This window comes from Rhizobium sp. BK275 (assembly GCF_014193555.1).
GTDB lineage: Bacteria > Pseudomonadota > Alphaproteobacteria > Rhizobiales > Rhizobiaceae > Rhizobium.
Map to the genome: position 1 here is coordinate 173,015 of NZ_JACHZL010000005.1, position 57,516 is coordinate 230,530.

Annotated in this window: 49 protein-coding genes and 2 pseudogenes (2 of these 51 only partly in view); 33 read left to right on the forward strand and 18 right to left on the reverse strand. The window is 60.8% G+C overall.

Translation table 11 applies throughout. From position 1 onward, the window contains the following. The 7 genes from FHT82_RS17200 to FHT82_RS17230 form a co-directional block, all read left to right on the forward strand. On the forward strand, positions 1–441 hold the 3' portion of the coding sequence (locus FHT82_RS17200; RefSeq protein ID WP_183733228.1) for an ANTAR domain-containing protein. Its footprint begins 141 nt before the window's first position; only the last 441 of its 582 coding nucleotides appear in the window; the start codon falls outside the window, past its left edge; it ends in the stop codon at positions 439–441. Beyond that, a complete protein-coding gene (locus FHT82_RS17205) occupies positions 441–1,289 on the forward strand; it encodes an ABC transporter permease (RefSeq protein WP_183734183.1) in 849 nt (282 codons plus the stop codon). Before FHT82_RS17200 ends, FHT82_RS17205 begins: the two co-directional genes overlap by 1 nt. Beyond that, positions 1,289–2,209 (forward strand): ABC transporter permease, encoded by a 921-nt coding sequence (locus tag FHT82_RS17210; RefSeq protein ID WP_183733231.1) that lies wholly within the window; start codon positions 1,289–1,291, stop codon positions 2,207–2,209. Before FHT82_RS17205 ends, FHT82_RS17210 begins: the two co-directional genes overlap by 1 nt. 25 nt (positions 2,210–2,234) lie before the next feature. After that, entirely contained in the window at positions 2,235–3,854 is a 1,620-nt protein-coding gene (locus FHT82_RS17215) for an ABC transporter substrate-binding protein (protein ID WP_183733234.1), read from the forward strand. Between the two features lie 64 nt (positions 3,855–3,918). Beyond that, the gene (locus FHT82_RS17220; protein ID WP_183733237.1) at positions 3,919–4,863 is read left to right on the forward strand and encodes an acetamidase/formamidase family protein; all 945 of its coding nucleotides are present in this window, start codon (positions 3,919–3,921) and stop codon (positions 4,861–4,863) included. After that, entirely contained in the window at positions 4,860–6,536 is a 1,677-nt protein-coding gene (locus FHT82_RS17225; protein ID WP_183733240.1) for an ABC transporter ATP-binding protein, read from the forward strand. Before FHT82_RS17220 ends, FHT82_RS17225 begins: the two co-directional genes overlap by 4 nt. A 514-nt stretch (positions 6,537–7,050) precedes the next feature. Next, positions 7,051–8,127: a porin gene (locus tag FHT82_RS17230; protein WP_183733243.1), complete on the forward strand. Its 1,077-nt coding sequence runs from the start codon at positions 7,051–7,053 to the stop codon at positions 8,125–8,127. A gap of 395 nt (positions 8,128–8,522) precedes the next feature. Here FHT82_RS17230 and FHT82_RS17235 read toward each other — a convergent pair whose 3' ends face one another. Continuing rightward, a complete protein-coding gene (locus FHT82_RS17235; RefSeq protein WP_183733246.1) occupies positions 8,523–8,897 on the reverse strand; it encodes a DoxX family protein in 375 nt (124 codons plus the stop codon). Between the two features lie 172 nt (positions 8,898–9,069). After that, on the reverse strand, positions 9,070–9,693 hold the full coding sequence (locus FHT82_RS17240) for a GntR family transcriptional regulator (protein ID WP_246698168.1): 624 nt from the start codon (positions 9,691–9,693) through the stop codon (positions 9,070–9,072). 390 nt (positions 9,694–10,083) lie between these two features. Between FHT82_RS17240 and FHT82_RS17245 the strand changes: the two genes are divergently transcribed. The 8 genes from FHT82_RS17245 to FHT82_RS17280 are packed head-to-tail and all read left to right on the forward strand — an operon-like array spanning position 10,084 to position 17,613. Further along, entirely contained in the window at positions 10,084–11,211 is a 1,128-nt protein-coding gene (locus tag FHT82_RS17245; protein ID WP_183733262.1) for a BMP family ABC transporter substrate-binding protein, read from the forward strand. Positions 11,212–11,230: 19 nt separating this feature from the next. Further along, positions 11,231–12,361, forward strand: a complete 1,131-nt coding sequence (locus FHT82_RS17250) for an ABC transporter permease (RefSeq protein ID WP_183733265.1) — start codon at positions 11,231–11,233, stop codon at positions 12,359–12,361. After that, positions 12,361–13,287 (forward strand): ABC transporter permease, encoded by a 927-nt coding sequence (locus FHT82_RS17255; RefSeq protein WP_183733268.1) that lies wholly within the window; start codon positions 12,361–12,363, stop codon positions 13,285–13,287. Before FHT82_RS17250 ends, FHT82_RS17255 begins: the two co-directional genes overlap by 1 nt. 34 nt (positions 13,288–13,321) lie before the next feature. Beyond that, positions 13,322–14,338, forward strand: a complete 1,017-nt coding sequence (locus FHT82_RS17260; RefSeq protein ID WP_183733271.1) for a formamidase — start codon at positions 13,322–13,324, stop codon at positions 14,336–14,338. 12 nt (positions 14,339–14,350) lie between these two features. Further along, entirely contained in the window at positions 14,351–15,052 is a 702-nt protein-coding gene (locus FHT82_RS17265) for an isochorismatase family cysteine hydrolase (protein ID WP_183733274.1), read from the forward strand. Next, the gene (locus FHT82_RS17270; RefSeq protein WP_183733277.1) at positions 15,049–16,599 is read left to right on the forward strand and encodes an ABC transporter ATP-binding protein; all 1,551 of its coding nucleotides are present in this window, start codon (positions 15,049–15,051) and stop codon (positions 16,597–16,599) included. Before FHT82_RS17265 ends, FHT82_RS17270 begins: the two co-directional genes overlap by 4 nt. Beyond that, positions 16,599–17,267, forward strand: a complete 669-nt coding sequence (locus tag FHT82_RS17275; protein ID WP_183733280.1) for a cysteine hydrolase — start codon at positions 16,599–16,601, stop codon at positions 17,265–17,267. Before FHT82_RS17270 ends, FHT82_RS17275 begins: the two co-directional genes overlap by 1 nt. Then, positions 17,260–17,613, forward strand: coding sequence for a cupin domain-containing protein (locus FHT82_RS17280; RefSeq protein ID WP_183733283.1), 354 nt, complete (start codon positions 17,260–17,262; stop codon positions 17,611–17,613). Before FHT82_RS17275 ends, FHT82_RS17280 begins: the two co-directional genes overlap by 8 nt. 91 nt (positions 17,614–17,704) lie before the next feature. On the opposite strand, the gene FHT82_RS17285 is transcribed toward FHT82_RS17280, so the two are convergent. From FHT82_RS17285 to FHT82_RS17295, 3 genes and pseudogenes are all read right to left on the reverse strand, one after another. Further along, positions 17,705–18,703: a TRAP transporter substrate-binding protein gene (locus FHT82_RS17285; RefSeq protein ID WP_183733286.1), complete on the reverse strand. Its 999-nt coding sequence runs from the start codon at positions 18,701–18,703 to the stop codon at positions 17,705–17,707. A gap of 17 nt (positions 18,704–18,720) precedes the next feature. Further along, positions 18,721–20,550 (reverse strand): TRAP transporter large permease subunit, encoded by a 1,830-nt coding sequence (locus FHT82_RS17290; RefSeq protein ID WP_183733289.1) that lies wholly within the window; start codon positions 20,548–20,550, stop codon positions 18,721–18,723. Positions 20,551–20,574: 24 nt separating this feature from the next. Next, a pseudogene (locus FHT82_RS17295) lies at positions 20,575–20,808 on the reverse strand (alkanesulfonate monooxygenase); the annotation flags it as partial. Between the two features lie 178 nt (positions 20,809–20,986). On the opposite strand from FHT82_RS17295, the pseudogene FHT82_RS17300 reads away from it, so the two are divergent. Beyond that, positions 20,987–21,169 (forward strand): annotated as a pseudogene (locus tag FHT82_RS17300) (glutathione binding-like protein); the annotation flags it as partial. A gap of 24 nt (positions 21,170–21,193) precedes the next feature. Here FHT82_RS17300 and FHT82_RS17305 read toward each other — a convergent pair. From FHT82_RS17305 to FHT82_RS17330, 6 genes are all read right to left on the reverse strand, one after another. Next, a complete protein-coding gene (locus tag FHT82_RS17305; RefSeq protein WP_183733291.1) occupies positions 21,194–21,625 on the reverse strand; it encodes a hypothetical protein in 432 nt (143 codons plus the stop codon). A gap of 123 nt (positions 21,626–21,748) precedes the next feature. Further along, positions 21,749–23,314, reverse strand: coding sequence for a SpoVR family protein (locus FHT82_RS17310; RefSeq protein ID WP_183733294.1), 1,566 nt, complete (start codon positions 23,312–23,314; stop codon positions 21,749–21,751). Then, positions 23,311–24,588 (reverse strand): YeaH/YhbH family protein, encoded by a 1,278-nt coding sequence (locus tag FHT82_RS17315; protein ID WP_183733297.1) that lies wholly within the window; start codon positions 24,586–24,588, stop codon positions 23,311–23,313. The genes FHT82_RS17310 and FHT82_RS17315 overlap by 4 nt, the downstream gene beginning before the upstream one ends. A 37-nt stretch (positions 24,589–24,625) precedes the next feature. Next, the gene (locus FHT82_RS17320; protein WP_183733301.1) at positions 24,626–26,569 is read right to left on the reverse strand and encodes a PrkA family serine protein kinase; all 1,944 of its coding nucleotides are present in this window, start codon (positions 26,567–26,569) and stop codon (positions 24,626–24,628) included. Positions 26,570–27,249: 680 nt separating this feature from the next. Then, positions 27,250–28,617: a sigma-54 dependent transcriptional regulator gene (locus tag FHT82_RS17325; RefSeq protein WP_183733304.1), complete on the reverse strand. Its 1,368-nt coding sequence runs from the start codon at positions 28,615–28,617 to the stop codon at positions 27,250–27,252. Beyond that, entirely contained in the window at positions 28,614–30,491 is a 1,878-nt protein-coding gene (locus tag FHT82_RS17330) for a sensor histidine kinase (protein ID WP_183733307.1), read from the reverse strand. Before FHT82_RS17330 ends, FHT82_RS17325 begins: the two co-directional genes overlap by 4 nt. Positions 30,492–30,696: 205 nt before the next feature. On the opposite strand from FHT82_RS17330, the gene FHT82_RS17335 reads away from it, so the two are divergent. Next, the gene (locus tag FHT82_RS17335) at positions 30,697–32,031 is read left to right on the forward strand and encodes a dicarboxylate/amino acid:cation symporter (protein WP_183733310.1); all 1,335 of its coding nucleotides are present in this window, start codon (positions 30,697–30,699) and stop codon (positions 32,029–32,031) included. A gap of 101 nt (positions 32,032–32,132) precedes the next feature. Here FHT82_RS17335 and ugpC read toward each other — a convergent pair whose 3' ends face one another. The 4 genes from ugpC to FHT82_RS17355 form a co-directional block, all read right to left on the reverse strand. Next, positions 32,133–33,206 carry a sn-glycerol-3-phosphate ABC transporter ATP-binding protein UgpC gene (gene ugpC / locus FHT82_RS17340; protein WP_183733313.1) on the reverse strand — a complete coding sequence of 358 codons (1,074 nt, stop codon included), beginning with the start codon at positions 33,204–33,206 and terminating at the stop codon, positions 32,133–32,135. A 24-nt stretch (positions 33,207–33,230) separates the two neighbouring features. Continuing rightward, the gene (locus tag FHT82_RS17345; RefSeq protein ID WP_183733316.1) at positions 33,231–34,079 is read right to left on the reverse strand and encodes a carbohydrate ABC transporter permease; all 849 of its coding nucleotides are present in this window, start codon (positions 34,077–34,079) and stop codon (positions 33,231–33,233) included. Beyond that, the gene (locus FHT82_RS17350) at positions 34,072–35,010 is read right to left on the reverse strand and encodes a sugar ABC transporter permease (protein ID WP_183733319.1); all 939 of its coding nucleotides are present in this window, start codon (positions 35,008–35,010) and stop codon (positions 34,072–34,074) included. Before FHT82_RS17350 ends, FHT82_RS17345 begins: the two co-directional genes overlap by 8 nt. A 78-nt stretch (positions 35,011–35,088) precedes the next feature. Further along, entirely contained in the window at positions 35,089–36,393 is a 1,305-nt protein-coding gene (locus tag FHT82_RS17355) for an extracellular solute-binding protein (protein WP_183733322.1), read from the reverse strand. A 204-nt stretch (positions 36,394–36,597) separates the two neighbouring features. On the opposite strand from FHT82_RS17355, the gene FHT82_RS17360 reads away from it, so the two are divergent. The 5 genes from FHT82_RS17360 (at position 36,598) to FHT82_RS17380 (ending at position 40,225) form a co-directional block, all read left to right on the forward strand. Further along, positions 36,598–37,797, forward strand: coding sequence for an ROK family transcriptional regulator (locus FHT82_RS17360; RefSeq protein WP_183733325.1), 1,200 nt, complete (start codon positions 36,598–36,600; stop codon positions 37,795–37,797). A gap of 29 nt (positions 37,798–37,826) precedes the next feature. Further along, positions 37,827–38,930: a Gfo/Idh/MocA family oxidoreductase gene (locus FHT82_RS17365; protein ID WP_183734185.1), complete on the forward strand. Its 1,104-nt coding sequence runs from the start codon at positions 37,827–37,829 to the stop codon at positions 38,928–38,930. Positions 38,931–38,949: 19 nt separating this feature from the next. Next, positions 38,950–39,591, forward strand: coding sequence for a ThuA domain-containing protein (locus FHT82_RS17370; RefSeq protein ID WP_183733330.1), 642 nt, complete (start codon positions 38,950–38,952; stop codon positions 39,589–39,591). A gap of 133 nt (positions 39,592–39,724) precedes the next feature. Then, positions 39,725–39,877 carry a hypothetical protein gene (locus tag FHT82_RS17375; protein WP_183733333.1) on the forward strand — a complete coding sequence of 51 codons (153 nt, stop codon included), beginning with the start codon at positions 39,725–39,727 and terminating at the stop codon, positions 39,875–39,877. 18 nt (positions 39,878–39,895) lie between these two features. Beyond that, positions 39,896–40,225 carry a DUF6665 family protein gene (locus FHT82_RS17380; protein WP_183733335.1) on the forward strand — a complete coding sequence of 110 codons (330 nt, stop codon included), beginning with the start codon at positions 39,896–39,898 and terminating at the stop codon, positions 40,223–40,225. 92 nt (positions 40,226–40,317) lie between these two features. On the opposite strand, the gene FHT82_RS17385 is transcribed toward FHT82_RS17380, so the two are convergent. Then, positions 40,318–41,646 (reverse strand): LLM class flavin-dependent oxidoreductase, encoded by a 1,329-nt coding sequence (locus FHT82_RS17385; RefSeq protein WP_183733339.1) that lies wholly within the window; start codon positions 41,644–41,646, stop codon positions 40,318–40,320. Between the two features lie 313 nt (positions 41,647–41,959). Between FHT82_RS17385 and FHT82_RS17390 the strand changes: the two genes are divergently transcribed. After that, positions 41,960–43,177 carry an SfnB family sulfur acquisition oxidoreductase gene (locus FHT82_RS17390; protein WP_183733342.1) on the forward strand — a complete coding sequence of 406 codons (1,218 nt, stop codon included), beginning with the start codon at positions 41,960–41,962 and terminating at the stop codon, positions 43,175–43,177. Between the two features lie 74 nt (positions 43,178–43,251). Here the strand turns inward: FHT82_RS17390 and FHT82_RS17395 are convergent, their stop codons facing one another. Then, on the reverse strand, positions 43,252–44,460 hold the full coding sequence (locus FHT82_RS17395) for an acyl-CoA dehydrogenase family protein (protein ID WP_183733345.1): 1,209 nt from the start codon (positions 44,458–44,460) through the stop codon (positions 43,252–43,254). Positions 44,461–44,536: 76 nt separating this feature from the next. Next, positions 44,537–45,583, reverse strand: coding sequence for a substrate-binding domain-containing protein (locus FHT82_RS17400; protein ID WP_183733348.1), 1,047 nt, complete (start codon positions 45,581–45,583; stop codon positions 44,537–44,539). Between the two features lie 233 nt (positions 45,584–45,816). On the opposite strand from FHT82_RS17400, the gene FHT82_RS17405 reads away from it, so the two are divergent. From FHT82_RS17405 to FHT82_RS17450, 10 genes are all read left to right on the forward strand, one after another. Continuing rightward, positions 45,817–47,301, forward strand: coding sequence for a sugar ABC transporter ATP-binding protein (locus tag FHT82_RS17405; protein ID WP_183733351.1), 1,485 nt, complete (start codon positions 45,817–45,819; stop codon positions 47,299–47,301). Next, positions 47,298–48,356, forward strand: a complete 1,059-nt coding sequence (locus FHT82_RS17410) for an ABC transporter permease (protein WP_183733354.1) — start codon at positions 47,298–47,300, stop codon at positions 48,354–48,356. Before FHT82_RS17405 ends, FHT82_RS17410 begins: the two co-directional genes overlap by 4 nt. Positions 48,357–48,471: 115 nt before the next feature. Further along, positions 48,472–49,482 carry a sugar ABC transporter substrate-binding protein gene (locus tag FHT82_RS17415; protein WP_183733357.1) on the forward strand — a complete coding sequence of 337 codons (1,011 nt, stop codon included), beginning with the start codon at positions 48,472–48,474 and terminating at the stop codon, positions 49,480–49,482. Between the two features lie 60 nt (positions 49,483–49,542). Then, complete coding sequence (locus tag FHT82_RS17420; RefSeq protein ID WP_183733360.1) at positions 49,543–51,093, forward strand: sugar ABC transporter ATP-binding protein; 1,551 nt, start codon at positions 49,543–49,545, stop codon at positions 51,091–51,093. Continuing rightward, on the forward strand, positions 51,083–52,102 hold the full coding sequence (locus FHT82_RS17425) for an ABC transporter permease (protein ID WP_183733363.1): 1,020 nt from the start codon (positions 51,083–51,085) through the stop codon (positions 52,100–52,102). The genes FHT82_RS17420 and FHT82_RS17425 overlap by 11 nt, the downstream gene beginning before the upstream one ends. 1 nt (position 52,103) lies before the next feature. After that, entirely contained in the window at positions 52,104–53,081 is a 978-nt protein-coding gene (locus FHT82_RS17430) for an ABC transporter permease (protein WP_183733365.1), read from the forward strand. 32 nt (positions 53,082–53,113) lie between these two features. After that, entirely contained in the window at positions 53,114–54,514 is a 1,401-nt protein-coding gene (locus tag FHT82_RS17435; protein ID WP_183733368.1) for an LLM class flavin-dependent oxidoreductase, read from the forward strand. A gap of 120 nt (positions 54,515–54,634) precedes the next feature. Further along, a complete protein-coding gene (locus FHT82_RS17440) occupies positions 54,635–56,245 on the forward strand; it encodes an ABC transporter substrate-binding protein (RefSeq protein ID WP_183733371.1) in 1,611 nt (536 codons plus the stop codon). Positions 56,246–56,285: 40 nt separating this feature from the next. Further along, positions 56,286–57,275, forward strand: coding sequence for an ABC transporter permease (locus FHT82_RS17445; RefSeq protein ID WP_183733374.1), 990 nt, complete (start codon positions 56,286–56,288; stop codon positions 57,273–57,275). Next, positions 57,272–57,516 carry the 5' portion of an ABC transporter permease gene (locus FHT82_RS17450; protein WP_183733377.1) on the forward strand. It continues 586 nt past the right edge of the window, so 245 of the gene's 831 nt are visible here — the first part of the coding sequence; it begins with the start codon at positions 57,272–57,274; its stop codon lies beyond the right edge, outside the window. The genes FHT82_RS17445 and FHT82_RS17450 overlap by 4 nt, the downstream gene beginning before the upstream one ends.

Below are 57,516 nucleotides of genomic sequence, written 5' to 3' on the forward strand. Positions count from 1 at the left end.
GTGCCCGACATCGTCATCGTCGATGCCGACCAGGGCTTTGACGATCTCATGCCATGGAGCGGCAGCGCCCCGACATGCCCCGTCGTTGCACTGCTCGGTTCGGAAGCGCCGGGTCGCATTGCGTGGGCGCTGGCCCAGGGCGCCGGCGCGATCGTCGCCAAGCCGATTGCTGCCTCTGCTGTCTATCCAGCCCTCGTCATGGCCGTCTCCGTTCATCAGGAGCGCAAGAGCGTGGCTGAACGCCTGCAATATCTCGAAGAGCGCGTGCGCCTGCGTCCGCTCGTCCATGCCGCCGTCGAAAAACTGATGCAGGCGCATGGGGTGGATGAGGAACGCGCCTATTCGATCCTGCGCAACTGCGCCATGCGTCGCCGCCTGCCGATGGAACAGATCGCCGCCTTCATCCTCGGCGGCATAGAACCCCTGCCGGAGGCCGGATGATGCGTGTGATCAAAGCCATGCTGCGGCAACCCACCGCCCTCTTCGGCCTCATCATTGTGCTCGTTGTCATCGCCCTTGCGGTGGTCGCACCCTGGGTCGCCCCATTCAACCCCGATGAGCAGATGTTCGACGGCCTGTCGCTGGAAGGCGCGCCACTGCCGCCGGGCGGCCCCTATCTGCTCGGGACGGATACGCTCGGCCGCGATCTCTTTTCGCGCATGCTCTTCGGTGCGCGGACCTCGCTGGTCATCGGCCTTGTCGCCAATGGTATCGCGGTGGCGATCGGCCTCTTCATCGGCATCCTCGCAGGTTACATGCGCGGTCTCGTCAGCAATATCCTGATGCGCTTCACCGATCTGATGATGGCGTTCCCTGCTTTGCTGCTGGCGATCGTGCTCGCCGCGCTGCTGCGGCCGAGCCTCTGGATCGTCGCCATGGTGATTGCGCTCGTCAATTGGGTGCAGGTCGCCCGTATCGTCTATACGGAGACGCGCGGGCTGGTGGAGCGCGACTTCATCATGGCCGAGCGCTCGCTCGGTGCCGGCCATATGCGTGTGCTCTTCCTGCATATCCTGCCGCATCTCGTTCCAACGGCAATCGTCTGGGGCACGCTTGGCATCGCAACGACCGTCCTGCTTGAAGCAACCCTTTCCTTCCTCGGCATCGGCGTGCAGCCGCCGCAGCCGTCCTGGGGCAATATCATCTTTGAGAGCCAGAGTTACTTCCAGGCGGCCCCCTGGCTGGTCTTCTTCCCCGGCGCGATCATCCTGCTGACGGCGCTCTCCTTCAATCTCGTCGGAGATGCACTGCGCGATATTATCGATCCGACTCAGCGCGGGAGAGGCTGATGTTCTTCCTCATCCTCCGTCGGCTGGTGCAGGCTGCCCTCATTCTTCTCGGCGTTGCCGCCATCACCTTCGTGTTGCTCTACGCACTGCCGGCCGATCCGGCGCGCATGATCGCCGGTCGCAGCGCCACGGCGCAGACGGTCGCAAACATCCGTCATGAGCTCGGCCTCGACGAGCCGCTTCTCGTGCAGTTCGGCACCTATCTCGCCAATCTCGTGCATGGCAATCTTGGCCGTTCCTACGCACAGAAGACTGAGGTCTGGACGCTGATCGTCGCCCGCCTGCCAGCAACATTGATGCTGATGCTCACCGGCATCCTGGTGGAAGTGGTACTCGGCCTGACACTCGGCACGATTGCTGCCGTGCGCCGCGGCGGTTTCGTCGACCGGCTTGTCATGATGGCTTCCTTCGTCGGAGTTTCGGCACCGCAATTCGTCGTCGCCCTGCTGCTTCTTTATGTCTTTGCCGTAACGCTCGGATGGCTGCCCATGAGTGGTTACGGCACGTTCGCCCATGTCGTGCTGCCGGCTTCCACCCTCGGCGTCCTCGGCGCCGGCTGGTATGCGCGCATGGTGCGATCGGCGATGATCGACGTGCTCAATCAGGACTATGTCCGCACCGCCCGCGCCAAGGGCTTGTCCTCGCGCCGCATCATCTTCCGCCACGCCCTGCCGAACGCCATCCTGCCGATCATCGCCATGATCGGCATCGATATCGGCCAGTTCATGGGTGGCGTGGTCGTCGTCGAGGCCGTCTACGGCTGGCCGGGCATCGGCCAGCTCGCCTGGCAGGCAATCCAGCAGGTCGACATACCGATCATCATGGGCGTCACGCTGACGTCGGCGCTCGCCATCGTCATCGGCAATCTGCTTGCCGATCTCGTGGCGCCGCTCATCGATCCACGCATCCGCACACGTTGACAGCAACCAAAGAAGGGGAACCCTAATGTTCAAACGCTGGCTTCGACACACAACCATGGCAACGATGGTGGCGCTCGCGCCGCTCGCCGCCACGGCACAGGAAACGCCCAAGCAGGGCGGCGATATTGTCGTTACCTATAAAGACGACATCACCACGCTCGACCCGGCCATCGGCTATGACTGGGTCAACTGGTCGATGATCAAGAGCCTCTATTCCCGCCTGATGGACTACGAGCCGGGTACGCCGAACCTCGTTCCCTCGCTTGCCGAGAGCTTTACCGTTTCGCCTGACGGCCTCACCTATACGTTCAAGCTGCGCAAGGGCGTGAAGTTTTCGAACGGTCGCGAAGTTGTCGCTTCGGACGTGAAATATTCGATCGAACGGGCCGTCAATCCGAAGACCCAGGGACCGGGTGCAGGCTTCTTCGGCGCTATCAAGGGCTTCGATGATGAGACAGGCGGCAAGGCCGAGACACTCTCGGGCATCGAAACGCCCGATGACGGCACGGTGATCTTCCACCTGTCGCGTCCGGACGCAACCTTTCTACATGTTCTCGCCATCAACTTCGCATCGGTCGTGCCGAAGGAAGCCGTCGATGCCGCCGGCGGCGATTTCGGCAAAAAGCCTGTTGGCTCCGGCACTTTTATCTTGAAAGACTGGACGATCGGCCAGCAGCTCGTTTTCGAGCGCAACAAGGATTACTTCGTCAAGGACATGCCGCATATCGACAGCTTCAAGGTCGAAGTGGGCCAGGAGCCGCTGGTCGCGCTGCTGCGCCTGCAGAAGGGTGAAGTCGATATCGCTGGCGACGGCATCCCGCCAGCGAAATTCCTGGAAATCAAGAACTCTGCCGACGGCCCGCAGATGATCGTCGACGGCGAACAGCTTCACACCGGCTACATCACTCTGAACACCAAGGTGAAGCCTTTCGACAATGTGAAGGTGCGCCAGGCCGTCAATATGGCCATCAATAAGGAACGCATCACCCGCATCCTGAACGGCCGCGCCACACCTGCCAACCAGCCGCTGCCGCCGCTGATGCCGGGCTACGACAAGTCCTTCACCGGCTATGCCTATGATGTTGCCAAGGCCAAGGCATTGCTCGCGGAAGCAGGCTTCCCGGATGGCTTCGAAACGGTGCTCTACTCGACCAACACTGATCCGCAGCCGCGTATCGCCCAGGCGATCCAGCAGGATCTCGCCGCCATCGGCGTCAAGGCCGAAATTCGTGCTCTCGCACAGGCCAATGTCATCTCGGCCGGCGGCACAGAAGGCGAGGCGCCGATGATCTGGTCGGGCGGCATGGCCTGGATTGCCGACTTCCCGGATCCGTCGAACTTCTACGGCCCGATCCTTGGTTGCGCCGGCGCGGTTCAGGGCGGTTGGAACTGGTCCTGGTACTGCAACGCCGATCTCGACAAGCGTGCTGTAGCGGCCGACTCCATGTCCGATCCGGCAAAGTCCGCAGAACGCACCGCTGCCTGGGGCAAGGTCTTCACCGATATCATGGCCGATGCGCCGTGGGTTCCCGTCATCAATGAACGTCGCGTCGTTGCCAAGTCGCTGCGAATGGGCGGTGCTGACAATATCTATATCGATCCGACGCGCGTCATCAATTACGACGCGATCTATGTGAAGCAATAAACCTTAAGGAAACAATGCCTTCCCGGCCGCCGGGAAGGCATCATAAAATCGAGGGAGACACCTTATGTGCATTGCCTGCACCCACACCATTCACCGCGCCCAGCATAATTTCGGCTGGAACAAGGATTTCGCACCCGCCGTCGTCGCCAAACCCGGCGAGACCATTCATTTCGAATGCCTGGATTCCTCCGGTGGCCAGCTCGGCGGCGATGCAACGCTGGATACGCTGAACAATCTGGATTTCGACAAGATCAATCCGGTTTCCGGCCCGATCTATGTGGAGGGGGCGCAGCCCGGTGATGCGCTGAAAGTGACGCTGCGCAAATTCATTCCCTCGGGCACCGGCTGGACGGCCAATATTCCGGGTTTCGGCCTGCTCGCCGACCAGTTCAAGGATCCGGCGCTGCATGTCTGGTCCTATGACGCCAACAGCATGACACCAGCCCTCTACGGCCCCGGCGGCCGTGTGCCGCTGAAGCCCTTTGCCGGCACCATCGGCGTTGCCCCTGCCGAGCCCGGCACGCATTCCGTCGTGCCGCCGCGCCGCGTCGGCGGCAACATGGATATCCGTGACCTGACCGCCGGCGTCACTCTTTATCTACCGATCGAGGTTGAGGGCGCGCTTTTTTCCATCGGCGACACACACGCCGCTCAGGGTGACGGCGAGGTCTGCGGTACGGCGATCGAAAGCCAGATGAATGTCGAGGCAACGATCGAGCTCGTCAAGGATGCACGCCTGCAGACGCCTCGCTTTACGACGACAGAACCTGTCACCCGCCATCTCGACGGCGCCGGCTACGAAGTCACCACCGGCATCGGCCCGGATTTGATGACAAGCGCGCGTGAAAGCGTGATGCGTATGATCGATCTTCTGACGGCGGAGCACGGGATGAGCGCAGTGGACGCCTATCTGCTCTGCTCGGTCTGCGGCGATCTGCGCATCAGCGAAATCGTCGACATGCCGAACTGGGTCGTTTCCTTCTACTTCCCGAGGATCGTATTCGCGTGATCGAAGCCATGCCCGCCGCGCCTATCCTCAGCGTTCGCAATCTCAACGTCGATGCGCGAACGCCTGATGGACGCAAACCGGTTCTCAAAGATATCAGCTTCGATCTCGCCGGCGGCGAAACACTCTGCCTGGCCGGAGAATCCGGCTCGGGCAAGTCGGTGACGTCGCTGTCGATCATGGGATTGCTGCCGAAGACCTCGCTCCAGGTTTCCTCCGGCAACATCGTGCTCGGCGAGCGCGATCTGCTGAAACTTTCCGACCGGGCCATGCGCAGCGTGCGCGGCGGCGATATCGCCATGGTCTTCCAGGAACCGATGACGTCGCTCAACCCTGTCATGTCGATCGGCGCGCAGTTGACGGAAGCGATCCGCGAACATCAGGGCAGCGAGAATGCCGAGGCGACCGCGCTGCGGATGCTCGATGCCGTTCAGATCACTGATCCGGCCCGGCGGCTGAAGCAATATCCACATGAGCTCTCGGGCGGCATGCGTCAGCGCGTGATGATCGCTATGGCGCTGTCCTGCCGTCCCAAGGTGCTGATCGCCGATGAGCCGACGACGGCGCTCGACGTGACGGTGCAGGCGCAGATCCTCAAACTCATGCGCGAGCTAAAGTCGGAATTCGGCACCTCGATTATCCTGATCACCCATGACATGGGCGTCGTCGCCGAGATGGCCGACCGCGTCATCATCATGCAGAATGGCGGCATCGTCGAGCAAGGCCTGGCAATCGCTATTTTTCGCGCACCGCGCCAGACCTATACGCAGCAACTGCTCTCGGCCGTGCCGCGCCTTGGTGCTTTTGCCGGCACGGATAGTCCGCCGCGCATCACGTCACGCAACGTCGAAACCCTGCATCCTGACCACACCCCGGTCCTGAATGTGCGTGGCCTCAACGTCACCTATGGCAGTGCGGCAAGCCTTCTCTTCAAGGGCAAGGCGCCGGCTGCGGCCGTTAGCGACGTCTCCTTCGATATCCTGCCGGGCGAAACGCTTGGCCTCGTCGGCGAAAGCGGATCGGGAAAATCGACGACCGGCAAGGCTGTACTCGGCCTCATCCCCTTCACGGGCGATGTGATCATCGACGGCCGCAATATTGCAGGCCTCAGCCATCGCGCAATGCAGCCGATACGCCGCACTGCGCAGATGATCTTTCAGGACCCCTATGCCTCGCTCGACCCGCGCATGGCGGTCGGGACCGCAATCGCCGAACCATTGGTCATTCATGGCATCGCCAGTAAATCCGAGCGGCGCGACAGGGTCGCGGAACTCCTGCGCCGCGTCGGCCTGACGGCGGATGCCGCCACGCGCTATCCGCATGAATTCTCCGGTGGCCAGCGCCAGCGCATCTGCATTGCCCGCGCCCTTGCGCTCGAGCCGAAGCTGATCGTCGCCGACGAAAGCGTTGCCGCACTCGACGTGTCCGTCCGCGCCCGCGTGCTCGACCTCATGCTGGAACTGCAGGAAAGCATGGGGCTCTCCTACCTCTTCGTCTCGCATGACATGGCAGTCGTCGAACGCATGTCCCATAAGGTTGCCGTCATGCGCAGCGGCAGGATCGTCGAAACCGGCACCCGCCGCCAAATCTTCGAAAATCCGGCAGAGGATTACACGAAGGCCCTGATGGCTGCCGTTCCGATCCCCGATCCGGAAGCGCGGCGAGCGCAGGTTTGAGTTTCCTAGACGCGAAACAGAAGCGCCTCCTTTGGAGTCGGGTATGTTTTGGCGAGGCTTGCCTCGGCGGCCGCGAATCATCGCTCAGAATCGAATTGCGGCAGGGTCGAATGGCGGCGCCGCCTGCCAGCTAATGCCTATTTTCCAGCCGCATTTTCTCACGGCAGCCCGTGCAGATGGGCAAATACAGGCTCGCAGCAGCAGGATATTCGATAGATTCAGCATTCAGGCGACAACCACCTGTAACCCATTCGCGCTCGGCCAATCCGGGTAAGTCGTACTAAAATAGCGATATTTCGCCACTCTACTTTACCTCTCGTTAATACCCGCCCAAGGAGTGTTGTACTTCTGTCACACACATGGCGGTTTAGTTAGAATTCTCTGTAAAATGAGAGCATTCAATGTTGAGCCCTCCCGTCTTTCGGTTATTTTAGGCCTTACCGAATTGATCGGGCTTTAATTGGAGGGGACGTTCTTTCGTGGAACGCACTCGAACTTAGGAGATTGGCTTTCCATGAACATTCGTATGATGTTGCTTGGTTCCGCAGCGGCCCTCATCGCTGCACCGGCATTCGCAGCAGACGCAATCGTTGCTGCCGAGCCGGAACCGGTTGAATACGTTCGCGTCTGCGACGCTTACGGCACCGGCTACTTCTACATCCCGGGCACGGAAACCTGCCTGAAGATCGAAGGCTACATCCGTTTCCAGGTTAACGTCGGCCCGAACGCCGGCGGCACCCCCGCCACCAACGACTCCAGCTGGGATGCTGTAACCCGCGGTCAGGTTCAGTTCACGGCCAAGAGCGACACCGAATACGGCCCGCTCACCGGCGTGATCGTTTTCCAGGCCAACGCCGACAACGCAACGGACCAGGACACGATCCTCGACTCCGCTTACCTCGACGTCGCGGGCTTCCGCGCTGGTCTCTTCTACTCCTGGTGGGACGATGGTCTCTCCGGCGAAACGGACGACATCGGTTCCGTCGTAACGCTGCATAACTCGATCCGTTATCAGTACGAAACCGGTACCTTCTACGCTGGCCTCAGCGTCGACGAACTGGAAGACGGCGTCTACCAGGGCACCTTTGCTACCGCCGCCGATGGCACCACCGTCTTCACTCCGGACGATGGTCCGAACAACGTCGGCGTTGCCTTCGGCATCGGCGGTACGGCCGGCGCCTTCAGCTACCAGGTCACCGGCGGCTGGGACTTCGACAACGAAGACGGCGCAATCCGCGCTATGGGTACGGCTGAACTCGGCCCGGGCACGCTCGGCCTCGCTGTTGTCTACTCCAGCGGCCCGAACTCCTACTACTCGTCGGCTGAATGGGCAGTTGCTGGCGAATACGCCATCAAGGCAACGGACAAGCTGAAGATCACCCCCGGCGTTCAGTACTACGGCAACTACTTCGGCGGCGGCACGGATGTTCCGGAGAACTTCGACGGTCTCGGCGATGCCTGGAAGGCCGGTTTGACGGTTGACTACCAGATCGTCGAAAACTTCTACGCCAAGGCTTCCGTCCAGTGGCTGGATCCGGAAGATGGCGACGACACCACGACGGGTTACTTCCGTCTGCAGCGTGCGTTCTAATCTGAATATTGAAGACCCCGGGATCGCATCTCGGGGTTTTTCATCACGAGCTTCTGGTTTGGTGACCTCCAATTCAGAAGAAAGAGGTCGGTCCGGTTCCCTGCCGGATCGGCCTCACCCATCGATACAGAGCTCCACTCCTGTAGATGGTTTTGGCTCGCCCTCACACGAGGGCGAGCTTTTTACTTGATGGGACTGGATTGTCCGACGGACGGAGGCTCTGTCGGCGGCTGAGAGTCTGAAGAACCCAGCCGCCGATTTCCTGCGGGAAAAAATGCAGCCGGTAAGCATAGCTATCGTCGTGGTCACAGATTGCGAACGCGCGCGCCTGTTCTTGAACAAGGACAGGGCGATTGCCCGCCGCTTTCATACTCCGGGACGAGATCCCTACGCGCTCAAACCATATTCAGCGGCATCAACTGGCGCAGTCTCGGATCGCGCAGATACAGGCCACCCCAAGCGGCAATGCCGAGAAGAAGGCTGACGATCTGTGGAGGCGTAAAAAACTCGCCCAGGCGGAAGTGCGTGCAGATCGCGCCGCCGAGAAAACCGGTTATCAGTATTGCACCAAGGAAGGCTGTTTTCGGAACGGCATAGAGGATCGCGCAGATCGCGATGATAATACCGAGCGCCGAGGCCAGATTGACGGGGAAACCGGTCGCTTCCATTTCCGCCCTTATGAAATCGGGTGCAAAAAGATTAGTGGCCGCATCAGCGAGAAGCAGAACGACGACCGCCGCTGACAGAACTCGTCCAATCCAGATCGACACTATACTGCCTCTTCAATTGCTGGTCACAATTCGGCTTATGGCGTAGTCCGGATGCTGTCAATTCCGCAGTATCCTCATAACCGGGGATTTGATCATCTGCGTCTGATGATCTGCAGTTCCGGACGTTGCGGCTGAGGATTGCCACTTTGCACAGCCATGCCGGCCGTGGCAGCTATTTTTCTCTCGCGGACGCAAAGACGACGCTGGCATCGCTGACGATTTCCACATGCGAATAGGCCGCCTTTGCAGCGGCTGCGCCATCTGCTCGCATGATCGCGGTCACGATCATGTCGTGCTCGTCATAGGATTTCGCGAGCCGACCCGGCAGCCGGAACTGCGCACGACGGAACGGCGCAAGCCTGGCCCGGCTCTGGGTTACCAGTTCATAGATATGCTCGTTATGCGCACCGCGATAGAGCCGCGTGTGGAACTCGGTATTGTGGACGGCGTAGTCCTCTTTCGCACCCTGATGCACAAGGCGAGCGGAAGCACGGTGTTCCATTTCCAGCATGCGCCGCTCGTCAACCGTCATCCGTTCGGCGGCAAGCCGCGCGCAGACCCCTTCAAGTTCCGCCATAGCCTCGAACATCGAGTGCAGATAGGACTCGGTCACGGTGGTGACGACAGCGCTGCGGTTGGGTTCCCGGTCGACAAGCCCCATCGCTCCAAGCTCACGAAGTGCCTCGCGTACCGGTGTACGCGACACCTCGAAACGGGCAGCAAGCGAGATTTCGTCAAGCTTGTCACCCGGCAGCATCTGCCCGGTCACGATCATGTCGGCAATTGCCCGCACCATCTGCTCGACGGTCGTTCCTGCCCGGATGATCTCTCTGCGCCTGACCTGCCTCAAGGTACGATCCTGCCTATTACCTGCTGCATACACATGCATCGCCTACGAATCAAAGTCAAATATTAGCAATAATATATTGTTTTAAATAAGAGAATCTACCATTCAGCAACTGGCTCTACAGAGGCATGTATGTCGTGATGTCAAAATCGGATTAATTTATAGACGATGCACAGATTTTGATCTTATTGAGCTTAAAAATGCATACACTTTTTACATATCTTCAAGCATCCTTAAATATTTACAGGAAAATCAATCAGATAAAACTTGGCACGGTCATTGCATACACTTTTCTGTAACCAATTGAGCCGGCGAAACCGCCGCAAGGGGAGCATTCCGATGACCAAACTCCTTTCCATGAACCGCCGCCATTTCCTCCAGGCTTCTGCTGCCACCGCTTTTGTCGGCGCTACTCCGGGCCTCCTCTCATCGCGCGCGCTTGGGCAGACCGCGCTCACCGTCGGTTTCATCTATGTCGGCCCCAAGGACGACTACGGCTACAACCAGTCGCATGCCGAAGGTGCGGCTGCCGTGAAGGCACTGCCGGGTGTCACCGTCGTCGAAGAAGAGAATGTCCCCGAGACTGTCGACGTCCAGAAAACGATGGAATCGATGATCAACCTCGATGGCGCGACCCTGCTCTTTCCCACCTCCTTCGGCTATTTCGACCCGCATATGCTGGCGATAGCCGCGAAGTACCCCGATATCCAGTTTCGCCATTGCGGCGGCCTCTGGCAGGAGGGCAAGAACCCGCCCAATACCGGCTCCTATTTCGGTTATATCTTCCAGGGCCAGTATCTGAACGGCATAGCCGCCGGCCATGCAACGAAGAGCAAGAAGATCGGCTTTGTCGCCGCCAAGCCGATCCCGCAGGTTCTGCAGAACATCAACGCTTTCCTGCTCGGCGCCCGCACGGTCGATCCTGGTATCACCTGCCAAGTCATCTTCACCGGTGAATGGTCGCTTGCCGTCAAGGAGGCCGAAGCCACCAACGCGCTGATCGATCAGGGCGCCGATGTCATCACCTGCCACGTCGACAGCCCCAAAGTCGTCGTCGAGACGGCCGCCGGCCGCGGTGCTTTCGTCTGCGGCTATCACGCCAACCAGAGCCCGCTTGCCCCCGAAAAATATCTCACCGGCGCCGAATGGGCCTGGGGCAACGTCTACAGCGATTTCGTCAAGAAGGCGCAGGCCGGCGAGAAGCTCGGCAATTTCGTGCGCGGCGGGCTGAAGGACGGCTTCGTGAAGATGAGCGCGCTCGGCCCCGGTGTTTCCGCCGAAGGCCGCAAGGCTTTCGAAGCCACGCAGGCGGAGATGATGAAGGGCGGCTTCTCGGTCTTCAAGGGTCCGCTGAAGGACAACAAGGGCAACACGGTCGTAACCGCCGACAAGAACTACGCCGAAGACGCGATCGAGCTCGAAAGCATGAATTATCTGGTTGAGGGCGTCGTCGGGTCCACGGCGTAACCGCGAAGGGAGAAGCGCCATGACTGTTCAGGCCAATGATCCCGCAATATCAGTTATTTCAGAAAAACCGGCTTCGCTCCGTCCCATCCTCGAATGGATCGCGCGGCGGGCGGAACCCATCGTCATCGGCCTTGCGGCCATCCTGATCGGTCTTGCGCTCTTCTCTCTTTTCATCCTGGCGATCGGCAAATCGCCAGCAGTACTTTTCCAGCTCATGTACACCGGCGGCTTCGGCAGCTGGTTTTCGATGCAGAACTGCTTAAGTCGTGCCGCACCCCTTCTCCTGACGGCACTCTGCGTCGCCCTGCCCGCCCGCCTCGGCCTCGTCATCATCGGCGGGGAAGGAGCGGTCGTGCTGGGCGGCGTTGCCGCCGCGGCGATGGCCATGCCGCTTGCCGGCTTCGCCCCTGTCTTCCCGACCCTCATTCTCATGGGGCTTGCCGCTATGGTCATCGGTGGCATCTGGATCGGCCTTGCCGGTTTCCTACGCCACTACCGCGGTGTCAACGAGACGATCTCGTCGCTGCTGCTTTCCTATATCGCCATCGCCCTGATGAACCAGTTCGTCGAAGGGCCGCTGCGTGATCCGGCAAGCCTCAACAAGCCTTCGACCAGGCCGCTGCAACCAGAATACATGCTCGGCAATATCCCCGGCATGGACGTGCATTGGGGCCTCCTCATCGGCACCGTCGCCTGCATCGCCTCCTGGATCCTGATCGAAGTGACAAGCTACGGTTTTGCTGCCCGCATCGCCGGTGGCAATGTGCGCGCCGCCCAGATTCAGGGCCTGCCGGTCGGCAGGCTCATTGTCGGATTCACGGCGATTGCCGGCAGTTTTGCAGGGCTTGCGGGCATGATCGAGGTTGCCGCCGTCCAGGGCAGCGCCAATGCCTCGCTGGCCGCAGGATACGGCTATACCGGCATCCTCGTCGCTTTCCTCGCCCGCCACAATCCGCTGGCGATCATCCCGGTCGCAATCCTGCTTGGCGGGATCGATGCCTCGGGCGGCCTCATCCAGCGCCGCATGGGCCTGCCCGATGCCACCGTGCTGGTGCTGCAGGGAACGCTCTTCATCGTCATCCTCTTCTGCGAGACCTTCTACGGCCGCTTCAGGATCTTCAATCCCGACCTCTGGAAAAGGAGCCTCTGATGGAAGAGACAGGCATCGGCATCTGGGGCGTCCCCCTCGCCATCCTCGCGGGCGCCATTCGCGTTTCCACACCCTTCATCTTCGTTAGCCTCGGCGAGACGATCACCGAACGTTCCGGCCGCATCAATCTCGGGCTCGAGGGCACACTCGTCTTCGGTGCCATGACGGCCTACGCCGTTGCCGTCATGGCCAATTCGCCCTGGCTCGGCGTGCTGGCGGCCATGGCGACAGGCGCGGTCTTCGGCCTTGTCCATGGCTGGATCTGCAAATGGCCGAAGGTCAACGATATCGCGATCGGCATCGCCATGATGCAGTTCGGCCTCGGCCTTGCCTTCTTCCTCGGCAAGTCCTTCATCCAGCCTGCCGCTCCGCATCTGCCGGCAATCCCGCTGGGTTTCTGGTCTAGCATGCCGCAGATCCAGGCAGCGCTGAATATCAACGTGCTCTTCATCCTCGGTGCTGCTCTCGCCTTCATCCTCTGGTGGGCCTTTCGCAACACCCGTGTCGGCCTGATCCTGCGGGTCGTCGGCGACAGTACCGATGCCGCGCGCGCCATGGGCATCGATCCGGATCGCGTGCGGCTGCTTGCCACCGCCGTCGGCGGCTCGCTGGCGGCGATCGGCGGCGCCTATCTCTCGCTCTATTATCCCGGCTCCTGGAACGAGGGCATTTCCTCCGGCCAGGGCCTGATGGCTGTAGCACTCGTCATCTTCGCCCGCTGGAACCCGATCGGCTGCTTTCTTGCCGCTCTTCTCTTCGGGGGGGCCGGCGCACTCGGCCCGGCGCTGCAATCGGTCGGCGTGACCCAGGGTTATTACCTCTTCTACGCCGCCCCTTACGTGCTGACCCTGGTCATCATGATCGCGACCTCGTCGCCGACACGCTCGCTCGCCGGTGCGCCCGGCGCGCTCTCCCTGACGAAATGAGCCCGAACGAAATGAGCATGAAAGGAGCCAAACCATGAATGGCCTCGGCGGATTGAATAAATCGGAACATGGCGTCGGCATCGGTCTCGTGCAGCTGCAGCTTCCCGTCACCGTCACGAGGGAAGACCTCGCCCGCCAGACGCAGGTGATCGTCGATCTCGTCGGCAAGGCGCGGCGCAATCAGCCGGGCATGGACCTCGTCGTTTTCCCGGAATATGCCCTGCATGGCCTGTCGATGGACATCAATCCCGAGATCATGTGCACGCTCGACGGACCGGAGGTCGCAGCATTCAAGAAGGCGTGCAGGGAGAACGCGATCTGGGGCTGCTTCTCGATCATGGAGTTGAACCCCGATGGTATGCCCTACAACTCGGGTGTCATCATCGACGACAAGGGCGAGCTGAAGCTCTATTACCGCAAGATGCACCCTTGGGTGCCGGTAGAGCCCTGGGAACCAGGCAATTTCGGCATTCCCGTCATCGACGGGCCGAAGGGCGCAAAGCTGGCGCTCATCATCTGCCATGACGGCATGTTCCCGGAGATGGCGCGCGAATGCGCCTATAAGGGTGCGGAGATCATGATCCGCACCGCAGGTTATACGGCGCCAATCCGTGAGAGCTGGAAATTCACCAACCAGTCGAACGCCTTCTGCAACCTCATGGTCACGGCGAGCGTCTGCATGTGCGGCTCGGACGGCACCTTCGACTCGATGGGCGAAGGCATGATCTGCAATTTCGACGGCTCGATCATCGCTCACGGAACATCGGGCCGCGTCAATGAGATTATCACCGCCGAAGTCCGCCCCGATCTCGTGCGCGAAGCCCGCCTCGGCTGGGGTGTCGAAAACAACATCTACCAGTTCGGCCACCGCGGCTATGTCGCCGTGGCCGGCGGCGCTGATGATGCGCCCTACACCTATATGCACGACCTCATCGCCGGCAAATACCGCCTCCCCTGGGAGGATCAGGTGAAGGTCACGGACGGTACGTCCTGTGGCTTCGACACGCCGACGCGCCGCTACGGCGAAACATTCAAACTCGCGGGTGAATAGGAGAAGAAGACGATGGACGCCATGGTCGAGAGCAAAGGACATTATATTGACGCCGATCCCTATGCCTGGCCCTATAACGGCGCCCTGCGGCCGGACAATACCGCCCTCATCATCATCGACATGCAGACGGATTTCTGCGGCAAAGGCGGGTATGTCGACCACATGGGCTACGACCTGTCACTGGTCCAGGCACCCATCGAGCCGATCAAGAAGGTGCTGGCCGCCATGCGCACCAAGGGCTACCCCATCATTCACACCCGCGAGGGCCATCGTCCCGATCTCGCCGACCTGCCAGCCAATAAGCGCTGGCGCTCGCAGCGCGTTGGCGCTGGTATCGGCGATCCCGGGCCTTGTGGGCGCATCCTGACCCGCGGCGAACCCGGCTGGGACATCATTCCCGAACTCTACCCGATCGAGGGTGAGACGATCATCGACAAACCCGGCAAGGGCTCCTTCTGTGCCACCGATCTGGAATTGATCCTCAACCAGAAGCGTATCGAGAACATCATCCTCACCGGTATCACCACCGATGTCTGCGTTTCCACCACCATGCGCGAGGCGAACGACCGCGGCTTCGAGTGCCTGCTCTTGGAGGACTGCTGCGGCGCGACCGATTATGGTAACCACCTCGCAGCCATCAAGATGGTGAAGATGCAGGGCGGCGTCTTCGGCTCCGTTTCCAACTCCGAAACGCTTGTGAGCCAGCTGCCATGAGCACCGTCCGCGACACTCCCCTCCCGCAAGCCGGCAAAGCCGTCGGCATCGACACGATCGACATGACGATGCGCTTCGGCAGCTTCACCGCGCTCGACCACGTCTCGATCAAGGTGCCTTCGGGCAGCTTTCATGCTCTGCTCGGCGAAAACGGCGCTGGCAAATCGACACTCGTCAAATGTATCATGGGCTTCTACCACGCGACATCGGGCTCGCTTTCCGTCGACGGCCGCGAAGTGGCGGTCGCTTCACCCAAGGATGCAGCGACCTATGGCCTCGGCATGGTTTACCAGCACTTCACGCTGGTCCCGTCGCTGACGGGTGCTGAAAACCTCGTCATCAGCCGTGCGGAAGTCCCGGCGATCATCAACTGGGCGAAAGAGCGGAAAGACCTTGCGACCTTCATGGAGCGCATGCCGTTCAAGATCCCGCTTGATCGTCCGGTGAGCGAGCTTGCCGCCGGCGAAAAGCAGAAACTGGAGATCGTCAAGCAGCTCTATCTCGGTCGTTCCTTCCTGGTGCTCGACGAGCCGACCTCGGTGCTGACGCCCGCCGAAGCCGATGAAATGCTCGGCCTCGTGCGTGGCATGACCGAGCGCGGCGAGTTGACCGTGCTGATGATCTCCCACAAATTCCACGAGGTGACGAAATTCGCCGATGCCGTGTCGATCCTGCGGCGCGGCAAGCTGGTCGGCACCGGCAAGGTCGGCGAGCTCTCCACCGCCGATATGGCGGCAATGATGATAGGCGACGTCAAGCTCGCTGAACTCGACACCCGCGTTCCGGTTTCCGAGAGCGCCAAGCCGGTCCTGACCGTCGAGCAAGTCAAAGCACCGGACCGCTCAGGCCTCAAGACCATCGAGATCGACAATCTCACGGTCCGCTCGGGCGAGATCGTCGGCATCGCCGGCATATCGGGCAACGGCCAGAAGGAGCTGACGGAAATCCTTGCAGGACAGCGGCCGACGGATACCGGTCGTGTTAGCGTCAACGGCGAGATCTATGGCGCGACACGTCCGGAGACCCGCAAGAACAATGTCCGCTTCATCCCTGAAGAGCCGCTGCAGAATGCCTGCGCCCCGCGCATGACAGTCAGCGAGAACCTCGCCTTCCGGACCTTCGATCTGAAGGCCGACGGCAAGGACGCGATCTGGCTGAACAAGGGCAAGATGAAGAAACGCGCCATAGCGCTGATTTCCGACTTCAAGGTGAAGACAGCCTCCTCCTCATCGCCGATCGCAGCTCTTTCGGGCGGCAATGTGCAGCGCGCCGTTCTGGCCCGCGAGCTGACCGGCGAAGTGGATCTGCTGATCGTTTCGAATCCCTGTTTCGGCCTCGACTTCTCGGCCGTCGCCGAAATCCGCGCCCGCATCATGAGGGCGCGTAATTCCGGTACGGCCGTGCTGCTGCTCTCTGAAGACCTCGACGAGCTGCTCGAAATGTCGGACCGCATCATGGTGATTTCCGAGGGCAGGCTGGTCTACGAGACCCCGGCCCTTTCCGCCGATATCAGCGTCATCGGCGCCCACATGGCGGGACACCACTGATGGCGGAGATCAAGGCAGAACCCTTCGCCTTTCCGGTGAAGCACGACCGGCTCGCCCTCATCATCATCGACATGCAGCGCGACTTCGCCGAGCCTGGCGGCTTCGGCGCCAGCCTCGGCAATGATGTCAGTCGCATCACCAGGATCGTGCCCGATGTCAAACGCCTCATCCAGGGCTTCCGCAATGCCGGCCTGCCGGTCATCCATACGATGGAATGTCATAGGCCCGACCTCTCGGACCTGCCGTCGGCAAAACGCGATCGCGGCAACCCGACGCTCCGGATCGGCGATGAAGGCCCCATGGGCCGGATCCTGATCTCGGGCGAACCCGGCACGGCGATCCTGCCGGAGCTTGCGCCGGTCAAGGGCGAAGTGGTCATCGAAAAGCCAGGCAAGGGCGCTTTCTATGCCACCGATCTCGGCGAAGTGCTGCAGCACAAAGGTATCAAGCAGCTTGTCTTCGCCGGTGTGACGACCGAAGTCTGCGTGCAGACGACCATGCGGGAGGCGAATGACCGCGGCTATGAATGCCTGCTCGCCGAGGAGGCGACAGAGAGTTATTTCCCCGAATTCAAGGCGGCCGCCATCGCCATGATCCGTGCCCAGGGCGCGATCGTCGGCTGGACGGCCCGTGTCGACGATATCCTGGAAAGCATCGCTCATGCCTGAAACGACCCGCGAATTGCTGACATCCGGCGGCTGGAAGGATCTGGAATTCGGCCCCTTCCGCGACGAGGTCACCATCCATTGGATCCGCCGCTTCGAAGGCGATCAGCCAGGCGTCGCACTGCTGAAATACGAGGCCGGCGCCAGCGTTCCCCGCCATCGCCATGAGGGGCTGGAAACGATCCTTGTGCTTGACGGCGTCCAATCCGATGAAGCGGGCGATTACGGCCGCGGCAGTTACATCGTCAATGCACCGGGTACCGAACATTCGGTATGGAGCGATACGGGCTGTGTCGTGCTCATCCAGTGGGACCGGCCGGTAAAAATACTGGAAGAGGAACCGGCGTGAACTCGACGGCATCAGCGGCGCCCCAAGGGGTGGGCAAGGCTGGCTGGTAGGCAAGGCTGACTGGCGGGCCAGCCTTGCGGTCAAAGTTTCTTCAGGCCGACTGGACGGCCTTGATGCGGTCCAGCCCGCCGACGATGGGAGCGAAATCGTCCCAAACGCTCTTGGCACCCTTCTGCCATTCCTCGAAGGCTTCCGGCTTCAACAGCTTGCCGCCGTTCTTCAGCGAGACTTCGACGGATGCCGCCTCGTCATCGACGATCAGCTGGTTGAAATAGGCTGCACCTTCGCTGGACGCCTGCTGGAAGACGGTCTTCTGCTCATCGTTGAGGCCGCCCCAGAAGGTCGAGGAATAATAGATGATGCCTGACGCCCAGATGTGGCCGGTCTCGGTCATGTAGGGTACGACCTCGTAGAGCTTGAAGCCGGCATAGGCGGACTTGGTGAGATCCATGGCATCGGCAACACCGGTTGCCAGCGAATTATAGGTTTCGGTGATCGGGATGCCGATCGGCGTCGTGCCCAAGGCGCTCCAGAGCTTGGTGTGCAGCGGGCTCTGAATAACGCGGATGCGCTTGCCTTTGAGCTGTTCCGGGCGCGTCACCGGCTCCTTGGTCAGGAGATGACGGGCGCCATAATTGATGAAATCGCCGACGACGAAATTCTGCGCCTGCAGCTTATCCCTCAGATCGGCGCCGATATCGCTGCTGACGGTACGGCGCACATGATCGGCATCGCGGAACAGGAAGGGAAGATCGAGGATCTGCAGTTCCGGCGCCCAGCCGGAGAGCGATGAGACCGTCGAAAGGCTGGCGTGGATGGAGCCAAGCCGAACGCCCTCTGCCACTTCCTTTTCGCCGCCGAGCGCGCCGTTCTTGACGATGTTGAATTTGAACTGGCCGGGCAGCTTGGCTTCGACCAGCTCGCTGATCTTCACCCAGATCTTGGTCTCCGGCTTGTCGTCGCCGAGGAGCGAGGCGATGGTGATCGTCGTCGTACGGGCGGACGCCGTGCGAACGAAGGCCGGTGCGGCAAGGGCAGTGCCGGCAATCGCGGCGGTCTTCAGGAAATTGCGTCGGTTGAGATTGTCCATGAATGAGGTCCTGTCGGTTAGAAGAGGATCGCCCAGGCGCAAAGGATTGCGAGCGAGACGAGAAGGGCAAGCAGATAGGGAACGACCGCCCTGAAGAGGGCGGAGGCTGGAATACGGGTCACGCCGCTGACGACGAAGATCAGCATGCCGAGAGGTGGTGTCAGGCCGTGAATCATCAGGTTGACCACGATGATGACGCCGAAATGGATGGGATCGATGCCGGCGGCGACGGCGGCTGGCAGCAGGATCGGCCCGAACAGCAGGATCGCAGCGCCGATATCGAGAACCAGCCCGACGACGAGCAGAATGATGTTGGAGAGCAGGATCACGGCGAGAGCACTTCCGCCAAGCGCCATCATCAGGTTGGAGATCAGGCCTGAGACATCATCGACGGCGAGCAGGAAGGCAAAGGGGCCGGCCGTGCCGATTAGCAGGCCGATCGCCGCAGCCTCGATAGCCGCCTGCCGGAAGGCGGCGTAGAGCGAGAGGACGCCAAGCCGCGCGTCGATGCCGAGCAGGAAGGTGTAAAAGGCGGCAAGTGCCGCAGCCTCCGTCGTCGTGACGATGCCGATGCGGATGCCGACCACGACGATGACACCGAGACCGAAGGCCGGGATCGCCTGGATGGCCGACTGCCAGCGCTGCGCTGCCGTGGCGCGCGGCAACGGTGCCTGATCGCGGACAGTCAGATGAATGGCAACGGCAAGGCAGATGGCCATGAGCCCGCCGGCAAAGAAGCCGCCGACCAACAGGGAGCCTACCGAAAGATTGGTGGCGGTCGCCAGAATCAGGAAGGCGATCGACGGCGGGATGACGTTGTCGAGCACCGAGGTTGCCGCGATGATCGCCGCAGCCTTTGCCGGCGGATAACCGTGGCGGACGAGTTCCGGCTGGAAGGTCGAGGCGCCGAAGGCGGCATTGGCAACCGAAGAGCCGGAGGCACCGGAAAAGAGCACACTGGTCAATAGCGTCGTTTGGGCAAGTCCGGCGCGACGATGGCCGACCATGGCAGCAGCGAAGCGAACAAGCTGGTTCGCGACGCCCGATGCCGTCAACAATCCGCCGGCGAGCAGGAAGAAGGGTATGGCGAGCAGCAGGAATTTCGAGATGCCCGTGACGGTCGAAGAGACGATCGCCGGTTCTGGCAGGCTGCTGCCGAAGGCGATAGCGATATAGGCGGCGGCCAGGAAGGCGTGCGGCAGCGGGGCGGCGAGGACCAGGCCGATTGCCGCCATCAGGCCAAGAAAGATACTGGGCGGCCAGTCAAGCTCGATGGTGAGCAGCGGAATACCGGCATAGAGTGCCATCCCTGTCGCGAAGGAGACCAGGACCGGCAACGCCTCCCCTTCAGCGATGCGCTGCAGCAGAAGGACGATGAGGATCAGCGCGCCGCCGGCGCCGAGGAAACCGAAGCGGATCCATTCCGGCACGCCGAGCGTTGGGGACATGCCGCCAAGCATGGTCATGATCTCGCTGCCGCCGAAGCTCAGGATCAAGCCGGACAACACGGTAAAAACATCGGCTGCGATCTGCGTTGCCGGACGCAGCTGCTCCGGCAGCATGTTGACGAAGACATCGAGACGCATGGCGAGAGCACTGTTGAGGCTAAGTGGCGCACCGAGCGCGATCAGGAGCACATGCAGCCAGATGCCGAGATCTTCCGCACCAATGAAGCCTGCCGCAAAGAAGTAGCGCATGCAGACCGTGACCAGTACCATGACGAGCAACACGGCAAGCACAGACGCAGCTGCCATGCCGAGCACGGCTTCGATCGCCCTCAGAATGCGGGCTGCGAGCCCGGCGACTCTTGCCTCCTGTTCAGCTTGATGAAATTCGCTTGCTGCCACTGAACTTGCTTTCTTGCCGTGTTGTCAGGCGCTCTTGACGGTCGAGAGGTCGCGATCGAAGAGCGTCGACCAGGTGTAGTTGCGCGCCTTCGACACTTCCCTGCTGACGTCGAGACGCGGCAAAACCTTTTCGCCGAAACGATAGGCTTCCTCAAGCAGCGGCATGCCGGAAAGAATGAACGTTTCGACACCGGCCTTCTGATAGGCCTCCAGCGTGCGCAGCACGGTATCGGGGGAGCCGACGATTGCCATGCCGGGGCTTTGTCGCGACATCGAGCGCCTTGTCGGAGGAGCCACCGACCTCACCGGCCGTTTCGGCATGGCAAAACTGCCGGTCGATGAAGTGATGTTCGACTGACCGTCCCATGATCGATTTCTATACCTGGATCACACCCAACGGCCTGAAGGTCTCGATCGCGCTCGAGGAATTCGGTGCGACTATTCCATCGCCGATATGGCCGTCTGGCCCTGGGTTTCGCGTTTTATGCGCCACAAGATCGATCTCAGCGACTTCCCGAATGTCTGCCGTTGGTATCTGCAGCTTGCCGCCCGGCCGCAGGTGAAGCGCGGCTACGACGTGCCGCACTTCACCGGCCCGGTTCTGCTGCCCGGTCTCTAGTCGCCAAAATTGTGTGGCCGCAGCCTATCGCGTGAAAAGCAGCCGCATGCGTGCCAGGATACCCTTCGCACCTGGCATGGAGGCTGCCCTCAGATGGCGGGCGACGACACCTGCATCGACCTGTGCTCCAAAATGGCAGGAGCAGACGAGCCCGTGCAGCTGCCGATCGTTAAGATCGAAAAAGCTCTGGGCGTCCCCATAGGTATCGCCCTCGAGACCTGCGGCACGCAGAACCGGATCGGCATAGGCTACGGATATGGGCGACCCGGCGATCCTCATCATCACCCGCTGGTCACGGGGCAGATATTCGGTTTCTCGAAGGGTAACGAGCGAACGCGCGGGATCGCTTTCCAGGAGCTCCGCCCACCGGTCCAAGCGCTCGGCGCGAGACAGTTGTGGAGTGGTGCGGCTGACCCTGGCTATAGCTTTGAGCTGATCGACTGCGTATTGTTCCATAGCGGCCTCCTATTCGGAAAAATAGACTGCACGCCCCCATCAGAAGGTTGACCCCAACTGCGCTGCCTGTCCAATCACGTTTGAAGAATCACGTCTCTTGAATGCAGGCAGGTTCCCGCCCACTCAGGCGAATTCGCTTTGTCGCGAAAAGCTACGTGGATGGGCGACGTGCTTCCGCACGATACTGTCCTTGCTGTCGAGCTCTTCCAGAAGAACGTCATAGCTCCAGAGATCGGCAAGGTGCTGCAGAACGAGCTTCAGGTCGTCCTCTTCCAGGAACTCGTCATTGGTGGCCCGGTGCTGCAGCAGCAGTCTGCGGTCGCCGGCGAGATCGACATCGACGATCTCGATCGCCGGATCGGTATGGCCTATGTCGTAGTCGCGTGAGAGTTGCCGGCGGATGCGCCGATAACCGCGCTCGTCATGGATTGCCGAAACCAGAATACCCTCCTCAATCTCCGGATCGTCGTGGAGCTGGAACATGCGCCACTGCCGCATGAGGCGTGGGCTGAGGAACTGGCTGACGAAACTCTCGTCGCGGTAATTGGCCCAGATATCGCGCAGGACAGCCATGGCATCGCCTCGTCCGGCGATATCAGGAAACCACTCGCGATCCTCGTCTGTGGGCTCCTTCACGATGCGTTCGATATCCTGCATCATCGCAAAACCCAGCGCATAGGGATTGAAGCCGGAAAAGCGACGGTCGTCGAACATGGGCTGGAAAACGACGTTCGTGTGCGATTTCAGAAACTCGAAATAGCTGCCGTCGCTGATCTGTCCGCGCTCATGCAGACGCTTCATGATGTTGTAGTGGACGTAGGTGGCGGTTCCCTCGTTCATCACCTTGGTCTGGCGCTGGGGATGAAAATATTGGGCGACGTGGCGGACGATGCGCAAGATCTCGCGCTGCCAGGAATGGAGCCGGGGCGCCGATTTTTCGAGGAAGTAGAGGATATTGTCCTGCGGTAAACCGAGTGCGGCTCGTCTGTGCTCCAGATCGCGGTCCGACTTGTTGCGCTTCTGACCGACAGGCACCGTCCGCCAGAGATCGTTGAAGATCTTCTCTTCATGGGCGCGGCGTTCCTGCTGCCGTTTTTCCTCCTGCCTCAGGTCCACCTGCGTCTTGCCGGCATAGCGGTGTACGCCGTGCGACATCAGCGCATGGGCAGCATCCAGCGTTCGCTCGACGGCTACCTCTCCATAGCGTTCCTCGCAGCGGGAAATATAACCCTTGGCGAAGTCGAGATAATCGAGGATGCCCTCTGCATCGGTCCACAGCTTGAAAAGGTAGTTGTTCTTGAAGAAGTGGTTGTGGCCGAAGGCGGCATGCGCAATGACCAGCGTCTGCATAGTCGCTGTATTCTCCTCCATCAGGTAGGAGATGCAGGGCGAGCTGTTGATGACGATCTCATAGGCGAGGTCGCGCATCCCGCGGCGGTAGAATGCTTCGTGGTGGGCAAAGTGCTTGCCGAAGGACCAGTGGCGATAGAAGAGCGGCATGCCGGTCGAAGAATAGGCATCGAGCATCTGTTCCGACGTGATGACCTCGATCTGGTTCGGATAGACATCCAGTCCCAGTTCTCCAAGCGCGATGTCCTCACAGGCGTCATGAATGCGCTGCAAGGCCGGGAAATCCCAATCAGCGCCTTCAAACAACAGCTTTCCCTTATGCCCTGTGCTGGCTTTCATGGCGTTGCCCCCGCTTTGGCGGTCTTCTTCTGAAACAGATCGTGGAAGACTGGAAATATCTCGTTCCTGCGGCAGACCTTGCGCATGGCAAGGGGAAGTCCCTCGGAGCGGATCTCATCATAAAGCGTCCAGAGCGGTGACCGGGAGATCGAGGAGTCCCCGCCTTCCTCTCCAACCTCGATATAGGCGAAATACTGGCAGACCGGCAGGATTTCCTGCTGCAGCAGCTGGCCGGTCAAAGTGCCGTCGGAATAGGAATTGTCGCCATCCGAAGCCTGGGCCGCATAGATGTTCCACTCCGTCGGATCGAAGCGCGCAGCAACGATCGAACGCATGGCGGCCAGCGCGCTGGAGACCAGGGTTCCGCCTGTCGCCGGGCTGTAGAAGAAGGTCTCCTCGTCGACTTCCTCCGCCTTCTCCGTATGGCGGATGAAGACGATCTCGACCTTTTCATAGCGTTGCGACAGGAAGAGATAGAGCAGCAGGTAAAAGCGCTTGGCGAGATCCTTCATATGTTCGCTCATGGAGCCGGAAACGTCCATGAGGCAGAACATCACCGCCTTGACGACAGGTTTCGGCGTGTTTTCGAAGCGCCGGTAGCGCACGTCGAGAGGATCGATATAGGGAATGCGCTTGCTCTTGGTCGTCAGCGTCCTCAGCTTCTCCTCAAGAACCAGACGCTCTTCCTCGCTGTCGCATTCGTCGATCTGCTCCTGAAGCGCTTCGATTTCCTCCGCTTTCGGGCGGTGAAGCGCAAGACGCCGCATCATGGCAAGGCGGGTCGTGCGTCCAACGGCGATGTTGGAGGGGGAGCCGGAAACGGAGAAGCCGGCCCGTTGCGGCGTCACCTCCTCGGTCTCGCTCAGCCTGCGTTTGGCGAGGTCGGGCAATTCCAGATCTTCGAGGAAGATATTGAGAAATTCCTTCCGGGTGAGCACGAAACGGAAGCCATCCTCGCCATCGCCTTCTCCTGCCTCCTTCGACCGGCCACGGCCCGATGCCGGTGGCCGCTTGATAAAATCGCCCTCGACGAATTCCTGATTGCCTGGAAGGATGCGGTCCTGAATTCCGCCTCCGCCCCGGTGGAAGCCCGGTTCGGCCATGCCGCCGATCGGAAGAGTGACTTCGCCGCCATCAAGCACATCGCGGATGGAGCGGTTCTGCAAAGATTGTTTTACCGCCTGCTCCACGGCGTCCTTGGCACGCCGTAGAAACCTTTGTCGATTTTCCAAACTTTTACCGCGCGGATTGAGCCGCCGGTCTATGATGTGCATGTTTGCTCCTACATGGGTACTCGCTCGGACAGCCTACCTAACTCGCCTGCTTGACGCGCATGTACCATTCCACCAGCCGGCGAACCTGCCGTTCCGTGTAGCCCCGCGCCACCATGCGCGAGACGAATTCGCTGTGTTTCTTTTCGGTCTCACTATCCTTCTTCGATCCGAATGAGATGACCGGCAGCAGATCCTCGACCTGCGAGAACATCCGCTTTTCGATCACTTCCCGGATCTTTTCGTAACTCGTCCAGGAAGGATTCTTGCCGCCATTGGCAGCACGCGACCTGAGCGAAAACTTGACGATCTCGTTGCGGAAATCCTTGGGATTGGCGATGCCCGCAGGCTTTTCGATCTTCGTCAGTTCCTGGTTCAGAAGTTCGCGGTCGAGCATCTGACCGGTATCCGGGTCCTTGAAATCGACGTCCTCGATCCAGGCATCGGCATAATCCACATAACGGTCGAACAGGTTTTGACCGTAGTCGGAATAGGATTCCAGATAGGCCTTCTGGATCTCGTTGCCAATGAATTCCGCATAACGCGGCGCCAACTCTGCCTTGATAAACTCCATGTAGCGTTTTTCCGTCTCCTCGGAAAACTGCTCGCGGCGGATGGCCTGTTCCAGGTCATACATCAGATGAACGGGATCGGCTCCGATATCCGTCGCGTCGTGGTTGAAGGTCGACGCAAGAACCTTGAACGCGAAACGTGTCGATATTCCGTCCATGCCTTCATCGACGCCAGCGGCATCGCGATATTCCTGCACGCTCCTGGCGCGCGGATCGGTTTCCTTCAGACTTTCGCCGTCATAGGCGCGCATCTTGGAGAAGAGATTGGAATTCTCATGCTTGCGAAGCCGTGACAGGACGGAGAAGCGAGCCAGCATTTCCAGGGTTGCCGGCGCACAGGCCGCATCCGCAAGTTCCGATCCTTCGATCAGCTTTTCATAGATCTTCTGTTCCTCCGTGACCCTGAGGCAATAGGGAACCTTGATGACGCAGATACGGTCGATAAAGGCTTCATTGTTCCTGTTGGCCTTGAAGCTCTGCCATTCCGCTTCGTTCGAATGGGCAAGGATGATGCCCATGAAGGGAATCGCACCGATATTCTCGGTGCCCATATAGTTGCCTTCCTGAGTCGCCGTCAGCAGCGGATGCAGCATCTTGATCGGCGCCTTGAACATCTCGACGAATTCCAGCACGCCCTGGTTGGCGCGGTTGAGCCCACCGGAATAGCTGTAGGCATCGGGATCGTTCTGCGAATAGTGCTCAAGCTTGCGAATATCGACCTTGCCGACCAGTGATGAGACATCCTGGTTGTTCTCGTCACCCGGTTCGGTCTTGGAAATCGCGATCTGGCGCAGTCTCGATGGCTGGATTCGCACCACGCGGAAGCGAGAGATATCGCCGTCGAATTCATCAAGGCGCTTGAGGCACCATGGGCTCATGAGGCCGCTGAGGCGGCGGGTCGGAATGCCGTATTGCTCAAGCAACAACGGCCCCATGGTCAGGGGATCGAAGAGATTGAGGGGGCTTTCGAAGACCGGGCTCAAGTCGTCGCCGGCTTTCAGGACATAGATCGGATTGACCTCCATCAGCTGCTTCAAGCGTTCCGCGAGCGAGGACTTACCACCGCCGACCGGGCCGAGCAGGTAGAGGATCTGCTTACGCTCTTCGAGGCCTTGGGCCGCATGCCGGAAAAAGGAAACGATGCGTTCGATCGTCTCTTCCATACCGAAAAACCCTGAAAAGGCCGGGTAGGTTCGAATGGTTCTGTTCATGAACACCCGACCGCGCCGCGAATCCTTGGCTGTGTCGACGATCTCAGGCTCGCCGATTGCCGCCAGCAGCCGCTCGGTGGCATTGGCATAGGCCATCGGATCCTCCTTGCACAAAGCAAGATAATCCGCGACAGACATATCCGTCTCGCGGCGAGACTCGTAGTTACGGGTGAACGCATCAAATAGGGAGTTGTTCAGCATAGGCCCTCCTATAAAGGTCTGCCTCAGCGATTTTCGCCTTCGCTAAGTAAGATGGTGCGCCAATGTTCTGAAAGATCAAGATCCTCAAGGGCGGAAATAAGACATGGCTGGCATTCCGGCATCGCTACACAAAAAAGTGCACGCAACCCACCGAATTGATCCTCGAAAATTGACAGTCTCTATAGCTTTGCGGCAGCGCCGGGAGTATCATTCGCGCGCGGTTTTGAAGAGAGCGCCGCGCACCTTCACGCCAACGACGCGAACATGTGCTGGTGCCGATTAAGGGTTATCTGATTCGTTGGAGCGAGGATTTCTCGCCGTCCGTATTCGAGATGTGCCTCCAAGAGACCTCCGCGAGTGAAGCAATGCCTGATCGAAAACAGGCCGGCAACTCAACCCACGCGATTAAGGCTCCGGATTTTCCGAAATTCCGAGCCCGAGCGGATCCGCAACGACAAAGCTTGCCGGCGCATTTCCTGCAGAAGCGGTGAATGCGCCAGCCCTGTACGTTCCAGGCCAGTGCAATTGACAATCCAGTCGACCGGGAGAGCGATCGTCTCACGGCTTCCCCTCCTGCGGTATTCGATACCGATCCTGTCGCCGGCATCGCTGAGCGTTTTGAAATAACCGGCATGGAAATTGACGATGCCCTGGTGCCGCGGTTGCTCGAACCGGTCATCTCAACTATCCGCCTTCGAAGGGCTGAAAGCGGCCCGCTCGATGCCGTGACGCTGCAGCTTGTCATAAAAGGTTTTGCGCGGGATCCCGAGTGTTTCGATGGTCCGGCGCACGTCGCCTTCGTTGCGGGTCAGCGTCTCGCGGATGATATCGGCCTCGTAGCGGTCGATCCTCGCCGGCAGAGGAAGGGAGGCCTCTTTGTCCTCCGTCCCGTTCTGCTTCGATTCCTCCGACATGATTTCGAGGCCAAGCACGAAGCGCTCGGCGAAATGCGAGAGCTCGCGTACGTTGCCCGGCCAGTCATGGCTTTTCAAGTGGCGGTAAAGTTCAGGTGAAGCCGAGCGAACGGGGCGCTTAAAGCGGTTGGCAGCGCGTTCTGTGAAATGGGCGAAAAGAAGCGGGATGTCATCTCGTCGGTCGCGGAGCGGCGGGATACTGATCGTCACCACATTGAGGCGATAGTAAAGATCCTCGCGAAAATCGCCACGCTCGCGCGGATCGGCGAGATCGATCTTGGCGGCGGCCACGACACGCAGGTCGACGGGCCGCACTTCGTTGGTGCCGAGCGGCATGACTTCACGCATTTCCAGGACGCGCAGCATCTGCACCTGTGCGGAGGCCGGCATGCTTTCGATCTCGTCGAGAAACAGCGTTCCGCCGCTCGAATGCTCGATGCGGCCGACACGCCTCTTCTGCGCGCCGGTAAAGGCGCCGGCCTCATGGCCGAAGAGTTCGCTCTCGATCACCGTTTCCGGCAAGGCGCCGCAGTTCAGGGCGACGAAATTTCCCTTGGCGCGACGGCTCCAGCGGTGCAGCAGGCTTGCCACAACTTCCTTGCCGCTGCCGGTCTCGCCGGTCACCAGCACGTCGACATCGGTATCGGCGATCTGCCGAAGTGTCCGCCGCAGGCGCTCCATGGCCGGCGTCTGACCGATCAGCGGCAGATCGCCCTGCGCCTGTTCCGCAGCCTCGCGTAGCGAGCGGTTGTCGAGCACAAGACGGCGTTTTTCCGCTGCGCGATGTACGCTCTGCACCAGCCGGTCGGCTGCGAAGGGCTTGGTGATGAAGTCATAGGCTCCGTCCTGGATCGCCTTGACGGCCATCGGGATATCGCCATGCCCGGTGATCAGGATCACCGGCAGGTCTTCGTCCAGCCGGCGGATGCGATCGAAGAGCTGCAGCCCATCGACATGCGGCATGCGGATATCCGAGACCACAACTCCGGAAAATTCCGATGTCAGCACCTTCAACGCCTCTGCGGCGGCGAGAAAGGTCGAAACGGAAAAGCCGGCAAGTTCCAGCGTCTGTTTCGTCGCCTTCAGGAGATCCTTGTCGTCGTCGATAAGGAAGACCGGGATCATGTCGCTCATGCCTGTGCTTTCTGGAGATGGACGGTAAAGCGCGTGCCACACTCATTGCTCTCGACCTCGATGCGGCCGCCATAATCGGAAATAATGTCCTTGGAGATGACGAGCCCAAGGCCGAGGCCTTTTTCCTTCGAAGTATTGAAGGGCGAAAAGAGCGAGCCGAGAATGTCCTGCGAAATGCCGGGGCCATTGTCGGCGACAATCACAGCCACCTCGCCCTCAGCCGCCTCACAGAAGATGTCCACCTTTGCTTCCTCCCTGCCCTCAAGCGCTTCGAGCGCATTCTGGAACAGATTGATCAGCACCTGTTCCAGGCGAACGCGGTTTCCGCTCACCTTCAGGCCCGCTGATGGCAGCTTGATATTCAAGGCATCCAGCCGACCGGCAAAGCGGCTTCGCAGCAGCACGACCGCCCCTTCAATGACGGCGCGCAGTTCCACCGGCTCGGCGGCCGTGCGGCCCTTGCGGGCAAAGGCCTTCAGCTCCTCCGTGATCATGCCGATCCGCTCCGTCAGACCTGCGATGGCGTCGAGATTGTCGTCGGCCGATTCCGGCTGGTGGCGTTTAAGGAAGGTGCGGGCATTGTCGGCATAGGCGCGGATGGTCGCCACGGGCTGGTTGATCTCATGCGCCACGCCTGCGGCCACTTGACCAAGGATCGCCAGACGGTTTGCCTGGACAAGTTCCTGCTGCACCACCTGCAGCCTTGCTTCGGTGGCGCGATGATCCGTTATCTCTTCCTGCAGCCTGTCACGGGCGCGGCTCAGATCCTCCGTGCGCTCCAGCACCCTGCGCTCCAGCAACTCGCGTGCTGCGCGTTCGGTTGCAATGCGCATGCTCGCGATTTGGCGACGGCGCAACAGGAAGGTCATGATAGCCAGCACGGGAAGGAGCCCGGCCAGTGTCAGCAAGCGCCACTCGCGCACGGAAGCGGCGATCGGTGCTTCGGTCGGCACGAGATATTCGAGTTGCCACGATGTCGATGGCACCTCGGTGCGCAATCGCAGGAACTCACCCTCACCGCCACCCGGCATGATAGCATGCACGATCGCAGCTCCTGGCCGAAGTGCCTGACGCTCATCGATCGGCAATGGCAGCAGCGGCGCCTCGCCGAATTGCAGGCTGTTTCTGATCGCCGTGAGATTTTCCTGCGGCAGGGGCGCGGCCGTCATGAAGCGCCAGGACGGGAGGCTAGTGATCAGCACGACGCCATGCTCATCGGTGACATAGGCCGGTCGGGCTGCATCGCGCCAGTCGGATTCCAGCTGGTCGAATTCCATTTTGACCACGACGACACCAAGCGGATCAGCAGCGTCCCCGACCCGCCGGGAAATATAAAGGCCGGGCCGGTTGCTGACATTGCCAAGCGCGAAATGCTCAGCCGTGCCCATTTCCATCGCGCGCCGGAAATAATCGCGGAAGGAATAGTCGTTGCCGACGAAGCTCAGAGGCTCCTGCCAGTTGCTGGAAGCGATCGCGATGCCATTCTTGCCGGTGACATAAAGTACCGAGGCGCGGGTGCCGGCCACAAGGCTCTGCAGCTTGCGATCAAGCCCCATGACGGCCTCGCCCTGCCCTGAGGCCAGAGCGTCCCGCACCTGCTGGTCATCGGCGAGAAGCAGCGGCAAGGCTCGCGGCCCCTCGAGCACGGCGCGCAGCAGCGCCACCTTGAGATTGGCGTCCGTCTGCCCCTGATCCTCCAGCGCCGCGATCGCCTGCAGGCGACCATAAATGCCGGCGCCGTAAAGCGCCGCGCCAATCAGGATGGCGGCAAGTGCTGCAAAGATCAGCCAGACGGAACGGGAGCGCCGGCCAAGCTGTTCGGGCGTCAGGAAACGATCAGATGCGGTGCTCTGGTGCATGGCGGTATTGTGCATGTATTCGCACTGCGGGCAAATCACTTTGTGCGAAAATCCGCACTTGCTCAAGAGCGACGAAAATGATGAACAATGATATCAATAGGTTAATTCGAGCCAGAAACTGGCATGCGCATTGCAGATCATGCCCTCATCAGTCGGGAGGCTGTTTGACCATCATGACTTGCCCGCCGCCGCCTTGGCGCCCGGCACAGTGGAGGACACCATGGATATTGCAATGAACGCCGCCGCGGAGCGCGGCAAGACTCCCTTTTATCGGCACCTCTACGTGCAGGTTCTGGCGGCCATCGCCGCCGGCATTCTGCTCGGCCACTTCTACCCTTCTCTTGGCGCTTCGCTGCAGCCGCTCGGAGATGCATTCATCAAGCTCGTGCGCATGGTGATCGCGCCGGTCATCTTCCTGACGGTCACGACCGGCATTGCCGGCATGGCCGACCTCAAGAAGTTCGGCCGCGTCGTCGGCAAGGCGCTTGGCTACTTCCTCGTCTTCTCGACGCTGGCGCTCGTCGTCGGCCTCGTTGTCTCGAATGTCCTGCAGCCTGGCGCCGGCATGCATATCGACCCGGCAACGCTCGATACGAAAGCCGTCAACAACTACGCCGCCCAGGCCCATGACGCGACGGTCGTCGGCTTCCTGATGAACATCATCCCGGACACGATCGTCGGCGCTTTCGCCAAGGGTGATATCCTGCAGGTGCTGTTCTTCTCCATCGTCTTCGGCATTGCGCTTGGCTCCGTCGGCGAACGCGGCAAGCCGGTGCTGGATTTCTTCCAGGTTCTGACAGCCCCGGTCTTCCGTCTCGTCGCAATCCTGATGAAGTTCGCGCCGATCGGCGCCTTCGGTGCCATGGCGTTTACGATCGGCAAATACGGCATTGGCGCGATCGCCAACCTCGCCTTCCTGATCGGCACCTTCTACCTGACGTCGCTGCTCTTCGTTTTGGTCGTGCTCGGTGCAGTCGCCCGCTACAACGGCTTTTCCATCCTGGCGCTGCTCCGCTATATCAAGGAAGAGCTGCTGCTGGTGCTCGGCACCTCGTCGTCCGAAGCCGCCCTGCCCGGCCTGATGAACAAGATGGAACGCGCCGGGTGCAAGCGCTCGGTCGTCGGCCTCGTCATTCCGACCGGCTATTCCTTCAATCTCGACGGCACCAACATCTACATGACATTGGCAGCCCTCTTCATCGCCCAGGCGACGGATACGCATCTGAGCTTCGGCGATCAAATCCTGCTGCTGCTCGTGGCCATGCTGAGTTCCAAGGGTGCCGCCGGCATTACCGGCGCCGGCTTCATCACGCTTGCCGCAACACTCTCGGTCGTCCCCTCGGTTCCGATCGCCGGGATGGCGCTCATCCTCGGCATCGACCGCTTCATGTCGGAATGCCGCGCGCTGACCAACCTCGTCGGCAATGCGGTTGCCACGATCGTCGTTGCCCGCTGGGAAAACGAACTCGACCAGACCCGCTTTGCCGCCGCAATGAACGGAAATTTGCGCGACGACAGCGATCTCCTGGTACCGATCGCACAGCCTGCAGAATAAGCGCTGACAAAATAAATCCGCCGCCAATCACGGGATTGGCGGCGGATTTCATTTGAGATCGATGCTACAGGCCAAAGAAGCCCGCCCGCTATCTCTTAAACTTAGAGCGCCAGACCCGTACCCCGATCGAAAATATGGACCTGCTCGCTGGCAATATTGGCCTCGAAACGGGCGCCGTAGCGGGCGGCATAGTCCCCATCCACCACCGCCGTGACCGGCTGACCGGCCAGATCAAAAACGACATGTGTCTGGGCACCGGTCGGCTCGACAAGCAGGGTCTGCCCGGCAAGCGCATTTCCATCTCTGTTGCCCGGCGTCAGATGCTCGGGGCGCAGGCCGATAGTCACCGCCTGTCCGGGGCGGACTTTGCGGTCGGCAGCAATGCGGATCGCAGTGCCATCCGAAAGACGCGCGGCCGGCTTACCGTCTTCGCCGTCCACCGTGCCGTCGAGCATATTCATCGCCGGCGATCCGATGAACGCTGCGACGAAGAGATTGGCTGGTTTCCTGTAGAGTTCGAGCGGCGTACCCTGTTGCTCCACCCTGCCATGATTGAGCACGACGATGCGGTCGGCAAGCGTCATCGCCTCGATCTGGTCATGCGTGACATAGATCGAGGTGGTCCTGACCTTCTGGTGCAACGTCTTTATTTCCGAGCGCATCTGCACTCGCAGCTTGGCATCGAGGTTGGACAGCGGCTCGTCGAACAGGAAGACGGCAGGATTTCGCACGATGGCGCGGCCCATGGCGACACGCTGGCGCTGGCCGCCGGAAAGCTGGGCCGGCTTGCGGTCGAGAAGCTGGGCGAGATCCAGCATTCGAGCGGCCTCTGCCACGCGCGCCTCGATCTGCGCTTTTGCGACACCGGCGAGCTTCAGATTGAAGCCCATGTTTTCCGCGACAGTCATATGCGGATAGAGCGCGTAGGACTGGAAGACCATGGCGATGTTGCGCTCGCGCGGCGTCATGCTGTTGACGACAGAGCCGCCAATCGCGATCTCGCCGTCGGTGATCTCCTCGAGGCCGGCGATCATCCGCAGAAGGGTCGATTTTCCGCAGCCGGACGGCCCGACGAGGGCGACGAATTCCCCATCCTCGATATCGAGCGAAATGCCGTGAATGACGTCGACGGCACCATAGGCCTTGCGGATATCGTTCAGTGAAACGGATGCCATGATTGCACCTCCAATGGCTCGGGCTCAGGACTTCACGGCGCCGGCGGTCAATCCGGCGATGATGTGCCTTTGGGCGATGAAAAAGACGATGATGGTGGGCAGGATGGTGAGCGTGATGAAGGCCAGCACCAGCTGCCATTCCGTCCCGTATTCGCCGCGATAGACCATGATGCCGAGCGGCCAGGGATATTTGGACTCCGAGTTCAGCATGATCAGCGGCAGGATATAACTGTTCCAGCTGCCGACGAAGGAGATGATGCTGACGGTGGCGACGATCGGTCGGGAAAGCGGCAGCGATATATGCCAGAAGAAGCGCAGATAACCGCAACCATCGACGAACGCCGCCTGGAACAATTCTTCCGGAAGATTGCGGAAATAGTTGCGAAACAAGAGGATGCTCATGCCGAGACCGAAGGCCACCTGCGGCAGCACCACGCCCCAATAGGTGTTCAAAAGCCCAAGATCGCGGATGCGGATGAAGAGCGGCAGGATCGCGGTCGCCGCCGGAAACATCAGACCGAGCAGAAAATAGTTGAGCAGGAAGGACGAGCCGAAGAACCGGACATGGGCAAAGGCAAAAGCCGCCATGGACGAAACGATCAGCGTCAGGAGCACCGTGAGCGCTGCGATGACAAGTGAATTGCCGATCTGCAGCCAGTAGCGCTCGCCGAAGAGAATGTCGGTATAATTCGCCAATTGCCATTCCGTTGGCAGGCCGAAAGGATTGGTGCGCAGGTCGCCCAGCGTCTTGAAGCCGCCGAGCGCGGTCGTCACCAGCGGCACGAGCACGATCGCGGCAATCAGGCTCAGCGACACGTACAGATAGATGCGCGTGGACACGCTCATACGGATGGAAGAGCTTATATCAGTCATGACGCATGAAGATCCTTTTGTAGCCGAAGGCGAGCGTGACGCAGATGATGAAGAGCACCACGCCGACGGCGCTGCCCAAGCCCACCTGCATACGCATGACGCCATAGGTGTAGAGGAAGGTGACCATCGTCTGCGTGGAATTGGACGGCCCGCCGCCCGTCAGCGGCATGATCATGTCGAAGAGCTGCAGCGAGCCGACGACGGCGAAGAAGATCGAAAGGCGCAAGGTTGAGCCGAGCAGCGGCAGCGTGACGTAACGGAATTTCTGCCAGCCGGTCGCGCCGTCGATTTCGGCCGCCTCCAGCACGTTCTTGTCGACGGATTGCAGGCCGGCGATGAACAGCATCATGTGAAAACCGAAATATTTCCAGACGATGACCCCGAGTATCGCATAAATTGCTACGTCCTTGTCGGCGAGCACATAAGGGTTGGCGAAACCGAAGAAATTGGAAACGGCTGCAAACAGGCCGTAATCGCCGTCATAGACGAAACGCCAGATGAGGCCCGCTGCAACATCCGCCAGCACATAGGGCAGGAAGAAGATCAGACGGAAGCCGACAACGCCGGGAATGCGGTGGGCAAGCATCGTCGCCAGCCAGATGGCGAGCGGCACCTGGATGCAGATCGAGATGACGATGATCAGGCCGTTATTGACCAGCGCCTGGGTGAAAGCCGCGTTGCGGAACAGGACCTGGAAATTGCGGAGCGCGATGAATTCGGTCGGCGTGCCGTAGCCGTTCCACTTATAGAGGCTGTACCAGGCCGCCTCGCCCATCGGCATGATGACGAAGAGCGTGAAGAGGAGCAGCGCCGGTGGCAGGAAGAGCAGCAGCACCGTCAGCCGGTCGTGGGCGACCGAGCTCTTCCTATTTGCGGTTCGTCTTGCCAGCCTTACGGCACTCGGTGTTGATAGGACTGATACATTGGCCATGGGTCCTGCTTTCGCATCTCGGCTGCGGTGCCGGCGCTCCGCTTTGGCAGGAGCGCCGGAAGGTTCTGCGGGCGCTGACTATTGCTCCAGTTCGAAAGCGTCCTGGATCATCTGGGCGCCGTCCTTGGAATTCATCTGTCCGGAGACGATTTCCACCGACACGTCGTTAACGACACGGCCGACGGCCGCACCGAGATCCTGGTCGAAGAAATTCTGATGCCAGGTGGCACCAGCAAGCTGTTTTGCCGATTCGGCAAGCAGTGGGTTGACGACGCCATCGTCGGCGCCGGCCGCAACAGGCAGGAGCATACCGGCCTTTGCCATCGTGCGCTCGTTGTCCGCATTCGTCAGGAAAGCGAGGAAATCGATCGCTTCCTTGGAGGCCTTCTTGGTTAAGGCCCAGCCGTTCAGGCCACCGAGCGTATCCGTCGGCTTGCCCGCACCACCTTCGACCGTCGGAAAGACAAAACGGCCGATATTGTCGGGCGCCAGACCCTTGCCGTCGCCGGAATTCTTGCGCTGGTTGGCCTCGGTCGCTTCGAAGCCGAGGATCATCGCGGCCTTGCCGTCACCGAAGACGCCGAGCGTCTGCGGCCAGGTCGCGCCGAGATAGCCGGGCTGGAAAGGTTCGAGCTTGCCGAGTTCGGCGAGATCGTCGCCGGCCTTGATGATCGCGGGATCGAGGAAACCTTCGCCCTCGCCCTTCTTGGCAGCTTCGAAGACCTTCTGGCCGCCCTCGCGCATTACGAGATAGCTCCAGTAGAAGTGGATCGGCCACTTCTCGCCACCACCGCCCGCAATCGGCACGATGCCGGCCGCCTTTATCTTTTTCACCGCTTCGAGAAAATCGGTCCAGGTCTTGATGTCTTCGGCCTTGACACCGGCCTTGGCAAACAGCGCCTTGTTGTAGAAGAAGCTGACAAGGCCTACCTTATATGGGATCGCCCAGGTCTTGCCGTCGAAGGTCAGACCATCCACGGAAGCGGGCGTATAAGCCTTGCGCAATTTGCCGCCATCGGCATCGAGGGCCGGCGTCACATCCTGTAACGCGCCGGTCTCCGACTGCTGCTTCAGGACGCCGCCGCCCCAGCTGAAAAAGAAATCCGGTACGTCGTCGGACTGCAGCAATGTCGGAAGCTTGGCCTTGAACGCCTCGTTTTCGAGGAACTGCATCTGGATGTCGACGTCGGGATGCTGGGCTTCGTATTTCTTGACGATATCTTCCCAGGCCGCGACGTTTTTCGGATCGGTTTCGAGATGCAGCCACTTGACCACCGTCGCCGCCGAAGCAGCCCCTGCCCCGGCCAATAACATGCCGGCTGCCGCAGCCATGGACACGATGCGCCCGCCGCCAAAAGCGGCGCTCTTGGACATAAAATTCATGATTTTCCTCCCAGGGGACCTATCCTCACAATTTTTCCCCTATGCGGAATAATTCAACGGAGCTTTTGCCCAATGTCAAGCCAATCGCTGTATTTTTCATCAAATTCGCTTGACAGGGCTCCGTATTTGCCTGCTATTTATTTCGTAACCCGTTAAAAACATTAGGCGGCTTGCCCCAGCAGACCGATTGCCTGGCTAATTTTTATGAAGACTGCAGACCCCGAATTAATGCGTGCGATCAACCGCTTGAACGTGCTCGACACGATCCGGCGTCACGGTCCGATTTCTCGTATCCAGATCAGCGAGCGTACGGAGCTCTCGACCACGACGGTTTCCGCGATCACCGCTTCGCTGCTCGACGATGGACTGATCCTGCCGCGTCATGAGGGCGATATCCGCAATGAGGCTGTCCGCGGAAGACCCCGCGTGATGCTGGAGCTCAATCCTGATGCCGCCCGTGTGGTCGGCGCCAAGATCGCCGCCAGCCGCATGATCTTCGTCGTCGCCAATTTCCGCGGGGACGTGCTCTCCAGGCTGACACTGCCGATCCGCATCGATCGTCAGCCGATCGCCGTCATTGCCGATCTCGTCGAAGATGGCGTTCGCCGTTGTGTCGTCGATATCGGCTTGTCGCTCGATGATATAGACAGCATCTGCCTGGCACTTCCCGGCGTCATCGAGCACCGCACGGGCTATATCCGCTCAAGCCCGATATTCCGCGAAGTCAATGTTGATTTTGCTAAGGAAATGTCGACCCGCCTATCGACGCCGACGATCATCGAAAGCGACGCGCATGCAATCACGCTTGGCCATCACTGGTTCGGCAAGGCCCGCGACCTCGAAGACATGGTGCTGATCTCACTGGAGCAGACACTCGGCCTGGGCGTGCTTCATGACAACCAGCTTTTCCGCGGCGCCGGCGGCCTCAGCCACAATCTTGGCGACCTCGTTCTCGGCATGGGCCAGCAGGGCGTGGTCCGCCTTTCCAGCCAGGCCGGAGAAAGCGCCATTCTCGGCGACCAGCAGACCGATGGACGTTTTGCCGAGGCGGTGCGTCTCGGCCGCGGCATGACCCATGTACAGGCAATGATCCAGGCCGACGACGACAGGCTGATCGGTGCAGCCGCGCGGGCCGGCGAGGCGGTCGGGCTGACGATCGCCAATATCGTCACGCTGTTTGCACCGCCGCGCGTCATTCTCGTCGGCTCTTCGCTCGCGCTGGGTGAGCCGTTCCTCAACAGCCTGCGGGATGCCTATGCACTGGCCATCCCGCCATCCCTGCAAGGCGTCAGCGAACTCGTTTTCGATGATTCGACCGACGATTTCTGGGCACAGGGTGCAGCGGCCGTCGCGCTCTATGAACTCTATGAATCGCCCTGGAGTACCACCGGGCCAGCGCTCTGACGCGCAAAACCGTATTGTTGGAGGACATGATGGAAAAAGTCGGTATCGGCATCATTGGATGCGGCAATATTTCGGGCGCCTATCTGAAGGCGATGACATCGGCATTTCCGATCCTCGATATCAAGGGACTGGGCGATCTCAATCGCGAACTCGCCGAGGCAAAGGCGGCCGAATTCAATCTTCAGGCCAGGACGGTCGACGAGCTTCTCGCCGACCCGAAGGTCGAGATCATCGTCAACCTGACCATTCCGAAGGCCCATGTCGCCGTCGGCCTGCAAGCGCTGGAAGCCGGAAAGCACACCTATTCAGAAAAGCCACTCGGGATTAATTTCGGAGAAGGGAAAAAATTGGCGGATGCCGCCAAGGCCAAGGGCCTGCGCATCGGCGCGGCTCCCGACACTTTTCTCGGCGGCGGCCATCAGACGGCCCGTACCCTGATCGATGACGGCGTCATCGGTATCCCGGTCGGCGGCACCGCGACCTTCATGTGCCCCGGCCACGAGCGCTGGCATCCCAACCCGGCCTTCTACTATGAAGTCGGCGGCGGCCCGATGCTCGACATGGGTCCCTACTACATCACCGACCTCGTGAACCTGCTGGGGCCGGTCGCCAAGGTCGCCAGTTTTGCAGTCACACCGCGCAATGAGCGTATCGTCACCAGCCAACCTCGCAACGGCGAGCATATTCCAGTTCACATCCCAACCCATGTCGCCGGTGTCATGGCTTTCGCCAATGGCGCCGTCGTGCAGATCGGCATGAGCTTCGATGTGGCCGGCCATAAGCACGTGCCTCTCGAAGTCTATGGTACGGAAGGAACGTTGATCGTGCCCGACCCGAACCATTTCGGCGGGGCGGTCGAATATCTGAAGAAGGGCGGCCAGTTCGAGGACCAGCCGGTGACCCTGCCTTATGCCGACGGCAACTATCGCTCTCTCGGCGTCGCCGATCTCGCCCATGCCATCCGATCGAACCGGCCGCACCGCGCGAACGGCGATCTGGCGCTGCATGTGCTCGAAGTGATGGAAGCCTTCCAGACGGCGTCCGACACCGGCAGCACGGTGACACTCACCACGACAGCGGAGCGCCCCGCTCCGCTTTCTCAATCCCTCGTCGACGGACTGCTCGGCAAGTAACATTCAGGAGGAATACAGGATGCGTGAAGCACTGATCGTCTGGGGCGGCTGGGCAGGCCACGAACCGGAACAATGCGCCGCAATCATCAAGGACATGCTCGAGGAAGACGGCTTCAAGGTCTATGTGGAGCACAGCACGGAGGCGTTCGCCGATCCGTCGATTCACGACCTGAGCCTTATCGTACCCGTCATCACAATGTCGAAGATCGAGAAGGAAGAGGTGAAGAACCTCGCTGCCGCCATCGAAAGCGGCGTTGGCATTGCCGGCTATCACGGCGGCGCCGGCGACAGCTTCCGCGAATCGACCGAGTACCAGTTCATCATCGGTGGCCAGTGGGTTGCCCATCCGGGCAACATCATCAACTACACCATCAACGTCACGCGACCGGATGACCCGCTGATGGAGGGGATTACCGATTTCCCCTATAATTCCGAGCAGTATTACATGCATGTCGACCCCTCGAACGAGGTGCTGGCAACAACCACCTTCACCGGCGAACATGCCTACTGGATCGATGGCGTAACCATGCCGGTCGTCTGGAAGCGCAAATACGGCAAGGGTCGAGTCTTTTATTCGTCCCTCGGCCATGTCGCCAAGGAATTCGATGTGCCGCAGATGAAGACGATCTTCCGCCGCGGCGCCAACTGGGCGGCTCGCTGACCCGACTTGACCTTGAGCTGCCGGTGTCCACCGGCAGCTCTCACATAAAAGCGCATATTTGGACAGGACACGGGTGCCAAAGCCCGTCGATATGCGTTACTGCTGTGGGAAGAATGAACCGAACAGCAAGACAATGAGCGACAACGTCATCAAGTTTCGCAAGCCGAAGCCCCCGCCGAAAGCACCCAATCCCATGCTCCGCAAGCTGGTGATCATCGCCGTGGTGATTCTCGTGTTTGCCGCCGCCTGGGCCTATTTCCAGGTCACGGGCAGGCCGGCGCCGTAACCAGCGAGGGAAAGTCCAATGAGCGTTCGCCCGCCGCAATCCTTCAGGCAGTCCATTTCGGCCGAAGGCGGGGTGAATGTACTCGAATATGAACTCATGTCGGAGCGGGCGAGTTCGCTCGGGCGCAATGGCCTGAAGGTCGAATCGGCGCTCGCTGCGCTAAAGGCCTGGAATGCCGATCGCCATGGCACCGAGCAGCGCGAGACCCTGGTCAACAACGCCTCCGATGCGGTCTGGGCGCTCTTCATCCAGCGCGAGATCTGTGGGCTTCGCAACAACAAGGATATTATCCAGCGCTACGCCATTCCCGGCGAAGTGCTGGCAAGGGTCGGTGTTATCAGGAAATAGCCTCCGGTCAGGCAGTCGCCTCCGCATCTCCGCGCGCAGCCCCTCTTCGAAAGTCGCTCTGCCTGATCGTTGCCCGGCCCTGGCGGTTTTCTTCAGGCGAAGAAGCGGTTTTCCGGCCGCGGCAAGCCAAGATGTTCTCGCAGCGTCGTGCCCTCATAGTCCCTGCGGAACAGGCCCCGGCGCTGCAATTCCGGAACCAGGCGTGTCGTGACGTCGTCGAGACCCTGCGGCAGGTAAGGGAAGACGACGTTGAAGCCATCCGAACCTTCCTCATCCAGCCAGCGTTCCATCTCGTCGGCAATGCTCTCAGGCGTGCCGACGAAGGCAAGGCCAGAATAGCCGCCATAACGCTGGGCAAGCTGGCGTACGGTCAGGTTTTCCTCCTGCGCCAGCTTGATGACCTGGGCGCGGCCGGTCTTGCTGGCATTGGTATCGGGAATATCATCAGGCAGTGGCGCATCCGGGTCAAAGCCGGAGGCATCATGGCCGAGGGCGATCGAAAGCGATGCGATGGCGCTATCGTAGTGAACGAGGCTATCGAGGGCGAGACGCTTGGCGCGCGCTTCCTCGATGCTGTCGCCGATGACGACGAAGGCGGCGGGCAGCATTTTGAGATGGTCGCGATTGCGGCCGATGGCCTGCATCCGGCCCTTGATATCGGCGTAAAGTGCCTTGCCGCCGTCGAGATCGCGTGGCGAACAGAAGACCACTTCGGCGGTTTCGGCCGCAAGCTGGCGACCCGGGTCCGATTGGCCGGCCTGCACGATGACGGGCCAGCCCTGGACCGGTCGGGCAATGTTCAACGGCCCGCGCACGCTCAACTCCTCGCCCTTGTGGTCGAGCACATGCATTTTGTCGGGATCGAAATAAATGCCGCTGTCGCGATCGCGGATGAAGGCATCGTCGGCGAAGCTGTCCCAGAGGCCGGTGACGACATCATAGAATTCACGCGCGCGCTTGTAGCGCTCACCGTGTTCCACGTGCTCGTCCAGACCGAAATTGAGAGCTGCATCGGGGTTGGAGGTGGTCACGATGTTCCAGGCGGCGCGGCCATTGCTGATGTGATCGAGCGAGGCGAAACGACGGGCGATGTGGTAGGGCTCATCGAAGGTCGTCGATGCCGTCGCAGCGAGCCCGATCCTCTCGGTGACGGCGGCCAGCGCCGAAAGCAGCGTGAACGGCTCGAAGGAGGTCACGGTATGGCTGCGCTTCAGCGCCTCCACCGGCATGTTGAGCACAGCCAGGTGATCGGCCATGAAGAAGGCGTCGAACTTCGCGGCCTCGAGCTTCTGCGCGAAAGACTTGAGATGGGCGAAGTTGAAATTGGCATCCGGATAGGACCCGGGATAGCGCCATGCGCCGGCGTGCAGGCTGACGGGACGCATAAAGGCGCCAAGGCGCAACTGCCGGGAACGGGTCATGTTTTTCCTCATGGATCGGGCGAAGCGGTCGCCTGCCCTCTGCAGAATGCGGATACGGGAATGACGTATCGGTCCAGGGTTACGTAGGAGCTGGAGAGCAGCAATAGGAGATCGACCATGTCAATTTTCGGCGACAGTTCCACCACCAAACCGGTCACTTCCAGGTGAGATCGACGAAGATGCACGTTAGACGCCGGGCCAGCCGCCGGATAAGCAAGCGCTTTCCATTTTCTATCACATCTATAGAATTTATAATCTTACCTCTCGCTTCGATTTCTTTCACCCATAGCCTCGTCAGAACCTGGAGAAATCGATGACGACCGTGCTCAGGCAACAAGATCAGATCCGGCCCGTGGCCGCCCGCATTGCCAGCGACGAGGAAGCGCTTGAAACGGCGCGTAGGCTGGCCGTCCAGTTTGCTGCTACGGCCGCCGGGCGCGACGCAGAACGCCGGTTGCCCTTTGCCGAACTCGATGAACTGGCCCAGTCCGGCCTGCTGGCGATCGCCGTCCCCGCACAATATGGCGGGCTCGATGTCTCGAATGCCGTGCTGGCTGAAGTAACGGCGATCCTCGCAGCAGCCGATGGCTCGATCGGCCAGATCCCGCAGAACCATTTCTACATTCTGGAAGCGCTGCGCACGGATGGCAGCGAGGAGCAGAAGCGGTATTTCTTCGGCCGGGCGCTCGCCGGCGACCGCTTCGGCAATGCACTCTCGGAGCGCGGCACGAAGACGGTCGGCCACTACAATACCCGCATTGTCAGGGACGGGCCTGGTTATCGCATCAATGGCACGAAATATTATTCGACCGGCGTGCTCTTTGCCGACTGGGTCACCGTTTTCGCGCTTGACGAAGAGGACCGTCTCATCATGGCCTTCGTGCCGAAGGGCACTGAGGGCGTCGAGATCGTCGACGACTGGGATGGCTTCGGCCAGCGCACGACGGGCAGCGGCACGACAATCTTCAACAATGTCTATGTGCATGCCGATTCCGTCGTCTTGCATCACAAAGGCTTCGAGCGGCCGACGACGATCGGCTCGGTCGGCCAGATCGTCCATGCCGGCATCGATCTCGGCATTGCGCGCGCAGCTTTTGCCGAGACGCTGGAATTCGTGCGCACCAAGTCACGCCCCTGGATGGACAGCGGCGTGGAGCGCGCCGCCGATGATCCGCTGACGATATCGAAGGTCGGGCAGATCGCCATCCGTCTGGAAGCTGCTACGGCACTCCTCGAACGCGCCGGTCGCAAGGTCGATGCAGCGCAGATCGAGACGACCGAGGCGACCGTCGTCGAGGCGACGCTTGCGGTTGCCGCCGCCAAGGTGCTCACGACAGAGATTGCGATCGAAGCAACCAACACGCTGTTCGAGCTCGCCGGAACATCCGCGGTCAAGGCCGAACTCAATCTCGACCGGCACTGGCGCAATGCACGCACCCATACGCTGCACGATCCAGTGCGTTGGAAGTACCACGTCGTCGGCAATTACCATCTGAACGGAGTGACACCGCCGAAGAACGGCGCGCTCTGACCGCTCTCCTCAAACTGAAAACCCCATTTCCGATGACCGAAATGGGGTTTCTTTTCGAGTAAATCTACCTGATCTCAACTGTAGAGGCTGACGTCGGGAATCCTGTCGTTCAGCACGAACTCGCCGACTTCCTTGGCCTTGTAGAAAACCGGATCGTGCAGCGTGTGGGTGCGCACGTTGCGCCAGAAACGGTCGAAGCGATATTTCTCCGCCGTCGACCGCGCACCGGTCAGTTCGAAGACACGTGACGTGATGTCGAGCGAGACATGGGTGGCGTGCACCTTGGCGGCATAGGCTTCCGCAGCCGCCTCGCCACGCTCGCGTACCGTGACGGCATGACCCTTTGCAAGCCCGGCCTGGACTGCCGCTGCTGCCGCGTCGGCCAGCGCCGCAGAGGCCTTCAGCGTAGCCGTGAACTCGCCGACCCGTTCGAGAATATAAGGATCGTCGGCAGCGCGCTCGACGCCTGACGTAACCCATGGACGCGTCGTCGTGCGCACATAATCGATCGCAGCCTGAAGTGCGCCTTCGGCGCTGCCGAGATAGAAGTTGACGAAAACGAGTTGGATAAGCGGTGTGTTGAAGGTCGAGAGGACGGGCGGTGCTGCGTCGGGCGCGGCCGGGACGCCAACGAAATCCTCCTCATAGACGGGGAAATCGTGGAACTCGACGCTGCCGCTATCCGAAAGACGTTGACCGAAATTGTCCCAGTCGTCGTTTGCCTGGTAGCCCGACCGATTGGTGGGTACAGCGAAGCCGACGATCTTGTCGCCCAGCGCCGCATTGGCATTGATATAGTCGGACACGTGGGCGGCGGTGGAGAAGGACTTCCGTCCGTTCAGCACATAGCCGTTGCCGCGGCGGGTGAGAACAAGGCCTGGATCACGCGGATTGACGGCGGCACCCCAATAGAGGTTTTTCGCAACGGTTTCAGAGCCGAATGCATGGGCGCGGGCTTCATCGAGTGCCCAGTAAATGAATTGGCTGTTGACGTAGTGATAGCCGAGAAGCTGGCCGATGGAGCTTTCACCGCGCGCCAGGATGCGCACCAGCCGCAGGCCATCGACCCAGTCCAACCCGCCGCCACCAATCTGTTGGTCATGCAGGGCATTCAGCAGGCCCGCATTCTTCAGCTTGACGATTTCGGCCAGCGGTGGACGACCGTCACGGTCGAGCTCAGCTGCCCGTCTGGAAAGATCGGCCGAGATTTCCTCGGCACGGGCAAAGAGGTCTTCTCGCGTCGTGCTGCGGTTGGTCGCAAAGACGACATTGGACTGGCTCATGGGTTAAAACTCCGGTTTTCAGAAATGGGGCCGGCGGGGGCCGCACAACCCCCGCCGGAAGATCGAGGCAGGCAGCCTAGAAAAGCTTGTCCGGAATCCAGCTCGCGGTTGCCGCATCGCTTGTGCTGAAGGCCGGGATTTTCTGCGCCAATTCCTCGATCGTCTTGACGCCGGCCGCACGCAGGCTTTCCTGCGTCAGCAGCGTTGGCTTGACCGTGATCTGATGAGGGATCTCCTGTCCGGCGATCTGGAGAGCCGCCGCGCGCACGGAAACCGCGCCGACGACGGCCGGGTTGGTCGCAACCGTCGCAACCCAGGGGCTGCCTTCTTCGGTGATCTCCTGAATGTCGGCGGTCGAGACGTCGGCCGAATAGATCTTCAGCTTGCTCGCAATACCGAGATCGTTGGCAGCAAGCTTCACGCCGCGGGCAAACTCGTCATAAGGCGCGAAGACGACGCTGATGTCAGGATTGGCGGTCAGCGCGGCCTTCGCCTGATCGGCCGTTGAGGTCGCCGTCGTATCGCTGACATTGCCGAAGCGGGCCTTCTCGATCACGCCGGAATTCTCCGATTTGAACTTCTCCCAAACCTCGTTGCGGCGGTCGAGCGGCGCGAATCCTGCGACATAGACATAACCGGCATTGAAGCTCTTGCCGTTATCCTTCACCGCCTGCTCCAGCGCACGCTCGGCGAGTTCGTGGTCGCTTTGCTCCACCTGCGGCACTTTGGGATTGTTGAGGTTGACGTCGAAGGCGACGACCTTGATGCCCTTGTCCAGCGCCTGCTGGACGACATCGCCGAGCGATTCCGGCAGGCCATGGTCGACGACGATGCCGGCAACACCGAGATTGATCGCCTGCAAGATCTGCTCGCGCTGTTCGGCGGCATCCTGCCGCCCGGGGAAGACGCGCAGGTCAATGTCGAGGGCCTTGGCCTGGGCTTCCGCGCCGGCCTGATAGGCCTGGAAAAAGTCGCCAGCCGAGATATAGCTGATCAGCGCTACCTTGACGCCGCCCTTGTCGAAGGGCGCAGGAGCGCCGCTCACGCCACCCGCAAGGGAAGGCTGGGCAAAGAGCAAAGAGATTGCGGCAGCAGAGAGCGCAAGCCGTGCGAGGGATTTCATCGTCGCGGTCCTTCTGGTCGATCGTGAGCGTCGTCTGACAGGTAGGCAGTTCTCCTGCGACGCATAAAATTATTAGATATAAACTATGTTTTTAGTAGATTTAATGATCCGATTTTCGCGGCTTCCGGAGATTCTTTGTTCTCGACATCATACACCAGTGACAAAGCGTGCCTGGAGGTTCGGGCACCTTGCAGGCGAATATTGCAGCTTGAAAGCAGACCTGGACTTGCCCGATGCCACTCCTTCATGTCGAAAACATCACTCGCAGTTTCGGGTCGACGCGCGCCCTTGCGGGCGCCCATTTCTCGATTGAGCGCGGCGAGATCGTTGCGCTTATGGGCGCAAATGGCGCGGGCAAATCGACGCTGGTGAAGATATTGTCAGGTGTGCTCGCAGCCGATGGCGGCACGATCAGCCTGAACGACCGGCTCTTCTCTCCGAGGACCCCGTCCGAAGCTGGGAAGGCCGGCGTCGTCACCGTGCATCAATCGACCGATCTTGTCGGCGCGGCAGGCCTGACGGTGGCCGACGCCCTGTTGCTGAATCGCTTCGCCGAGCGGGGCACGCCTTTCTTTGTTTCGCGGGCATGCGTGCGGCGCCAGGCCCGTGCCATGCTCGATGCCGCCGGTTTCTCGCTGCCGCTCGACAGGGATTTCGGCGATCTGACCGCCGCCGACCGGCAACTCGTGGCAATCGCTCGGGCGCTTGCCAACAAGGCTGACCTGCTGATCCTCGACGAGCCGACCGCAAGCCTTTCGGCAGACGAGAGCCGGCGCCTCTTCGACATCCTGCTCAGCCTGCGTGCACAAGGTCTTGCGATCCTCTACATCTCCCACAGGACTGCCGATCTCGAAGCGATCGCCGACCGGGCACTCGTCATGCGCGGCGGCCGCGTCGTCGGCAGCTTCAACCGCCCCATCGATTTTTCCAGCGCCATTGAAACGATGATCGGTCGCCGGCTGGAAGCGGCGCGGCCGGACGCGCGACCGGCGACTGGTCCGGCCGTTCTCGAGATGCGCGACGTACGCCTTCTGCCGACAAGTGCCCCCTTCGATCTGACCCTGCATGAGGGAGAGGTCGTCGCCATCACCGGCGTACTCGGCGCCGGCAAGAGCCGCCTGCTCTCCGTAATCTTCGGCGCAAGAGAATTTGCCGGCGGCGAGATGCGGCTCGATGGCAGGTCCTACCGGCCGAAATCACCTGGTGGCGCGATTGCAGCGGGCGTGGCAATGGCCGCAGAAGACCGCCACCGCTCCTCGCTCATGCCCGCCACCTGGCCCGGCAATTCGCTCGCCGCCACCATCAGCCTGCCGCATCTTTCCAAATGGTATCCGCACGGCCTTCTATTCGGCGGCCGCGAACGCCGCGAGGCCGAGAAGGCTATTTCCCGTCTCAGCATCAGGGCCGCCGGTCCCCTCACCTCCGTCTGGACACTGTCAGGCGGCAATCAGCAGAAGACGGTGATCGCCCGCTGGGAGGCGGAGCCCAGCCGGTTGCTGCTGCTCGACGAGCCATTCCAGGGCGTCGATGTCGGCGCCCGCCACGATATCATCCAGGCGATCCGCGCCCGCACCGGCCGCGCAACCCTGATCGCCACATCCGATCCCGAAGAGGCCTATGAGATCGCCGACCGCATCCTGACCATCGACCGCCACACGCTGCTGCCAGTCATCACAAATGTCGCCTCTTCTTCAGCCATACAGGGACTTTCCGCATGACGACCATCGACGACGAAGTGCTTCCGAAGGCTGTCGCAGGGCCGAAAAGCCGCAACCCGGCCAATCGCCTCCTGGCGCTCGGCAGCGTTCTGCGCGCCGGCGCAGTCTTCATCCTGCTCGGGCTGATGGTGATCGGCTTCACCTATGCCGAACCGGCCTTCATCAATATCGGAAACCTGATGAGCATCCTGCAGGCCGTGTCGGTTGTCGCGATCCTCGGCGCCGGTGTCACGGTGACGCTCGCCGTCGGCGGCTTTGATCTCTCAATCGGTGCGGTTGCCGCCTCCAGCGTCATGGCCGCAAGCTACGCGATGATCGTCTGGCATCTGAGTGCCTTCGCGACTGTGCCGCTGGTGCTCGCCTTTGGAGCGGCAATCGGGCTCGTCAACGCCTTCCTCATCGTGCGCCTGCGTGTGCCAGATCTGCTTGCGACGCTCGCCATGATGTTCCTGCTGTCGGGCCTGCAGCTCATCCCGACGGCCGGACGCTCGATTTCGGCCGGCCTCGTTCTGCCCGACGGCTCCAAGGCGACCGGCGCCTATGACCCGGCCTTCCTGCTGATTGGCCGCTACAGCCTGTTTAACACTCTGCCCGTTTCCGTCGTGCTGATGGCGGTCGTCGCGATCGTTCTCTTCGTGCTGACCGAGCGCACCCGCATCGGCCGGCTGCTCTTTGCGACCGGCGGCAATGAGGTGGCAACGCGGCTTGCCGGCGCTTCCACGACGCGACTGAAGACACTCGCCTATGTCATTTCGGGGGCCTTAGCAGCGCTTGGCGGCATCGTAATTGCCGCCCGCGTCGGCCGCGGTGACGTTTCCTCCGGCGGGTCGCTGCTTATGGACTCGGTCGCAGCCGCGCTGATCGGCTTTGCCGTCCTCAATCTGCGCCGTCCTAATGTGCTCGGCACGATTGCCGGCGCCGTCTTCGTCGGCGTGCTGCTCAACGGCCTCACCATGCTGAACGCCCCTTACTACACCCAGGATCTCGTCAAGGGCGCCGTGCTCGTCGGAGCCTTGGCGCTGACCTACGGCCTCGGCCGCAACACCGATCGCTGACAGCGGGATTTGGCCTCAGAAAATTTCCTGCGATCGCGTGCTTTTGGAATAACGTACCTCTTATACATTTAAAATCTATATAATTTATAGAATATCAAATTGAGAGGGTATCGTTATGAATGAAGGACTTGGAGGCGGCTTCGGACGCCGCGAAATCTTGAAGCTCGCGGCAGTTGCCGGAGCGACATTTGCGGGCGCAAGCATGCTGACTGCGCCGGCGGCAAGGGCCGAAGACGAAGGCCTTTCCCTGAAGGGCAAGCGCATCGCCATCAGCGCCACCGGCACGGACCACTATTTCGACCTGCAGGTCTACAATGCCCAGATCGACGAAGTGAAGCGGCTCGGCGGCGAGCCGATCGCAGTCGATGCCGGCCGTAACGACGGCAAGCTGATCGCCCAGCTTCAGACGCTCGTCGCGCAGAAGCCGGATGCGCTCGTCCAGATCCTCGGCACGCTCAGCGTTATCGATCCCTGGCTCAAGAAGGCCCGCGATGCCGGCATTCCGGTGCTGACCGTCGATGTCGGCTCGACCAATTCGATCAACAATACGACGTCGGACAACTGGGGCATTGGCAAGGACCTCGCCCTGCAGCTCGTCTCCGACATCGGCGGCGAGGGCAATATCGTCGTCTTCAACGGCTTTTACGGTGTCACGCCCTGCGCGATCCGCTACGATCAGCTTGTCAATGTCATCAAGTATTTCCCGAAGGTGAAGATCATTCAGCCGGAGCTGCGGGACGTCATCCCGAACACGGTCCAGGACGCCTTTACCCAGATCACCGCAATCCTCAACAAATATCCGGACAAGGGCTCGATCAAGGCCGTCTGGTCGGCCTGGGACATTCCGCAGCTTGGCGCAACGCAGGCGATCGCCGCTGCCGGCCGCAACGAGATCCGCACCTATGGCGTCGACGGCAGCCCGGAAGTTCTCCAGCTCGTTGCCGACAAGAACTCTCCGGCAGGCGCCGATGCCGCTCAGCAGCCGGCAGAGATCGGCCGCGTGGCGGTCCGCAATGTCGCCAAGCTGCTCGCTGGCCAGACGCTGCCGCGCGAAACCTATGTGCCGGCGCTGCTCGCCAACAAGGAAAACGTATCCGAGATCGTCAAGAAGCTCGGCATTGGTTGACATCAACTCGGACCTTGCTGCTGGCGCCACAAGGTCCGCCCCTTTCCGGAAAGCTGCATCATGACTGTATCCGCCCCGACGCAACCGGCCGAAAATGACGATGTCATCATTCGCTTCGACCGCATCGTGAAGCGCTTCGGCGGCGCGCAGGCACTTGCCGGCGCATCGGTCGCCATACGCCGCGGCACCGTTCACGGCCTCGTCGGGCAAAACGGCGCCGGCAAGTCGACGCTGATCAAGCTGCTTGCCGGGCTGCATAAACCGGATGACGGCCGGATTGAAATTGAAAACAAAACCCATGACCGGCTGACGCCGCATCTCTGCGAAGAGCTCGGCATCCATTTCATTCATCAGGACCGGCTGCTGGTTCCGACATTCACCGTCGGCGAAGCGCTGTTTCTCGGGCGTGAAACGCGGCTTGCGGGAACGCCGTTCATCGACCGACGGGCCATGCAGAAGCGCGCCACCGAGCTTCTTGCCAATTATTTCGGCGTGAACCTGCCGAAGAACGCTCTAATCAGCGAGCTGTCGACCGCTGAAAGGCAAATCGTCCAGATCACCCGAGCGCTGCTGCATCAGCCGAAGGTGCTGGTGTTCGACGAGCCGACCGCGGCCCTCGTCCGACGCGAGGCCGAAATCCTCTTCCGCCTGATCCGCCGGCTGCGCGTTGAAGGTGTGACGATCATCTACATTTCGCACTACCTCAATGAGATCGAAGAGCTGTGCGATCACGTCACTGTGCTGCGCAATGGCCTGGATGTGGCCTCCCTGCCGATCGGCGAAACGTCAGCCAAGGCGATCGCCAGCCTGATGATCGAACGCGATATTGCCGAGATGTTTCCCAAGCGCCGCGTGGAGCTCGGCGAAGACATCCTGAAGGTCAGGGCGCTTTCGTCGCCGAACCGTTTCGACGATATCAGTTTCACCTTGCGCCGCGGCGAAGTGCTCGGCATTACCGGCCTTCTCGGCTCGGGCGCAAAGGACCTCATTCGCACGCTGTTCGGGTTGGAACAGGCCGCCAGCGGCGAAATCGAGATAGGGGGACAAACGGCACGGCCACGCAGCCCCGCAAAAGCTGTCGACCGCCAGCTTGCGCTCGTTCCCGAGGATCGGCGCGGACATGGCGTGGGCCTCGATCTCAGCCTGTCCGAAAACATCACGCTTCCAAGCCTTGCCCGCTACAGCCGTTTCGGTTTTCTCAATCTGAAGCGCGAGCGCTCCGATACGACCAACCTCATCAAGCGGCTGCAGATCAAGACGGCAGGCCGTGATGCTTTGGTTCGCACGCTCTCCGGCGGCAACCAGCAGAAGGTTGCCATCGCCAAATGGCTGAGCCGTCAGTCGGAAATCTATCTGCTGGACGAGCCGACGGTTGGCGTCGACATCGGCTCCAAAGTCGAGATCTATGCCCTGATCGGCGAGCTTGCCGCGCGCGGCGCCGGCGTCATCGTTTTATCCTCCGACCTGCCGGAGCTCGTCGGCATCACCGATCGCATTCTGGTGTTCTTCCGCGGACGGCTGATCCGCGAACTCGATTCCGCAAAGACCACAACGGATGAAGTGCTGTCGGTCTCGACCGGTGCTTCGGAAGGATTACTCCATGTCGGCTGACATTCAGTTTGCCACCCTCCCCGTCGCCTCGTCGGATCACCCACCGCAGGCAAAAGGCAAAGCCGCCGTCGCAGTTCTCCGCTTCGGTTCCCTGCTCGCCTTTGCCGCGATCCTCTTGGTTTTCTCGTTGACGGCTCCCTATTTCCTGTCAGTCGGCAATATCGGCAATGTCCTTGGCCAATCCGCCATTTCAGGTGTTCTTGCGATCGGCCTGACGGTCGTATTGATCGCAGGCGGTTCGAATGTCGTCACCGGCGGCATCGATCTGTCATTGGCGGCGAATATGGGCTTGAGCGCCGCCGTTTACGCCTCGCTGATTCAGCTCGGCTACGGCGATCCCGTGGCGGTCACCGCTACCTTGCTGACCGGGCTTGCGATCGGCGTGGTCAATGCGGCCGCCGTCGTTCTTACGGGTATCGTACCCCTGCTTGCAACGCTTGCAGTCATGAACGTCGTCGCCGGCCTTGAACTGGTTCTCACGCAGAATACGGTCGTTCCCGCTTCCACCGATTTCCTGACGGCAATCTCGGCTTCCGACAGCTTCGGTATCCCGATCCTTGCCTATGTCCTGATAGGCTTTACAGCAATCGCGACGGCAATCGTGCAATATACACCTGTGGGGTTGAGGCTCTATGCTGTCGGCGAGTTTCCGGACGCTGCACGCGCTGCTGGCCTGCCGCTCAAGCGCCTGCTGTCAAGTGCCTTCGTTGCCAGCGGTCTCTGCGGCGGTTTTGCCGGCATTCTTTCAGTTTCCTATCTCAGCGGCAGCACGACGGGTTCGGGGGAAGCGCTGCTGCCTGTCGTCGTCATCGCGCTGCTCGGCTCGGTCTTCTCCCGTCGCCTGGTGCCGACCGTTCCGGGAACGTTGATATCGGCGCTTTTCGTCGGCTTCCTGACCAACGGCTTCCAACTGCTGAACCTGCCGAGCACGCTCGTCAGCGGCGTGCAGGGCCTTCTCATCCTGATCGTCGTGTCGGCCACGACACTGCTGCGCAAACGGGAGATCTGACATGTCCGCTTCGACTTTTGCCGGACGCTCGGCCACTGGCTTCGCGCGATATGGACTGATCGCGGCGCTCGTCGCGGTTTTCTCCGTCTTCTCGATCCTGGCGCCCACCTTCCTGACTCCAGGCAATCTTCAGAGCATTCTGGTAAACAACTTCACATTGCTCGCCATCGTCTCGATCGCGATGACCTTTGCCGTATCGGCCGGCGGCATCGATCTCTCTGTGGGTACGGCAGTCGATTTTGCAAGCTTCGCCTTCGTCTCCCTGGTGCTGATCGGGCAACCGGTGCCATTGGCCTTCGTGGCCGGTCTCGCCGCGGGCGCGCTTGTCGGCGCCTTCAATGCCATTCTGGTGTCTGCAATCGGCGTCGCGCCCTTCCTGGCGACGCTTGGTACATTGTTCATCGGGCGCAGTATCCAGCAATTGCTGACCAATGGCGGCAATCCCGTCTATCTGCCGCCCTCGAGCATCCCGCCCGCCTTCCGTTTCCTCGGGCACGGAACGATCGCGAATGTACCGGTACCTCTCATCATTGCGACCGTCATCATCGCAGGTGCGGCAGCTGCCTTTGCTTGGACGCGGTTTGGACGCGTGGTGCTTTCGATCGGCATCCAGCCGAGCGTGGTGCGTTACTCCGGCATCGGGCTTGGTGCTCATGTCGCGGCGACCTTCATTCTTGCCGGAACCATTGCCGCCGTTGCCGGCCTGATCCTGACGGCGACGGTGACGGTCTACATCCCTTCCTCCGGCAATGCGTTCCTGCTGAACGCGATCGGCGCGACCTTCATCGGCACGACCCTCTCGCCGCTCGGCCGGCCCAACATCCTCGGCACCGTGCTCGGCGTCCTGCTCCTCAGCGTCGTCGCCAATGGCCTCTTGCTGACGGGCCTGAACTTCTACTGGCAACAGGTCGGCACCGGCACGCTCATCTTCGCCGTGCTCGCCTTCAGCTTCATCAACAGGAAAACCGTCGGCGCCTGACCGCACCCGCCGACAGATGCAGGAAATATGACATGACCCGTGAAATCAGGCTCAACGCCTTCGACATGAATTGCGTCGGACACCAGTCGCCGGGCCTTTGGCGGCATCCGCGCGACAAATCCTGGACCTACAAGGATCTGGACTATTGGGTGCATCTGGCAAAGACGCTGGAGCGCGGCAAGTTCGACGGTCTCTTCATCGCCGATGTGCTCGGCGTCTATGACGTGCTGAACGGCAATGTCGACGCAGCGCTGCGCCATTCCGCGCAGGTGCCGGTCAACGATCCGCTGCAACTCATCCCGACCATGGCTTACGAAACCGAACATCTCGGCTTCGGGCTGACGGCCTCGCTCTCCTTCGAGCACCCCTATACATTCGCGCGCCGCATCTCCACGCTCGACCATCTGACCAAGGGCCGCGTCGGCTGGAACATCGTCACCTCCTATCTCAACAGCGGCGCGCTCAATATCGGTCAACCGGCGCAGACCAACCATGACGACCGCTACGACCTCGCCGACGAATATCTCGAGATCTGCTATAAGCTCTGGGAAGGAAGCTGGGAGGACGATGCCGTTGTCCGCGACCGGGAAAAAGGCATCTTCACGCATCCGGAAAAGGTCCATCCGATCAACCATGCCGGAAAATATTTCACGGTTCCCGGCATTCACCTGAGCGAGCCTTCGCCACAGCGCACTCCAGTGCTTTATCAGGCCGGCGCCTCCAGCCGCGGCAAGGATTTTGCCGGCGCGCATGCCGAATGCATTTTCGTGGCTGCGCCCTCCAAGGCGGTCCTGAAGCGCTACGTGGCCAACGTCCGCCAGGCGGCCGAACGGCTCGGGCGCAACCCGCGCGAAATTCTCGCTTTCAATCTCCAGACGGTCGTGCTCGGCGAAACGGATGCCGAGGCGCAGCGAAAATTCAACGAATACCGCCAGTACACTTCCTTCGAAGGCGCGCTGACGCTGATTTCCGGCTGGACAGGCATCGACTTTGGCCAATTCGGACCGGACGAGGTACTGCGCCACCGCTATACGAATGCCGTGCAATCGGCCGTCGAAACCTTCACGACCATCGATCCGGACAAGGAGTGGACGGTACGCGAGATGGCCGACTGGGTCGGCGTCGGTGGCTTCGGGCCGGTCTTTGTCGGCTCGCCGTCAACGGTTGCCGACCTGATGCAGGAATGGGTCGAGGATACCGATGTCGACGGCTTCAACCTCGCCTATGCGGTCACGCCGGAGAGCTTTGAAGACACTGTCGATCTGCTGGTGCCCGAACTTCAAAAACGCGGGGTCTACAAGACCGAGTACCGGCAAGGCACGCTACGTGAAAAGCTCGGCGGCGGCGGACCGCGACTGGTTGCCCCGCACCCAGGAGCAGCCTACCGTAACCTCGGCGCCGAAGCGCCGCGGCTTGCCGTGGGCAGCCGTTGAAAATAATGGCTGGGTGACAAAAAATATCTCGCCTGGCCATCATGTTCGAATTTAATTCCTGTCACACTTACGGTGTCAGCTCGAATATAGCCCATTGAATTTTTAAGGATTGGACGGGGCATGACTATTGCAGATATCTCTCGGCGCAGCCTGCTGCAGGGTACCGCGCTGCTGCTCGGCTCGACCGCATTTTCGCGCATTGCTCTGGCACAGGACGTGCCGGCCGGCGGGCGCCTGATCGTCGCAGCCGACTCCGAGCCGAAAAACCTGAACCCCGCCATTGTTGCCTCTAACGGCGTCTTCTTCGTTGCAAGCAAGGTGATCGAACCGCTGGCCGAAGCCTCCTACGAGGGCGCGGATGGTCTCGCACCGCGGCTCGCCACCTCCTGGGAAGGCTCGCCTGACGGGCTTTCCGTGACTTTCAAGCTGCGTGAAAACGCCACCTGGCACGACGGCAAGCCGTTCACGTCGGCCGACGTCGCCTTCTCCGCACTCAACGTCTGGAAGCCGCTTCAGAATCTCGGGCGCCTGGTCTTCGCCAATCTGCAGACAGTCGATACGCCCGATGACCATACGGCGATCTTCCGCTTTTCGAAGCCGACGCCCTTCCAGCTCATCCGCAATGCGCTTCCAACCGTCACCAGCGTCGTCGCCAAGCATATTTTCGAAGGCACGGACATCGCCAAGAATCCTGCCAACAACACGCTTGTCGGTACCGGCCCGTTCAAGTTCGCCGAATATAAACCCGGCGAATATTACCGGCTGACGCGCAACGAGAACTACTGGCAGAAGGGCGAGCCGAAGCTCAACGAAATCGTCTACCGCGTGCTGCCCGACCGTGAATCGGCTGGCGCGGCATTGGAAGCCGAGGAAATCCACCTTGCTGCCTTCTCGGCCGTGCCGCTCGCCGATCTCGACCGCATCTCCAAGGTCGACGGCATCAAGGTCATCTCCAAGGGCTACGAGGCGCTGACCTATCAGCTCGTCATCGAGATCAACCATCGCCGCAAGGAACTCGCCGATCTCAGAGTCCGCCAGGCGATCGCCCATGCGATCGACAAGAAATTCGTCGTCGACACGATCTTCCTCGGTTATGCGACGGAATCGACCGGCCCCATCCCGAAGAATTCCAAGGAGTTCTACACGGCCGACGTCGCGAATTATAATTTCGACGTGCAGGTGGCAAACGATCTGCTGGACCAGGGCGGCTATACAAGAGGACCTGACGGCAATCGTTTCCAGCTCAAGCTGCGGCCGGCGCCCTATTTCAACGAGACGCGCCAGTTCGGCGACTATCTGCGCCAGGCGCTTGCTGCTGTCGGCATCGACGCTGTGATCGTCAATGCCGATGCGGCCGCCCACCAGAAAGCGGTCTATACGGATCATGATTTCGATATTGCCGTCGGCCCGCCGGTCTTCCGCGGCGATCCGGCCATCTCCACCACCATCCTGGTTCAGTCCGGAACGCCCGACGGTGTGCCTTTCTCCAACCAGGGCGGCTATGTCAGCGCCGAACTTGACAAGATCATCGCGCAGGCGTCCGGGACCATTGATGCGGCTGCGCGTACCGACCTCTATTACAAGTTCCAGCAGCTCGTGGTAGCCGAACTACCGCTGATCAACGTCGCCGAATGGGGTTTCATCACGGTTGCTCGCGACACAGTGCTGAACGTCTCGGATAATCCACGCTGGGTGGTCTCGAACTGGGGCGATACCGCGCTGCAATCGTGATAGGGTCGAAGGCGCAATTGCTTCGGGGGCCTCGTCCGGCGTGAAACGTGCACTTCTCCTCCTGAGACACAGGATCATCAGCAGCATTCCGGTGCTGCTGATCGTCGTGATCTTCAGCTTCTTCCTGCTTGAATCCGCCTCCGGCGATGCCGTCGATGCCTATCTCGGCTCTATCGGCGGCGGCGATGCAGCTCTCATCAAGTCGCTGCGGGAAAGTTATGGGCTCGATCAATCGGTCTTCGCCCGTCTCTGGCTCTATCTGTCGTCGCTCGCCCGCCTCGACCTCGGCTGGTCGGTGGCCTTCAACCGGCCGGTGCGGGATCTCATCGCCGAGCGGCTGCCGAATACGCTGCTCTTGATGGGAAGTGCGACGGCGCTGTCCTTCGGGCTTGGCACAGTGCTCGGCATCCTTGCCGGCGCGAGGCCGGGCAGCCTGCGTGATCGTTTTCTCTCGATCGGTTCACTGATCATCTATGCCATTCCGAGCTTCTGGCTGGGACTGGTGCTCAGCATCCTGTTTTCGGTTAAACTGCGCTGGCTGCCGATCGCCGGCATCGAGACCATCGCCTCCGGCAAAACAGGCCTTTCCCGAGCGTTTGATATCGCAGAACACCTGGCCCTGCCGGTCGGGGCGCTCGCCTTTATCTATCTTGCGCTGTTCCTGCGCGTCATGCGCTCGGGCATGGCTGAGGCGTGGAAGCTCGATTTCGTGCTGTTTGCCCGGACAAAGGGCCTGTCGCGCAGCCGCATCGTGCTTCGCCATGTGGCGCGCAATGCGCTGCTGCCGCTCGTCACCATGCTCGGCCTGCAGTCCGCCGCCATGCTTGGCGGCAGCGTCGTCATCGAGAGCGTCTTTGCCATTCCGGGCTTCGGCAGGCTGGCCCAGGAGGCCGTCAACGGCCGTGACGCGCCGCTCCTGATGGGCATCATCGTCACCAGCGCCGTTCTCGTCATCTGCGTCAATTTCATCGTCGATCTCGTCTATGCCGCCCTCGACCCGCGCATCGGCGCGTCGGAGGGCCGCGCATGACCCTGCTCAAGCGTCTCCTAGGGACTCCGGAAGGTACGATCGGACTTGTCATTCTGGCAGCCCTGTTTATTGCCGGCCTGCTGGCACCGGCGATATCGCCGGGAGATCCGCTGCGGATCGCCGGCAGGGCGTTGCTTTCACCCTTCTCTGATCCGAGCCTGCCGCTCGGCACGGACCGGCTGGGTCGCGATGTACTCGCCGGCCTGCTCTATGGCGCTCGGACCTCGCTGGCCGTCGGGAT

What these genes read in the sequence shown, in the direction of transcription:
- FHT82_RS17245 (WP_183733262.1), top strand. Translation starts at nt 10,084, where the DNA reads ATGACCAAACTCCTTTCCATGAACCGCCGCCATTTCCTCCAGGCTTCT.
- FHT82_RS17240 (WP_246698168.1), bottom strand. Translation starts at nt 9,693, where the DNA reads ATGGTGCGGGCAATTGCCGACATGATCGTGACCGGGCAGATGCTGCCG.
- FHT82_RS17335 (WP_183733310.1), top strand. Translation starts at nt 30,697, where the DNA reads ATGGATATTGCAATGAACGCCGCCGCGGAGCGCGGCAAGACTCCCTTT.
- FHT82_RS17325 (WP_183733304.1), bottom strand. Translation starts at nt 28,617, where the DNA reads ATGAGCGACATGATCCCGGTCTTCCTTATCGACGACGACAAGGATCTC.
- FHT82_RS17415 (WP_183733357.1), top strand. Translation starts at nt 48,472, where the DNA reads ATGAATGAAGGACTTGGAGGCGGCTTCGGACGCCGCGAAATCTTGAAG.
- FHT82_RS17210 (WP_183733231.1), top strand. Translation starts at nt 1,289, where the DNA reads ATGTTCTTCCTCATCCTCCGTCGGCTGGTGCAGGCTGCCCTCATTCTT.
- FHT82_RS17270 (WP_183733277.1), top strand. Translation starts at nt 15,049, where the DNA reads ATGAGCACCGTCCGCGACACTCCCCTCCCGCAAGCCGGCAAAGCCGTC.
- FHT82_RS17410 (WP_183733354.1), top strand. Translation starts at nt 47,298, where the DNA reads ATGACGACCATCGACGACGAAGTGCTTCCGAAGGCTGTCGCAGGGCCG.
- FHT82_RS17345 (WP_183733316.1), bottom strand. Translation starts at nt 34,079, where the DNA reads ATGACTGATATAAGCTCTTCCATCCGTATGAGCGTGTCCACGCGCATC.
- FHT82_RS17350 (WP_183733319.1), bottom strand. Translation starts at nt 35,010, where the DNA reads ATGGCCAATGTATCAGTCCTATCAACACCGAGTGCCGTAAGGCTGGCA.
- FHT82_RS17255 (WP_183733268.1), top strand. Translation starts at nt 12,361, where the DNA reads ATGGAAGAGACAGGCATCGGCATCTGGGGCGTCCCCCTCGCCATCCTC.
- FHT82_RS17355 (WP_183733322.1), bottom strand. Translation starts at nt 36,393, where the DNA reads ATGAATTTTATGTCCAAGAGCGCCGCTTTTGGCGGCGGGCGCATCGTG.
- FHT82_RS17425 (WP_183733363.1), top strand. Translation starts at nt 51,083, where the DNA reads ATGTCGGCTGACATTCAGTTTGCCACCCTCCCCGTCGCCTCGTCGGAT.
- FHT82_RS17395 (WP_183733345.1), bottom strand. Translation starts at nt 44,460, where the DNA reads ATGAGCCAGTCCAATGTCGTCTTTGCGACCAACCGCAGCACGACGCGA.
- FHT82_RS17250 (WP_183733265.1), top strand. Translation starts at nt 11,231, where the DNA reads ATGACTGTTCAGGCCAATGATCCCGCAATATCAGTTATTTCAGAAAAA.
- FHT82_RS17280 (WP_183733283.1), top strand. Translation starts at nt 17,260, where the DNA reads ATGCCTGAAACGACCCGCGAATTGCTGACATCCGGCGGCTGGAAGGAT.
- FHT82_RS17390 (WP_183733342.1), top strand. Translation starts at nt 41,960, where the DNA reads ATGACGACCGTGCTCAGGCAACAAGATCAGATCCGGCCCGTGGCCGCC.
- ugpC (WP_183733313.1), bottom strand. Translation starts at nt 33,206, where the DNA reads ATGGCATCCGTTTCACTGAACGATATCCGCAAGGCCTATGGTGCCGTC.
- FHT82_RS17385 (WP_183733339.1), bottom strand. Translation starts at nt 41,646, where the DNA reads ATGACCCGTTCCCGGCAGTTGCGCCTTGGCGCCTTTATGCGTCCCGTC.
- FHT82_RS17380 (WP_183733335.1), top strand. Translation starts at nt 39,896, where the DNA reads ATGAGCGTTCGCCCGCCGCAATCCTTCAGGCAGTCCATTTCGGCCGAA.
- FHT82_RS17430 (WP_183733365.1), top strand. Translation starts at nt 52,104, where the DNA reads ATGTCCGCTTCGACTTTTGCCGGACGCTCGGCCACTGGCTTCGCGCGA.
- FHT82_RS17305 (WP_183733291.1), bottom strand. Translation starts at nt 21,625, where the DNA reads ATGGAACAATACGCAGTCGATCAGCTCAAAGCTATAGCCAGGGTCAGC.
- FHT82_RS17260 (WP_183733271.1), top strand. Translation starts at nt 13,322, where the DNA reads ATGAATGGCCTCGGCGGATTGAATAAATCGGAACATGGCGTCGGCATC.
- FHT82_RS17405 (WP_183733351.1), top strand. Translation starts at nt 45,817, where the DNA reads ATGCCACTCCTTCATGTCGAAAACATCACTCGCAGTTTCGGGTCGACG.
- FHT82_RS17215 (WP_183733234.1), top strand. Translation starts at nt 2,235, where the DNA reads ATGTTCAAACGCTGGCTTCGACACACAACCATGGCAACGATGGTGGCG.
- FHT82_RS17330 (WP_183733307.1), bottom strand. Translation starts at nt 30,491, where the DNA reads ATGCACAATACCGCCATGCACCAGAGCACCGCATCTGATCGTTTCCTG.
- FHT82_RS17315 (WP_183733297.1), bottom strand. Translation starts at nt 24,588, where the DNA reads ATGCACATCATAGACCGGCGGCTCAATCCGCGCGGTAAAAGTTTGGAA.
- FHT82_RS17320 (WP_183733301.1), bottom strand. Translation starts at nt 26,569, where the DNA reads ATGCTGAACAACTCCCTATTTGATGCGTTCACCCGTAACTACGAGTCT.
- FHT82_RS17440 (WP_183733371.1), top strand. Translation starts at nt 54,635, where the DNA reads ATGACTATTGCAGATATCTCTCGGCGCAGCCTGCTGCAGGGTACCGCG.
- FHT82_RS17420 (WP_183733360.1), top strand. Translation starts at nt 49,543, where the DNA reads ATGACTGTATCCGCCCCGACGCAACCGGCCGAAAATGACGATGTCATC.
- FHT82_RS17370 (WP_183733330.1), top strand. Translation starts at nt 38,950, where the DNA reads ATGCGTGAAGCACTGATCGTCTGGGGCGGCTGGGCAGGCCACGAACCG.
- FHT82_RS17375 (WP_183733333.1), top strand. Translation starts at nt 39,725, where the DNA reads ATGAGCGACAACGTCATCAAGTTTCGCAAGCCGAAGCCCCCGCCGAAA.
- FHT82_RS17205 (WP_183734183.1), top strand. Translation starts at nt 441, where the DNA reads ATGCGTGTGATCAAAGCCATGCTGCGGCAACCCACCGCCCTCTTCGGC.
- FHT82_RS17265 (WP_183733274.1), top strand. Translation starts at nt 14,351, where the DNA reads ATGGACGCCATGGTCGAGAGCAAAGGACATTATATTGACGCCGATCCC.
- FHT82_RS17285 (WP_183733286.1), bottom strand. Translation starts at nt 18,703, where the DNA reads ATGGACAATCTCAACCGACGCAATTTCCTGAAGACCGCCGCGATTGCC.
- FHT82_RS17360 (WP_183733325.1), top strand. Translation starts at nt 36,598, where the DNA reads ATGAAGACTGCAGACCCCGAATTAATGCGTGCGATCAACCGCTTGAAC.
- FHT82_RS17400 (WP_183733348.1), bottom strand. Translation starts at nt 45,583, where the DNA reads ATGAAATCCCTCGCACGGCTTGCGCTCTCTGCTGCCGCAATCTCTTTG.
- FHT82_RS17310 (WP_183733294.1), bottom strand. Translation starts at nt 23,314, where the DNA reads ATGAAAGCCAGCACAGGGCATAAGGGAAAGCTGTTGTTTGAAGGCGCT.
- FHT82_RS17435 (WP_183733368.1), top strand. Translation starts at nt 53,114, where the DNA reads ATGACCCGTGAAATCAGGCTCAACGCCTTCGACATGAATTGCGTCGGA.
- FHT82_RS17230 (WP_183733243.1), top strand. Translation starts at nt 7,051, where the DNA reads ATGAACATTCGTATGATGTTGCTTGGTTCCGCAGCGGCCCTCATCGCT.
- FHT82_RS17220 (WP_183733237.1), top strand. Translation starts at nt 3,919, where the DNA reads ATGTGCATTGCCTGCACCCACACCATTCACCGCGCCCAGCATAATTTC.
- FHT82_RS17365 (WP_183734185.1), top strand. Translation starts at nt 37,827, where the DNA reads ATGGAAAAAGTCGGTATCGGCATCATTGGATGCGGCAATATTTCGGGC.
- FHT82_RS17275 (WP_183733280.1), top strand. Translation starts at nt 16,599, where the DNA reads ATGGCGGAGATCAAGGCAGAACCCTTCGCCTTTCCGGTGAAGCACGAC.